The 57,671-nt window shown below is 40.6% G+C and carries 43 protein-coding genes and 1 tRNA gene (1 of these 44 running past the window's edge); 40 read left to right on the forward strand and 4 right to left on the reverse strand.

Going from position 1 to position 57,671, the window contains the following annotated elements; all coding sequences use genetic code 11:
• Positions 1-585 precede the first annotated feature (585 nt).
• The 24 genes from HCG69_RS16260 to HCG69_RS16370 all read left to right on the forward strand — a co-directional run bounded on the left by HCG69_RS16260 (position 586) and on the right by HCG69_RS16370 (position 28,942).
• Entirely contained in the window at positions 586-1,014 is a 429-nt protein-coding gene (locus tag HCG69_RS16260) for a hypothetical protein (RefSeq protein ID WP_221650911.1), read from the forward strand.
• 143 nt (positions 1,015-1,157) lie between these two features.
• Positions 1,158-1,967 carry a MotA/TolQ/ExbB proton channel family protein gene (locus HCG69_RS16265; protein WP_002562772.1) on the forward strand — a complete coding sequence of 270 codons (810 nt, stop codon included), beginning with the start codon at positions 1,158-1,160 and terminating at the stop codon, positions 1,965-1,967.
• Between the two features lie 29 nt (positions 1,968-1,996).
• Positions 1,997-2,602 carry a biopolymer transporter ExbD gene (locus tag HCG69_RS16270; protein ID WP_007487701.1) on the forward strand — a complete coding sequence of 202 codons (606 nt, stop codon included), beginning with the start codon at positions 1,997-1,999 and terminating at the stop codon, positions 2,600-2,602.
• 14 nt (positions 2,603-2,616) lie between these two features.
• Positions 2,617-3,267 (forward strand): biopolymer transporter ExbD, encoded by a 651-nt coding sequence (locus HCG69_RS16275; RefSeq protein WP_221650912.1) that lies wholly within the window; start codon positions 2,617-2,619, stop codon positions 3,265-3,267.
• Between the two features lie 29 nt (positions 3,268-3,296).
• Positions 3,297-4,112 (forward strand): energy transducer TonB, encoded by an 816-nt coding sequence (locus tag HCG69_RS16280; protein ID WP_221650913.1) that lies wholly within the window; start codon positions 3,297-3,299, stop codon positions 4,110-4,112.
• Between the two features lie 4 nt (positions 4,113-4,116).
• On the forward strand, positions 4,117-5,064 hold the full coding sequence (locus HCG69_RS16285) for a PstS family phosphate ABC transporter substrate-binding protein (protein ID WP_221650914.1): 948 nt from the start codon (positions 4,117-4,119) through the stop codon (positions 5,062-5,064).
• Positions 5,065-5,082: 18 nt separating this feature from the next.
• Entirely contained in the window at positions 5,083-6,516 is a 1,434-nt protein-coding gene (locus tag HCG69_RS16290) for a tetratricopeptide repeat protein (RefSeq protein ID WP_221650915.1), read from the forward strand.
• A 343-nt stretch (positions 6,517-6,859) separates the two neighbouring features.
• Positions 6,860-7,456, forward strand: a complete 597-nt coding sequence (locus tag HCG69_RS16295) for an RNA polymerase sigma factor (protein ID WP_221650916.1) — start codon at positions 6,860-6,862, stop codon at positions 7,454-7,456.
• 387 nt (positions 7,457-7,843) lie between these two features.
• Positions 7,844-9,034, forward strand: a complete 1,191-nt coding sequence (locus HCG69_RS16300; RefSeq protein WP_221650917.1) for a FecR family protein — start codon at positions 7,844-7,846, stop codon at positions 9,032-9,034.
• 141 nt (positions 9,035-9,175) lie between these two features.
• On the forward strand, positions 9,176-12,640 hold the full coding sequence (locus HCG69_RS16305) for a TonB-dependent receptor (RefSeq protein WP_221650918.1): 3,465 nt from the start codon (positions 9,176-9,178) through the stop codon (positions 12,638-12,640).
• A 12-nt stretch (positions 12,641-12,652) separates the two neighbouring features.
• Positions 12,653-14,638, forward strand: coding sequence for a RagB/SusD family nutrient uptake outer membrane protein (locus HCG69_RS16310; RefSeq protein WP_221650919.1), 1,986 nt, complete (start codon positions 12,653-12,655; stop codon positions 14,636-14,638).
• Positions 14,639-14,654: 16 nt separating this feature from the next.
• Positions 14,655-15,773, forward strand: coding sequence for a glycoside hydrolase family 105 protein (locus tag HCG69_RS16315; RefSeq protein ID WP_221650920.1), 1,119 nt, complete (start codon positions 14,655-14,657; stop codon positions 15,771-15,773).
• 72 nt (positions 15,774-15,845) lie between these two features.
• Positions 15,846-15,971: a hypothetical protein gene (locus HCG69_RS20760; RefSeq protein WP_255586173.1), complete on the forward strand. Its 126-nt coding sequence runs from the start codon at positions 15,846-15,848 to the stop codon at positions 15,969-15,971.
• Between the two features lie 156 nt (positions 15,972-16,127).
• Positions 16,128-17,744 (forward strand): T9SS type A sorting domain-containing protein, encoded by a 1,617-nt coding sequence (locus HCG69_RS16320; RefSeq protein ID WP_221650921.1) that lies wholly within the window; start codon positions 16,128-16,130, stop codon positions 17,742-17,744.
• Between the two features lie 43 nt (positions 17,745-17,787).
• Positions 17,788-18,819, forward strand: a complete 1,032-nt coding sequence (locus tag HCG69_RS16325; protein ID WP_221650922.1) for a T9SS type A sorting domain-containing protein — start codon at positions 17,788-17,790, stop codon at positions 18,817-18,819.
• Between the two features lie 89 nt (positions 18,820-18,908).
• Positions 18,909-20,714 (forward strand): T9SS type A sorting domain-containing protein, encoded by a 1,806-nt coding sequence (locus HCG69_RS16330; protein ID WP_255586175.1) that lies wholly within the window; start codon positions 18,909-18,911, stop codon positions 20,712-20,714.
• Positions 20,715-20,766: 52 nt separating this feature from the next.
• Complete coding sequence (locus HCG69_RS16335) at positions 20,767-22,821, forward strand: DUF2264 domain-containing protein (protein ID WP_221650924.1); 2,055 nt, start codon at positions 20,767-20,769, stop codon at positions 22,819-22,821.
• Positions 22,822-22,866: 45 nt separating this feature from the next.
• The gene (locus HCG69_RS16340) at positions 22,867-24,882 is read left to right on the forward strand and encodes a glycoside hydrolase family 88 protein (protein ID WP_255586178.1); all 2,016 of its coding nucleotides are present in this window, start codon (positions 22,867-22,869) and stop codon (positions 24,880-24,882) included.
• Between the two features lie 113 nt (positions 24,883-24,995).
• Positions 24,996-25,403, forward strand: coding sequence for a DoxX protein (locus HCG69_RS16345; protein ID WP_221650926.1), 408 nt, complete (start codon positions 24,996-24,998; stop codon positions 25,401-25,403).
• A gap of 232 nt (positions 25,404-25,635) precedes the next feature.
• Positions 25,636-25,926 carry a hypothetical protein gene (locus HCG69_RS16350; protein WP_221650955.1) on the forward strand — a complete coding sequence of 97 codons (291 nt, stop codon included), beginning with the start codon at positions 25,636-25,638 and terminating at the stop codon, positions 25,924-25,926.
• Between the two features lie 155 nt (positions 25,927-26,081).
• Positions 26,082-26,936 (forward strand): ATP-binding cassette domain-containing protein, encoded by an 855-nt coding sequence (locus tag HCG69_RS16355; protein WP_221650927.1) that lies wholly within the window; start codon positions 26,082-26,084, stop codon positions 26,934-26,936.
• Complete coding sequence (locus HCG69_RS16360; protein WP_221650928.1) at positions 26,933-27,754, forward strand: hypothetical protein; 822 nt, start codon at positions 26,933-26,935, stop codon at positions 27,752-27,754. Before HCG69_RS16355 ends, HCG69_RS16360 begins: the two co-directional genes overlap by 4 nt.
• Before the next feature lie 14 nt (positions 27,755-27,768).
• Positions 27,769-28,137 (forward strand): GntR family transcriptional regulator, encoded by a 369-nt coding sequence (locus tag HCG69_RS16365; RefSeq protein WP_221650929.1) that lies wholly within the window; start codon positions 27,769-27,771, stop codon positions 28,135-28,137.
• A gap of 16 nt (positions 28,138-28,153) precedes the next feature.
• A complete protein-coding gene (locus tag HCG69_RS16370) occupies positions 28,154-28,942 on the forward strand; it encodes a hypothetical protein (protein ID WP_221650930.1) in 789 nt (262 codons plus the stop codon).
• A gap of 147 nt (positions 28,943-29,089) precedes the next feature.
• Here the strand turns inward: HCG69_RS16370 and HCG69_RS16375 are convergent.
• Positions 29,090-29,162 (reverse strand) — tRNA-Met (locus tag HCG69_RS16375).
• Between the two features lie 236 nt (positions 29,163-29,398).
• On the opposite strand from HCG69_RS16375, the gene HCG69_RS16380 reads away from it, so the two are divergent.
• Genes HCG69_RS16380 through HCG69_RS16390 form a run of 3 tightly spaced genes read left to right on the forward strand, consistent with a single transcriptional unit; the run spans position 29,399 to position 31,433 of the window.
• Positions 29,399-29,989 (forward strand): TetR/AcrR family transcriptional regulator, encoded by a 591-nt coding sequence (locus tag HCG69_RS16380; RefSeq protein ID WP_221650931.1) that lies wholly within the window; start codon positions 29,399-29,401, stop codon positions 29,987-29,989.
• 16 nt (positions 29,990-30,005) lie between these two features.
• Positions 30,006-30,752, forward strand: coding sequence for a 3-oxoacyl-[acyl-carrier-protein] reductase (gene fabG / locus HCG69_RS16385; RefSeq protein ID WP_195350526.1), 747 nt, complete (start codon positions 30,006-30,008; stop codon positions 30,750-30,752).
• Positions 30,753-30,761: 9 nt separating this feature from the next.
• Positions 30,762-31,433, forward strand: a complete 672-nt coding sequence (locus tag HCG69_RS16390; protein ID WP_221650932.1) for an RluA family pseudouridine synthase — start codon at positions 30,762-30,764, stop codon at positions 31,431-31,433.
• A 365-nt stretch (positions 31,434-31,798) separates the two neighbouring features.
• Here HCG69_RS16390 and HCG69_RS16395 read toward each other — a convergent pair whose 3' ends face one another.
• The 3 genes from HCG69_RS16395 to HCG69_RS16405 all read right to left on the reverse strand — a co-directional run bounded on the left by HCG69_RS16395 (position 31,799) and on the right by HCG69_RS16405 (position 33,927).
• Positions 31,799-32,050, reverse strand: coding sequence for a hypothetical protein (locus HCG69_RS16395; RefSeq protein WP_221650933.1), 252 nt, complete (start codon positions 32,048-32,050; stop codon positions 31,799-31,801).
• 76 nt (positions 32,051-32,126) lie between these two features.
• Positions 32,127-32,369: a hypothetical protein gene (locus HCG69_RS16400; RefSeq protein WP_221650934.1), complete on the reverse strand. Its 243-nt coding sequence runs from the start codon at positions 32,367-32,369 to the stop codon at positions 32,127-32,129.
• A gap of 217 nt (positions 32,370-32,586) precedes the next feature.
• Positions 32,587-33,927, reverse strand: a complete 1,341-nt coding sequence (locus tag HCG69_RS16405; RefSeq protein WP_221650935.1) for a sigma-54 dependent transcriptional regulator — start codon at positions 33,925-33,927, stop codon at positions 32,587-32,589.
• A gap of 91 nt (positions 33,928-34,018) precedes the next feature.
• Between HCG69_RS16405 and HCG69_RS16410 the strand changes: the two genes are divergently transcribed.
• The 13 genes from HCG69_RS16410 to mreC form a co-directional block, all read left to right on the forward strand.
• Positions 34,019-34,867 carry a peptidylprolyl isomerase gene (locus HCG69_RS16410; RefSeq protein WP_221650936.1) on the forward strand — a complete coding sequence of 283 codons (849 nt, stop codon included), beginning with the start codon at positions 34,019-34,021 and terminating at the stop codon, positions 34,865-34,867.
• Between the two features lies 1 nt (position 34,868).
• Positions 34,869-36,113 (forward strand): pitrilysin family protein, encoded by a 1,245-nt coding sequence (locus HCG69_RS16415; RefSeq protein WP_221650937.1) that lies wholly within the window; start codon positions 34,869-34,871, stop codon positions 36,111-36,113.
• 144 nt (positions 36,114-36,257) lie between these two features.
• Positions 36,258-37,598: an MATE family efflux transporter gene (locus tag HCG69_RS16420; protein ID WP_221650938.1), complete on the forward strand. Its 1,341-nt coding sequence runs from the start codon at positions 36,258-36,260 to the stop codon at positions 37,596-37,598.
• A gap of 93 nt (positions 37,599-37,691) precedes the next feature.
• The gene (locus HCG69_RS16425; RefSeq protein ID WP_221650939.1) at positions 37,692-40,154 is read left to right on the forward strand and encodes an ATP-binding protein; all 2,463 of its coding nucleotides are present in this window, start codon (positions 37,692-37,694) and stop codon (positions 40,152-40,154) included.
• A 60-nt stretch (positions 40,155-40,214) separates the two neighbouring features.
• Positions 40,215-44,720: a translocation/assembly module TamB domain-containing protein gene (locus HCG69_RS16430; protein ID WP_221650940.1), complete on the forward strand. Its 4,506-nt coding sequence runs from the start codon at positions 40,215-40,217 to the stop codon at positions 44,718-44,720.
• Positions 44,717-47,080: a BamA/TamA family outer membrane protein gene (locus tag HCG69_RS16435; RefSeq protein ID WP_255586184.1), complete on the forward strand. Its 2,364-nt coding sequence runs from the start codon at positions 44,717-44,719 to the stop codon at positions 47,078-47,080. Before HCG69_RS16430 ends, HCG69_RS16435 begins: the two co-directional genes overlap by 4 nt.
• Before the next feature lie 170 nt (positions 47,081-47,250).
• Positions 47,251-48,153 carry a nucleotidyltransferase gene (locus tag HCG69_RS16440; RefSeq protein ID WP_221650941.1) on the forward strand — a complete coding sequence of 301 codons (903 nt, stop codon included), beginning with the start codon at positions 47,251-47,253 and terminating at the stop codon, positions 48,151-48,153.
• A 100-nt stretch (positions 48,154-48,253) separates the two neighbouring features.
• Complete coding sequence (locus HCG69_RS16445) at positions 48,254-49,663, forward strand: S41 family peptidase (protein ID WP_221650942.1); 1,410 nt, start codon at positions 48,254-48,256, stop codon at positions 49,661-49,663.
• 147 nt (positions 49,664-49,810) lie between these two features.
• Positions 49,811-51,772: an ABC-F family ATP-binding cassette domain-containing protein gene (locus HCG69_RS16450; RefSeq protein ID WP_221650943.1), complete on the forward strand. Its 1,962-nt coding sequence runs from the start codon at positions 49,811-49,813 to the stop codon at positions 51,770-51,772.
• 164 nt (positions 51,773-51,936) lie between these two features.
• Positions 51,937-53,970, forward strand: coding sequence for a M13 family metallopeptidase (locus HCG69_RS16455; protein WP_221650944.1), 2,034 nt, complete (start codon positions 51,937-51,939; stop codon positions 53,968-53,970).
• Between the two features lie 150 nt (positions 53,971-54,120).
• On the forward strand, positions 54,121-55,644 hold the full coding sequence (purH, locus tag HCG69_RS16460; protein WP_221650945.1) for a bifunctional phosphoribosylaminoimidazolecarboxamide formyltransferase/IMP cyclohydrolase: 1,524 nt from the start codon (positions 54,121-54,123) through the stop codon (positions 55,642-55,644).
• A 126-nt stretch (positions 55,645-55,770) separates the two neighbouring features.
• Entirely contained in the window at positions 55,771-56,793 is a 1,023-nt protein-coding gene (locus HCG69_RS16465) for a rod shape-determining protein (protein WP_002562696.1), read from the forward strand.
• Between the two features lie 108 nt (positions 56,794-56,901).
• Positions 56,902-57,671 carry the 5' portion of a rod shape-determining protein MreC gene (gene mreC, locus HCG69_RS16470; protein ID WP_221650946.1) on the forward strand. It continues 76 nt past the right edge of the window, so 770 of the gene's 846 nt are visible here — the first part of the coding sequence; its start codon is at positions 56,902-56,904; the stop codon falls past the right edge of the window.

A 57,671-nucleotide genomic window follows, 5' to 3' on the forward strand; every position in this document is an offset into this window, starting at 1 on the left:
CCTGTGAAACTCTGTGCCACTCTGTGGTGAACCAAAGTAAACACCGCCTGGAGAAAACTACCCGTGCGGGAAGCACAGGAAAAAGTGGTTGATAGATAAAAGGGAATAATTGTCTTTTAATATGTATTAATTGGTGTCTATCTGCATTTTATTGAATAATGACATCCAATATAATTTAATTATCAGTTAAATCGGATTAAGGCGGTTTCTGGCATTTACGTTCTACTTGTTATATTATAAAGGAAAGCACTGAAAACAATCTACAAAATTTCTGAAAATCAATAAGTAATATTATATAAAACTCTATAGTGAAACGCTATTAACTATTATATTGTATCCTTCCTAAATGAACTATTTTTAGAAGGAAACTTGATGTATAATCAATCTCTTTTTTGTGTAGGGCATATATTCATTTAAAAGAAAGATTCTTTTAGTTAAAACAAAATGGAACTGAAGTATGTTATTATTGTAGAGTTGAAATTCTTGATAATTAAAAGATGTAAATTATAGGCTTTATATCTGATTAGTTATTATTTTTGCGGCATATTTCAATTCATGATTTGAAACCTTTTTATAAAGTGTACGATGAAAACGTCTGTTAAATATCTACTAATGTTTATTCTGCTGCTGCTATCATTTAGTATGCGGGGGAATGCATTGAATATAGACGATTCTTCTGCTACTACCTGCCAGGTTTCGGAATCTGCTAAAAATGCCGCTTCTTTAGATAGTGAAGATGTTGCTTTTTATAACAGGTTACATGCATTATCAGTTTCGGATGTAGAGTTGGGTTTTAAACCAATCTCCGAGTCACACACTCCCTCCCATAATCAGCGTATGCGTCGCAGCATGGAAATCTTCGATTCTTTGAAGGATATTATGCATAAGCTGTGTCTAAGAGAGAATTTATTAGTACTTGACAAAAGTAAATCCTACCATTCTGATAAGGATCCTTATTACGCTCAATCCAGCAGCGAATACTACATCTTCGCGCTAAGACGTATCCTTATTTAATTCCTTTTTATTTTTTCTGCACGTTTGCTATGCGGCTTAGAATGCTATTCTTTGCCGTAGGGCCCGGGTGCGTTGCGCTCAATTGTACCTCTGAATTTTAAATTCAATCAAATTAATAAATTCTTTAAAACAAAAAACTGATTATGGAAACTACTCAAAAAAAATCCTCGTTTAAAGGTATCAAATCTGCCGGATGGGTTATTGTATGCTGTTTTATACTGGCTATCTGCATCTATGAATTCTTGCTCGGAAATCCTGGAAACTTTGTGAACAACGACCCCAACAATCATCCATTGCCTGGAAACTTCTTAGGAACAATTTACAAAGGTGGTATTATCGTACCGGTTATTCAGACTTTATTGCTGACTGTTCTTGCTCTTAGTGTAGAACGTTATTTTGCACTTCGTTCGGCTTTCGGTAAAGGAACTTTGGTGAAATTTGTAGAAAACATTAAAGGAGCACTTTCTGCTGGTGATTTGCAAAAGGCACAGGAAATCTGTGACAAACAACGTGGCTCTGTAGCTAACGTAGTTACTGCTACTCTGAAAAAGTATGATGAAATGGAAAAAGACAATACATTGTCTAAAGACCAGAAGTTGTTGGCTATTCAGAAAGAATTGGAAGAAGCTACTGCTCTCGAATTGCCTATGATGGAACAAAACCTTCCGATTATCGGTACTATTACTACCTTAGGTACTTTGATGGGACTACTTGGTACAGTTATCGGTATGATCCGTTCATTTGCTGCTTTGGCTGCCGGTGGTAGTGCTGACTCTATGGCTTTGTCACAAGGTATTTCTGAGGCTTTGATCAATACAGCTTTTGGTATTCTTACTGGTGCATTGGCTGTTATTTCTTACAACTACTACACTAATAAGATTGATAAACTGACTTATAGCCTTGACGAAGTCGGATTCTCTATTGTGCAGACATTTGCTGCAACTCATAAATAAGCGTGCGAACCCTTTAAAAAATAAAAATCATGGGTAGAGCAAAAATTAAAAAGAAAAGTACGTTCATCGATATGACGGCGATGAGTGACGTTACTGTGTTGCTGCTTACCTTTTTTATGTTGACATCTACATTCGTAAAAAAGGAACCGGTACAAGTAACAACTCCAGCCTCAGTTTCCGAAATTAAAATTCCGGAAAGCAATATCCTTTCGATATTGGTCGATCCGGACGGAAAGATATTTATGAGTCTGGACAAACAATCGGATATGAGAGAAGTCCTGGAAAATATGGGAAAGGAATATGGAGTTACATTCACACCGGAGCAGGAACAGAAGTTTGCTATCTCTTCTACCTTTGGTGTACCAATGAAAAGCATGAAAACTTTCCTGGATTTACCAACGGATCAACAAGATGCTGTATTGAAGAATGAAGGAATTCCTTGTGATAGTATCGATAATCAGTTTAAGGCATGGGTGCGTAATGCACGTGCTGTGAATTCAGATTTGCGTATTGCTATTAAGGCAGACCAGAATACTCCATATGCTGTGATTAAGAATGTTATGAACTCGCTTCAGGATCTCAGAGAAAACAGATACAATCTGATAACCTCTCTGAAAACTACTTCTGAAAACTAAAAACGAATAAAACTATGAGTGCTGAAGTACAAGAAAGCGGTAAAAAGAAAAAAGGCAGCAAACAGAAAAAGATGACCGTACGCGTAGACTTTACGCCGATGGTAGATATGAACATGTTGCTGATTACGTTCTTTATGCTTTGTACCTCTCTGAGCAAACCTCAGACGATGGAGATAAGCATGCCGAGCAATGATAAAAATATCACAGAAGAACAACAGAGCAAAGTGAAGGCTTCACAAGCTATTACATTGTTGTTGGGAAGTGATAATAAATTATACTATTATGAAGGTGAGCCTAACTATAAGGACTATACATCGTTGAAAGAGACGAGTTATAAGCCGGATGGATTGAGGGCCATACTTCTGAAAAAGAATGCGGCTGCTGTGCGTAAAGTGAATGAACTGAAACAACAGAAGCTTGAACTAAAGATATCAGAGGACGAATTTACAAAGCAACTTTCTGAGATAAAAGGTGGAAAGGATACTCCGACAGTGATTATTAAAGCTACGGATGATGCTTCGTATATGAATCTGATTGACGCTCTCGATGAAATGCAAATTTGCAATATTGGTAAGTATGTGATAACGAACATTGCCGAAGCAGACGAATTCCTGATTAAGAATTACGACTCTAAAGGTGAGCTCTCACAAAATATTGCCGAATAATTAAGTAACACCTAAAAAGAAAAAGAACAATGGCAAAAATAGATTTGACCTCTTCAGCATGGTGTGATCTGATATTCAATGGCAAGAACAAGGCATATGGTGCCTATAAGATGCGTGAAGATTCACCCAAGAGACACAATATAGCGATGCTGTTTGTAGTAGTAGTTGCATTGATCGGATTTAGTATCCCGGCACTTATCAAACTTGCTACGCCTAAACAAAAAGAGGTAATGACTGAAGTTACTACCCTGTCACAACTGGAAGAACCGGAAGTGAAACAGGATGAAATGAAGAGAGTGGAACCGGTAGCTCCTCCGCCTCCTGCCTTAAAAAGCTCTATCAAATTTACAGCACCCGTTATCAAGAAAGATGAAGAGGTACACGAAGATGATGAAATCAAGAGTCAACAGGAATTGACGGAAACGAAAGTTGCTATCTCCATTGCCGATGTAAAGGGCAACGATGAAGCAAATGGTAAAGATATTGCTGACTTGAAGCAGGTGGTAACACAGGCTGAGCCAGAACCCGAAAAAATCTTTGATATGGTAGAACAGATGCCTACATTCCCCGGAGGAAATGCGGAGTTGATGTCTTTCCTTGCAAAGAATATTAAATATCCTACCATTGCACAGGAGAATGGAACACAAGGACGTGTAATTGTACAGTTTGTTGTGGAGAAAGATGGTTCTATTGCAGATGCACGCGTGGCACGTGGAGTAGACCCTTATTTGGACAAAGAAGCACTTCGTGTGATAAAATCCATGCCTCATTGGATTCCCGGAAAGCAAAATGGTAAACCGGTGAGGGTGAAATACACTGTTCCGGTTATGTTTAAATTACAATAATGTGATGATGAAGAGACAATTCTGGTTAATTAGTTTTTGTGTTCTGGCTGCATTGACTTCATGCAACCGAAAACCTAAAGACGGATTTACAGATACATATACGTCAGGTGTTATCTCTATTGCTGCAGATGAAAGTTTTCAGCCTATTGTGCAGGAAGAGATAGATGTGTTTGAGGGAATATATCCTTTGGCCGGAATTGTCCCTCGTTATACTACTGAGGTTGATGCTGTCAATCTTCTTCTGAAAGACAGTGTGCGTCTGGCGATAACCACCCGTACATTGACCAAAGAAGAGATGAACTCATTTCATAGCCGTAAGTTTTTCCCTCGGGAGATTAAACTGGCTACGGATGGACTGGCTCTGATTGTAAATTGTCAAAATCGGGATTCGCTGATTAGTGTACGGGATATTCGTCGGATACTAACCGGTGAGGTAACAAGTTGGAAGGATATTTATCCGGATTCACGTTTGAAAGATATCAGTGTGGTATTTGATAATCCTAATTCAAGTACAGTGCGTTTCGCAACTGATTCTATTTGTGGTGGAAAATCGCTTTCTACAACGAATGTCAAAGCTTTGCGAACCAATCAGCAAGTTATCAATTATGTGGCTCAAACACCGGATGCTATTGGAGTAATTGGTGTGAACTGGCTGGGTAACCGAAGCGATACAACTAATCTTTCTTTCCGTGATGAAGTTAGGGTGATGTCTGTCAGTGCTGAGGATATAGCTACCCCGGAAAATAGTTACAAGCCTTATCAGGCCTATTTATATTATGGAGACTATCCATTGGCACGGCCGATTTATATTTTATTGAACGATCCTCGTAGTACTTTGCCCTGGGGATTTGCTTCATTTTTGACTTCTGACAGAGGGCAGCGGATTATATTAAAGTCCGGATTAGTTCCGGCCACTCAACCAGTACGTATAGTGAGTGTAAAAGACGAATAATAACTAAAATTGATTACAATGAAACGATTTCAATTATTTTTAGCAGGGGCATTTATAGCAACCGGTTCTCTTTTTGCGCAATCGGGAGATGCCGAATGGCAAGCTGGATTTGCCAAAATGAAAACTCTTATTCAGACCGATCTGAACCAGGCTTCGGAACAGGCTGATCAATTATTGAAAGGAAAAAATAAAAAGAATCCGGAATTAGTGATAACTGTAGCACATGCATTTCTGGATGCCGGAAAACTACCTGAAGCAGAAGAATATCTGACTTTGGCAAAGAAAATAGATAGAAAATCTGCTGATGTTTCTGTTCTGGAGGGAGACATTGCTTTTGCCCGGAAAGATGCCGGTACCGCTTGCCAGATGTATGAACAAGCTATCTATTTTAATCCGAAGAGTGAACAGGCCTATTTAAAACTGGCCGATATATACAAAGGAGCTAATCCACAACAGGCTATTGAGAAACTGGAACAGCTGAAAGCGGTTGATCCTTCAAGTGTACAGGCTGACAAAAAGCTGGCTGAAGTATACTATATGAACAATCGCTTTGATAAGGCTGCAGAAGCATATGCCCGTTTTATAGATACTCCTGAAGCTACGGAGAATGATTTAGTGAAGTATGCATTTGCTCTTTTCCTGAATCATAAATTTGATAAGTCTTTGGAGATAGCCAATAAGGGATTGCAGCGGAATGCCCGTCATGCTGCTTTTAATCGCTTGGCGATGTATAACTATACGGATATGAAACGTTATGACGAAGCTAAGAAAGCAGCCGATGCCTTCTTTGGTGCTTCTGATAATGCTGATTATTCTTATTTGGACTATATGTATTACGGACATTTGCTCAATGCTATAAAAATGTATGATGAAGCTGTCATACAATATCAGAAAGCTATCGAACTGGATGCAACGAAAACTGATTTATGGCGTGAAATTTCTAACGCTTATGAGCAGAAGAACGATTATACGAAGGCTATTGATGCCTATCAAAAGTACTATAAGTCACTATCTGCTGATAAACAGACTTCTGACTTACAGTTCCAGATAGGAAAACTTTATTACGGAAAAGGTACGCAAAGTGATACCTTGACCGTTAGTCTTGATGAACGCAAGGCTGCCCTTGCTTCAGCTGATTCTGTTTTTGCAGTGATAGCTCAGGCTGCTCCGGATAGTTATTTGGGTAACTTTTGGCGTGCACGTGCTAATTCTGCGTTGGACCCGGAAACAACGCAAGGTCTGGCTAAACCTTATTATGAAGAGGTGGCTACATTGTTGGAAAGCAAAAATGACCCACATTACAATTCCGCGCTTATCGAGTGTTACAGTTATCTGGGATACTATTATTTGGTAGCTAATAAGCTGCCTGAATCCAAAGATTACTGGAACAAAATTTTGGCTATAGACCCCGCTAATGCTACCGCAAAAAGGGCATTGGATGGCATCAAATAGTAATAATTTTAGTTGTTTGTCGTGTGGGAGGAGTGGAGAGTGATCTTAGCTCCTCTCTTTTTTTGTTTTAACTTTGATGAACTTATAAATCTGGTATATATTTTTTGTAAATGTATATATAATTTCTGACTTAACCTCTCGGGCTAAGAAGATAATTGGTTACTATACAGAGATGTAATGAAGAATTGTTTTATAGTATATTCTACTATAAAATTCCGGTAAAAAGACACAAAAGAATTATGGATAAATAAAAACACTTGTATAGTTGCTTGATTTTCCATTTAGTTTTTATAGTTTTGTGTGATTGAACTTTGGAAACATTATATTTGAACTGTAATATAATATGCAAATAACTGATGAGAGTAGTGCGGTAAAATGGCAAGAATTCTTGCAGGGAGATGAGAATGCGTACTCATGGCTTTATAAAACGTATATACAATTATTATATAGTTATGGCCTGCATTTTACAATGGATGGTGAACTCATTAAAGATTGTATCCAAGAGGTTTTTACAAAGATATATAAAAACAGAAAAACACTTTTACTGCCCGATAATGTAAGGCTTTATTTACTTATTGCATTAAAAAATTGTTTGTTAAATGCGTTAAATAAACAATACAGATATACTGATCTGGAATCTATTCCTTTTATCTTGAGTGAAACGGTAGAAGATGAATTTTTATCTACTGAAGCCAGTAAATTACAAAAAGAAGAAGTAGAAAACATTCTTTCTATTTTAACTCCGAGACAGAGAGAAATTATGTATTATCGTTTTGTTGAGGAGATGGATTTTGATCAGATTTGTAAGATCATGGATTTAAATTATAATTCTGCGCACAATCTGATTCAACGCGCATTGAAAAAGGTAAGAGATAATTATGATTCTATATTATTCTATCTATTCATCTTAAGTTATTTCTCCAAGAATCCAGGGCTCTGATTTATTTATTTCTTGACTTGAGCTGGTTGGCTAAATAAAAGGTATATAGTGTTATTCCTTGCTTATGGTCTCTACTTCCTTATTTAAAACAATCTATTTACGATTAGACGATTTACGATGTACGATTGGGATTACTCTGTCTCTAATAGCACTGAAACAGGCTTTTAAAGAGTAACTTCAATTGTACATCGTAAATCGTCTAATCGTAAATAGATTCATATCCGTATAAAATTGAATATAATCATACCTCATACTCATCCCTTCCCTCTTTTTTTATGTTATTGTGAAGCTGTATTTTTAAGTGCGAACAAATTTTTTCATATTTTTTTTCTAAAAAGTGAGTAATTAATGAGTTTACGTTTGTCCCTATAGTATAAATAAGTCAAAATGGATAAAAATTACAATACATATAAGGCTGACCAACTTTTGGATGATGACTACTTTTTAATGTCAGAACAACATCCTACGCCAGAAACCAGGAAATTTTGGAAAGCGCAACAAAAACGTTTCCCGGAATTGACTCATGAGATAGAATTGGCACGAAAAGTAATGAGTGCTTTCAAAAAAGAAACTACTGAAGTTCTTTCGGAAGAGGATGTAGATATACTTTGGAACCGCATACAGAAAGTAAACAGACAACAGGATAAGAGAAAGACGTTCTCTATGATTGCCAGATGGTCTGTAGCAGCTTGTTTTGCTATTGTAATAGCAGGAGGATGGCTGGTGGTTAAGCATCATACAGAATCGGATAAATTTATGTCAGTTGTTGCCGCTTTACCGCAACCGGATAAGACTGCTACTGATGTACAGCTGATATTGTCAGAAGATAAAGAGATTGTTATCGATACGAAAAAATCTCATATTTTGTATGATAAAGATGGGCAGATACGTGTCGAGACAGAAAAATCGACAGAGGTAATGGAGGATAATGATGATGTGAGTTATAATCAGCTGGTAGTTCCACTTGGAAAAAGTTCGTCTATTACTTTCACTGACGGAACTAAAATTTGGGTCAATGCCGGAACGAGGGTTGTATACCCTGCTGTTTTTGCACAGCGACAGCGTGAGATTTATGTAGAGGGAGAAGCCTATTTGGAAGTTGAACCGGATAAAACAAGACCTTTTATAGTTAAAACGGGTGGTATGCAAGTCAGAGTTTTAGGAACTAAATTTAATGTAAATGCTTATGCTGACGACGTTGTAAAAGAAGTGGCGCTTGTGAGTGGTAAAGTGGAAGTTCTGACTGATAAAAAAGAGGGAGTACTACTTAAACCGAATCAATTGCTTTCTTACAATAATGATCAAATAAAGGTGAAAAATGTTGATGCTACACGGTATACGTCGTGGAAAGATGGACTCTATCAGTATTATCATGAATATCTAAATAAGGTTTTCAAGAATTTATCCAGATACTATGGTAGAGAGATAATATGCGGAGAAGGAGTAGCCGCTCTTACTTGCTCCGGAAAACTGGATCTGAAAAATGAGCTTTCTGACGTGCTTGATGTCTTAAAAAGGGCGGCACCGATTGAGGTGTACGAAACAGATGAGAAGATATATATTAATGTTAAACCCTAAAAAACGAATGGATAGAATGAAAGACGACTCGTAAAACATGATCACAAAAAAAAGCCAGATAATATGGCGAATTATCCGGCCCTGTTTTTTTAACTAAATTTACACACACACAAATGTGTTAACTTAAAATCATTCAAATGTATGAAAAATATAGATACGTTTGACCTTTCTAAGGTCGAACAGGTACGATTTTTACAAATATTGAAGGTTTCAATACTCTTTTTAATACTTAGTTGGAACCCGGTTTTCGCTTCTACTTTCCCGGCTCAGACGCTTATTACTATCGAAGCAAAAAGTAAAGCTGTCAAAGAAATCTTTAACGACATAGAAAAACAGAGTGAATTTATTGTTTTCTTCTTAGATCAAAACATAGATGTTGATAGAAAGGTTAGTCTCTCAGCAAAGAAGCAAACGGTTAATAAGATTCTGGATCAGATGTTTAAAGGGACAGATGTTTCTTATTCTATTGTGGGAAGGCAAATTGTAATCTCTAAAGTTGCCAATAAAACATCTACAGCTCAACAGAGTAAAAAGTGGACATTAAAAGGATTGCTGACTGATGCCGATGGTAATCCGATTGTAGGAGCTTCTGTAATGCTGAAGGGTACTTCGACCGGAGTTTTATCTGATGTAAATGGTTATTATGCTATTGAAGTAGAAAACGGACAGACATTGGAATATCGGTTTATCGGATTTGATACGGAAGAGAAAGTCGTGAAGGCTGGTATGAATGGTAATCTACGCATGCGGGAGTCCAGTGTAAATCTGGATGATGTGGTTGTGATAGGCTATGGTCAGCAAAAAAAAGAGAGTGTGGTTGCCTCTATTAATTCCATAGGTCCGGCTGAACTTTCTATGCCACAACGCAATCTTAGAAATAATATTGCGGGTCAGGTAGCTGGTATTATAGCTATCCAGCGGAATGGAGAACCCGGTAATGATAGTGCCGAATTCTGGATCCGCGGTCAAAGTTCGTATGCAGGAGGTACTTCTCCATTGGTTCTGGTAGATGGAGTTCCCCGTTCGATGGATGATATCGATGTGGATGAAATAGAAACATTTTCAGTATTAAAGGATGCGGCTGCTACGGCCGTGTACGGTTCGGAAGGAGCCAATGGTGTCGTATTGATAACATCTAAACGAGGAAAAGCACAAAAAACAAATATTAGTTTCAGGGCACAATACAGTGTGGTTACACCTACAAGAATGCCTGAATTATTGCCTTCGTATGACTACCTGTCACTCTATAATGAAGGGCAATGGAATGAGGCCGGTAATCCGGATTGGGATAAATTCAACAGGACTTACTCGGATGAGATATTAGAGAAATATCGCACAGGAGCAGATCCTGACTTGTATCCCAATGTGAATTGGATGGATCTGCTGTCTAACAACACACACAATCAACGCTATACATTGAATTTCAGAGGTGGATCTGAAAAAGCTAAGTTTTTTATATCAGGAGCTTACTACAATGAAACCGGTATATTCAAATCCAATCCGATTGAAAAATATGATGCCAATATTGGCCTTGATCGCTATAATTTGCGTACCAATGTGGATATGGATATTACATCGACTACCAAAATATCGGTAGATCTTAGCGGGCAGTATAAGACAAAAAATAATCCGGGAAACACTTCGGATGCTATTTTTGATATGATTACTCAGTTCCCGACGCATTACATTCCGATGTATTATTCTGACGGTAGTATTTCAGAACACTATACATTTGACCCGAGTACCCGTTCTAATCCGTATAACATGCTGAACCATTACGGATATACCAAGAGTTGGAGTATGAATGTCCAGTCTAAAGTCACTTTAGATCAAAAGCTGGATATAATAACAAAAGGACTGTCCTGGAAAGGAAGTGTCAGTTTTGATGCATCGGCTTATTCTATTATTAAGCGTGAGAAATCTCCGAATTCATATTATGCAACCGGACGCGACGAAGAAGGGAATCTGATAAAGACAGAGATAAAGCAAGGTAGTGCATTGGGCAATCCGGCCTATTCAAGTTCAGGCGGTGAGAAGAAAATCTATATTGAAACTTCTTTGAATTATAAAAGACTTTTTAAAGAAAAACATGATGTTTCAGGTATTTTGCTGTATATGCAGAAAGAAAGTCAGAATCAAAATGTTTCGGGTATACAGTTACTTCCGTACAGAAAGCAGAGTGTGGTAGCCAGAGCTGCTTATGGTTATGACAATCGTTATATGCTGGAAGGTAGTTTTGGTGCAACCGGTAGTGAAAACTTTGCATCAGGACACCGTTGGGGAATTTTTCCGGCAGTTGGTGCGGCATGGTATGTTAGCCATGAAAAGTTTATGGAACCTTTGGAAAATATCTTAAGCAAACTAAAGCTGAGAGCTTCCTTCGGTATTACCGGTAATGATGAGATTGGTTCGAGTTCTCGTTTTCCTTATAGAGAATCACTTTCAACAGGAGGTACCGGATACAATATGGGACTTACACCGGGTGTGAATGGTGGTGTAACCGGAGGTAGCGGTGCCGGAATCATTGAACAGGATTTTGCGACTCCTAATCTGACTTGGGAACGTGAACGCAAAATAAATATTGGTGCCGATCTGGGATTTTTCAAAGGTAGTGTTGACTTGATTGTGGACTGGTTTGCCAATCGTCGTAATAATATTCTGCTACGTCGTAAAACAATTCCTTCGGTTGCCGGATTTCGTAATAGTCCCTGGCAGAATTTTGGAGTTACCACCAATAAAGGTATTGATGCAAGTTTAGTCTTTAAACAGCAGATTGGGAAGGTCTTTATGTCAGTGAGAGGAAATCTTACTTATGCTAAAAACAAAGTAGAAGAGTATGATGAAGTGCCTCAGGTTTATCAGTATCAGGCTTATACAGGGCAGTCTATCGGACAGCCGTTGGTATACGTAGCCGAAGGTTTATATACTCCCGATGATTTTGATATTGTAGAAAATGCAAATGGAAGTAAGACTTATACATTAAAAGATGGTATGCCCAATCCGGGTACTCAGGTTGCTCCGGGTGATATCAAATATAAAGATTTGAATGGAGATAAGAAAATCGATTCTTTGGATAAGACGTATGAAAATGGTTTGTATCCTGAAGATCCCAGATTGGTTTATGGATTCGGATTGAATCTGGAGTGGAAAGGCTTCTTCGCCGGAGTGTTCTTCCAGGGGGTAGGGCAAACTTCTGTTAACCTTTTGGCTTCGGCCGGTAACTTTATGCCGTTCCATAATGGAGTAGATGCTTCTTCTGCCCGTATGGAGGCTTTGAACCGTTGGCAGAATGATGATCCTTACAATCAGAATGTTTTATTCCCACGCGTACATGCTACTAAATTTGATAATAATACTTACGGGAGTACATGGTGGTATCGTAACGGTAGCTTTTTGCGATTGAAAAATGTAGAGTTTGGCTATCAGTTCAATAAGCAGATGTTGCGTAAAATCAGTATGCAGAATCTGAGAATTTATGTTCAGGGAACTAATCTGGCAGTTTGGGACAATATAAAATACTGGGATCCTGAACTGGGTGGTTCTAATTCCGGATCAAAATATCCGATATGCGGAACATGGACAATGGGACTTGAAGTTACATTTTAAAAATTGAATATTATGAAAAAAGTTAAGAAATTCGTATATACTGCACTTATTGCCAGTGGAATGCTGGGAAACTTTGTGTCATGTGATTATTTGGATGTATCCAAAGAATTGGCTGAGAATCTGACATTGGATCAGGTTTTCGATAATCCTGGTTATACAAAACGTTGGCAGGCTAATATCTATAACTGTATCCCTGATTATTCAGAAATGGGAAAGGGAGCTACTACTGGTTTTACAGGTATCTGGAGTTTGATGTCGGGGCAGGTTGTAGCGAATACAACAGCTGTCGGAACTCAGATGATTACGGGTTTTAACTCATCAAATGCTTCGTTCCACCGTTGGGCGACGCTATATAGATATATACGGCAAGGATTTATCTTTCTGGATAATGCCAAAGACCATATGGGATCGGAGCAGGATGCATCATATATCAGTGAAAAGGATATGAATCGCTTGAAAGCGGAAACTAAATTCCTGATCGCATACAGCTATTTCTCTCTTTTTGAACTCTATGGTCCTGTTCCTTTGATTTCGGAAACAGAAGATCCTGAAAATAAATCAATAGATTATCCGAGAGCTTCTGTGGATGAAATTGTAAATTACATTGATAATCTGCTGAAAGAGGTAATTGACTCTAATGCATTGCCCGAAACATTATTTAAAGGAGATCCTTCCGCGGGCTTCGACTATGACCATAATAACGATAGATATAATTTGAAGGAAATAATCCGTCCGACCAAAGTTGCCGCATTGGCATTACGTGCTAAATTATGGGTTTATGCAGCTTCTCCTCTTTTTAATGGAGGATACAAGGAAGCATTGCAGGTGACTAATAAAGACGGTAAACGTCTGTTCCCGGATGAAGATCGGTCAAAATGGAATACTGCAAAGTCACGTTTGGAGGATTTGTTCACATTTGCTGAAGGTAAAGGACACAAATTGTATTATGCTAAACCCGGAAGCAATGGTCTGCCCGATCCTAATCTGTCAGTATATGAACTGTTCCAATATTATAATGATGAAATTCTTTGGGCTAACGGTAATAATAGCTATCGAATTGTAGGAAACGATATGGAACGGCGTACTTGCCCGCGTGGAGCAAATGGTTTTTGCAATATCGGTCTGTATCAGGAAGGAGTGGATGCGTTTTTTACTAAAAATGGTTTGACTATCAATGAAGATCCTGAATATAAAGAAGATGGTTTTGCTGATTTGGTAAATAGATGTAGTTCAACTTCGCATAAAGATAAGCATATCTTCAAGATGTATCACAACCGTGAACCTCGTTTCTATAATACGGTCACTTATGAAGGAAGAAGCTGGCATTTGCCTATTTCCGGAAAAGCTGAATATGGTTCATATTTCAGTAAGGGAGGTGATTCGGACAACAGTTCACAGGATCATCCGAAAGCGGGATACTTACTCTATAAGTTTAAAAATCGTTTGTTGTTGGATACCGGCGATAATGTAAAGACATGGGCCCGTCCCTGGATCTTATTCCGCCTGGCCGATTTCTATCTTTATTATGCAGAAGTTTGTAATGAGATCAATCCTTCCGATCCTAAGGTAATAGAATATCTGGATAAAATCAGAGATAGAGCTGGTATACCCGGATATCAGGAACTCAAAGAAAATGGAATTAAAGATATTGTTGGAGATTATGAGGCTCAGAAACTTGCTATCCGTCGCGAACGTATGGTAGAACTTTTTGCCGAAGGGAATCACTACTTTGATACGCATCGTTGGATGAGTTGCCTGGATGATAATGGAGAAGATCAGCCACATATTCGTACAGGAATGGATCTGAACTCACCTGCTGCCAAATTTAATTCCAGTAAAATACCAACTACATTCTATGATGCAATAGGTGAAGGATCCTACTACAATAGAGTTGTTGTGGAAAAACGTGTGTGGAATAAGGAGATGCTGTTGTATCCGGTACCTTATAATGAAATACAAAAGAGTAAATTGCTTGTACAAAACCCATTGTGGAACTAAAAAATGATATTATAAAATGAAGAAATATATAGTTGTTATCCTATCGTTACTGAGCTTTTTGAATGTTTCTGTTTTTGCAGCCGGTGATGTGCCTTATACTAAAGCTGAGATTAAATCATTGATGAAAAAAGTGGCAGACTGGCAGTTGGCTCATCAGAAAGAGGTGAAACATCATCCTATGGACTGGACAAACGCTACTTTATATATCGGGATGGTGAAATGGGCAGAACTGGCTGATAAGGTTGATAAAGATGAAACATACTACAAATGGCTGGTAGATATTGGTAACAGATATTCATGGAAAGCCAATAAACGGATGTATCATGCGGACGATTTGGCTGTTTGCCAGATGTTCATAGATGTCTATAAAAGATACAAGGACAAGTCGATGTTGCAGCCTACCATTGAACGTATTGATTGGATACTTGAACGTCCTTCTAAAGGCTCTTTGATAATAGACTATTCCAATCAGACTACTTTGGAACGTTGGAGTTGGTGTGATGCTTTGTTTATGGCTCCTCCTATCTTCACCCGGTTATATAAAGAGACGGGTAATAAGAAATACCTGGAATTTGTAGATAAGGAATATAAAGCTTCTACTATTTTCTTGTATGATTTGGAAGAGAGAATGTTCTTCCGTGACAGTCGTTATTTCTATCAGCGTGAAGCAAATGGCAAGAAAGTTTTTTGGGGACGCGGAAATGGTTGGGTACTTGGAGGACTGACCGAAATGTTACAAGATCTGCCTAAAAAGAATAGTTATCGTAAATTTTATGAAGATCTCTTTGTTGAGATGTGCAACCGTATGGTAGAAATTCAGCAGCCGGACGGATTATGGCATGCCAGTTTGTTGGATCCGGAGACTTATGCTGTACCTGAAACCAGTTGTTCCAGTTTCATTATATATGCGTTGGCATATGGTATCAATGAAAGGTTGTTAGACAAGGCTACTTATTTGCCTGCATTGTTGAAAGCCTGGAAAGCTACATTGGGGACAATTGATAATGAAGGTAAACTGGGATATGTACAGCCGATTGGGGCCGACCCGAAGAAAGTAACAAAAGATATGACTGAAGTATATGGCGTTGGTGCTTTCCTGATGGCGGGAACTGAATTATACAAAATGGCTAAGTAATTTATCGGTTATTAGGGTTGCTTTGAAATGGGCATTGTCTGTTTGGGGCAACCCTTTAATACTTAGAATATTATGAAAAAACAAATAACTCTTATCAGATTTACTGTTTTATTATTCTCAAACCAGCTTTTTGCATCGGAAACCTGGGATATTTTAGATAAATCAATGGTTTCCTGGAAAATGAACGGAGGGGGATAATAAAATATGATCATTCCTCCAGCAAAGAGCTACTATTGAGATTTTTGCTATTACAGGTTTGTATATCGGATATATAGATATATAAAAGCAGATGGCAGGATACTAAAACGTTTCAAGATCATTTTAAAGTAACAGAAATTAATAATGAATAAAAGCATGAGAAAATTTTTAATTGTAATCTTACTTTTTGCAATCGGATTTCCTTCCTATGCCCAAAATGAAAAAACATTCCGGCAGTGGGGTGAAGAGTCTCTGAAGGTGATCGATCTTTATTTGAAGTCGAATAGAGGGACCTTCCTGTACGCTGAAAAATCAACGAGTCCGGCAGCTGCATTTGTATGGCCTACTGGTATTCAGCTTAAGGCGTTGATTTATGCCGACCGGATGGATGATGCTAAAAAATTGCTTGATAATGTGAATAAGTATTATTACGTAGCCTATAATGGTTATTATGCTTATGATGCCAGTTATAATGGTAAAGGTGGAAGCCGCTATTATGATGACAACGCATGGATGGTTAAGGACTTGTTGGATATGTATGCTGTTACAAAGAATGAAGATTATCTGACAAGAGCTAAAACGGTTTTAAAATTCTGTATGAGTGGTGAATTACCTACAGGAGGTATTCTGTTCAATGAAAATCCGAATCATGAAAAAGCAGGAAAATGGTCGGTTTGTGCAACGGCTCCGACTATTGTTTGCTGTCTGCGGCTTTATCAGATTACAAATCTACAGAAATACTTGAATGATGCTTTGCGGCTGTATCAATTTTTGAAAAATGATGCGGGTTGGGGCATTGGAGCTGGGTACCGGGGATATGAAAATGCCGTTGTTATGCAGGCTTCCATGCTTTTGTATACCATAACAAAAGAGGAACAATATCTGGAAGATGCTTATCGGTTGGCTTACGGTATGGAATCTCACTACATTGACTGGGCCACACATCGTTTGAATGAAACCGGACAATGGGGAGCTCACGATATGGCAGATGCTTATGTAGAACTTTATAAGATAGATCATAATCCAAGATGGCTTAACCTTGTTGCAGGTTATGCAATCTATTTGCATGATAATTGTAAAGACGAACTCGGGTTTTATCCGGAATACTGGAATGATCTGACTCCTTCGCAGGAAAGCAGGCAACAGCTATTATATCAGTCTTCGGCAGCATCTACCTTCCTCAAATTAGCATCTGTATCTTTTGAGGCAGAACCAGTTACTACGCCTGTTGCTATATTCCAGAATGTGAATTATAATCAGGGAAAACTCAATAACCAGTACAGTGTAGGATTGGAGGTTGGGGAATATACGCAAGATGATTTATGGCGTTTAGGGTTGACCGATAATAAGATGAATTTTAAAGCTCGGATCTCTTCCATTGAGATAGCTGATGGCTATAAAGTGACTATATATAAAGAAGGAGATTTTACGGGCGACTCTCGATTGCTGTATAAGTCTTCACCTGATTTACAAGGTTGGAGCAATGTGAAGTCTTTAGTGGTTGCTCGTGTCAATGATACAGGCATTCATTCTAATAATTCGTCTTCGTCATTAAAGGTACATCCGCAACAAACTTCAGATTTTGTCTGTATAGAGAATCTTTCGGAAGATACGTGTATTAAAGTTCTGGATATGAATGGGAACACCATTTTTCGGACCAATGTATCGGACGAACAGTATGTGTTGAATATGACCCCATTTTCTCAAGGGATGTATCTGGTAGTGATAAGTGCACAAGGCCAAAGTCAATCGGTAAAAGTTTTGAAATATTAGTTGAGTTAATCTTACATATTATGAACATTAAAAATTAAAAGTTATGAAAACAAAATTATCTTTTTTTCTTGTAGCAATTAGTCTTTGTATGAGTGCATTGGCAGCGGATGTTCCCGCCCAGTTATTTATGCGTGGCACAGCATTGGCAGAGTCGTCAACACCTTTAATTATGAAAAGAATTAATAAGGATTTTCCTGATTTCTATAATGGTACGGGTGAGATCAGCAATACTTTTGAGCTGTTTACAGCATTAAAAAGCGGTAATTATGAATTTGCTGCATCGGAAAGTGGAGCAGCTATTATTTCTTCTGCAACAATAACGGTTGATAAAGAAGGGTTGGTACCTTATAGAATTCGGGTGAATTTTGATGAAAGTACTCCGGAAGTAACTGTTTCCGAGGTGGAAGAGATGATTATATGGGCACCTTCCAAAAAATTTGTTGTAGCTAATCTTGACTACATGGGTAATTCTTCATTTATAATCAGAGGTCTTGAATATAGCAAGGATACCTGGGGAGATCCAAGATATCGTTTCAGAGTTTATACCGCTGATGGTGATATAAAAACTTATGCGTATAAAAAAGGAAACTTAACCGGGCCGGATGATGATAGTAATGAAACAGGATATTTTGATTTGTATCAAACAACGGCTGAAGGTCAGTGGGATGAAACAATAGATGGAGTAAAGTATCAGGGTGCCGAATTCAAATTATCAAAGAAACACAGAGGAGAAGGATTCACATTGGCTCCATTTGACGTGAAGGTAGTTTTTGATCCGGTAAATAACTATACACACGTTATCAGTGATTATGATCCGACAGGCATTGTTAGTGCAAATGCTGTGTCCAAAGGGGAGGTATATCCGACTGCTATCAATGATCAGGTTACTATAGCTGTAGAAAAAGGAGCTTTTGCTGTTGATTTCATTTCAGCAACAGGTATAACTGTGTTACAGGCCAAATCTGCTGACAATACTTTGACACTTAATAATATCAGTCTGCCTAAAGGTGTTTATCTGGTGAAGATTGTTCAGGATAACAATGTTTTATCAGTGAAACGTGTAATTAAATTGTAAAGGAAGAAAAGGGGGGAGGTATGTCTATTCATAGGCTTTCCCCTTTTTGTTTTTTCGCTTTGTTAGTAATATACTCAACTATAATTCATATGAAACAATCTGTTAAAACAAATTTAATATTTCTATATGCTCTTATAGGGATATTTCAGGTGGCATTTTCACAAAACGGTACATATTCAAAGAGATACTACAAACAGCAGAAAGTGACTTTTAATAGGCCCAATGGAGCGTATACCAATGCATTGCTTGTCGAGGATTTTGGAAACGGAAGTTACTATACGGATCGTGACCATGCCGCAATTGTAGACGGAACTTATCAGATTAAGTTTAAGAAAGGATGTAAAGTCGGTGGTACAGGTGCAGCTGTTATTGTCAGTACTCCAAAGTTGACGCAATATACTATGGAGTACCTTATTAAATATGATGAAAATTTTGAATCCGGTCTTCATGGCAAACAATTTGGTTTTAATTTAGGAGTAGGATATTCAGGAGGAGCTTCTGACAAAGCGATACAAAATGGTGATGGTGGGAGTGTCCGTCTCCAATTTGATGCACTCGATGATTGTATATCCAATCAATTGTATGTTTATTATTCTGATATGACAACAGAATACGGTTGTAACCCCGGAGATCAGAAGTATACGATGAAACGGGGAGTATGGAATAAAATAAAACTGACTGTTACGATGGAAACCTCTTATGAAGCTAAAGATGCTCGTATCGAGGTGTGGTGCAATGATGAAAAGAAGATAGATGTGACCGGACTTTCTCTTGTTCGTAAAGACGATCATCGTTTGATAACAGGTATCTGTTTTGAGTCATTCCCCGGTGGAGGTGGTATCTATCCTACACATGATAACTATCTCTATCTGGATGATATGACCTGGTATCCGGGTAGTGATAATGAAGCATTTAAGAGTGTTCCGGATGAGTTGTACATGAAAGGAACTGCATTGGCAGAATCTGTTTCTCCATTGAAAATGAAGAGAATTGTAGAAGGTTTTCCAGAAAGTTATAACGGAAATCTGGTTACCGGTAATACTTATGAGCTGATAACTGCTCTGAAAACCGGAAGTTATTCGTTCTCTGTTTCTGAGAGTGGAGAAGGTTTGATTCAATCGCAGGACATTACAGTGGAGAATGCGGAAAAAAATCCGGTACCTTATCGTATCCGGGTAAATTTCGATAATGATATTCCGCAGGTTACAGTGGAAAAAATTACGGGGGCTATATTATTTGCCCCCTTCAAAAAGAAAGTGATAGCCAATCTGGACTATATCGGAAACTCTGTTTTTGAAGTGAGGAATATTCAATATGATGCATCTTCATGGGGAGATCCGAGGTATCGGATAAGGCTCTGTCTGGAAGATGGCTCTGTGGTTACTTACGGATATCTGAAAGGCAGTATATCGGCTCCGAATGATGACAGTAATGCGTCGGGGTATTTTGAACTTTATCCAACGACCAATATTGATGACTGGCACGAAACGATTGATGGAACAAGATACACAGGAAATGAATTCAAACTATCTTTCAAAAGAAGAGGAGAGGGTTTTGATCTGGCACCCTTTGATATGAAAGTGATTTTTAATTCTATCGGAAGTTATTATCATGTTATAAGTGATTATGTAGAGCCTCCTGTGGGAATTACCGAAAACCAGAAAGGGGGAATCGGCATTTATCCTACATTTTTCAATCAATATATTATGATTGAGGGGACTGAGCGTGGTATGCTGGTTGAAATGTATGCCATAGATGGCAGTAAAGTGCTTCAGACGAAGACCGATGCTCCTGTTTGTAAATTAGAGAATCTGAACATACCCGATGGTGTTTATATTTTGAAGCTTTCAACCCGGGATAACATAACGGAAACCCGGCGTGTGATTAAGTATTAAACTTGATTCTTGAAATTAGTCCTATTCAGAAATTATCTAAAATTGATTATTTATGCAGTCTTTCTTCTCAAAAGGTAACAACAATAGTAGCATTTCTTCACTCCTGATAAAAACAAGAATATGCTGGTTCCTTTCTTTTATTATAATAACTCATACGGCATTATGCCGGAATTCCGATCACCCGGTTAACGTTTTTACAGTAGATTCGCCCGATTATACGCATAGCCCTTACACCGGAATGACGCGGAAGCATTGGATAGATGCTGCAAAATATATGCTTGAAGGAGCTTTCAGCTATATTCATAGCATGGATGATGCCATGAAGTTTCCAAAACAGGAAGGTAAGAGTTATCCCAATAGAGAAGAACAGATACCGACAGAAAAGCTGGAAGGGCTTTGCCGTACATTGTACATTGCTGCTCCTTTGTTGAAAGAGAACCCGGATTTAGCCTTGAACAATATAAAGGTGGCTGACTATTACAGGCAACAACTTATTAACATTATAACTCCGGGACATCCGGGTTTTATTTCTCCCCGTACAAAGAACGGTATCTCTCAAAATCTTGTAGAGTTCGGAGCTTTGTCTATTTCTTTGTTCTCGATTCCCGAAATTTTATGGGATCCTTTAACTAAACAGCAAAAAGATGCATTGGCACATACTATGCTGAGCTACGCTGATGGTCCTACAGTTCCTTCCAACTGGCGCTTTTTCAATTTGTTTGTATTTAGTTTCTTTAAAAGCGTGGGATATGAAGTGAATGAACCGCTGATGAAGAAGTTTCTGGACCTCTCTTTTGCCGATTATAGAGGCGAGGGATGGTATATTGACAATTCATCTTATGATTATTATAGTATGTGGGCTTATCAAATGTATGGCATTCTTTGGAGTGAATACTTTGGGAAAAAGTATTATCCGGAGTATGCAGAACGTTTTAAAGCCAATTTTAAGGAGATGCTAAACAATTATCCGTTAATGTTTGGTCGTGACGGGCAGATGATAATGTGGGGACGCAGTATTACTTATCGCTTTGCAGCTATTTCTCCGTTTCCATTGGCGGGTTATTTGAATGATACTTCCGTTAATTATGGATTCTTGCGGAGAATTGCATCCGGAACTTTATTGCAATTCCTTCAAAGTCTTGATCTATTGAAAGATAGAGTGCCCACATTGGGCTTCTATGGTGCTTTTGAACCGGCTGTTCAAGGGTATAGTTGCCGGGGCAGTGTATATTGGATGGGTAAAGCTTTTCTGAGTTTGTTATTGCCGGAGTCTAATATCTTTTGGTCAGCAAAAGAAAATGAAGGTATCTGGAAAATGGAATATAAGAAAGGAGCTGTTAAAAATACGTTCCAGAATGGATCTAAGATTCTTATAACTAACTATTTTGAAAGTGGAATTACTGAGATTCGTACTTCAACCAGAATGCCTGCCAATGCAAGGGAAGATTGGCGTTTCTCAGAAAACTATAACCGCTTAGCCTATAACAGCGCATTTCCCTGGATGGCAGATGGTAAACAGGGGGAAGTTGCTATGAATTATACAATCAAGAAAGGAGACGGAGTTTGGAAAGCGTTGTCTATGTATACTTTCGATCATTTCGACCAGGATATCTATTATCGGAATGCGACGCTGAGGGATGATATTGATGTGAAATTTCAACTGGCCGATATTATACTGCCCAATGGTGTTTTACGTGTTGATAAAGCTATATCAGCGACTCCGGTCGAAGTACACTTGGGACATTACTCGCTTCCTTGTCTTGATTCTAAAATAAAAGAGAGAACAATTAAAAAGCAGGGGCATACAGCTTATGCGATAGATAATGGGAAGTTTCAATTGACAATGATACCTTTGAACGGATGGGAAGAAGTAAGAGTAGAAAATACCAGTGGATTGCATCCCGAAACGAAACAAAGTGCCGTACTTAATGCAGAAGACCACTTTACCGGTGAAAAGATTTTTATTACGCTTCTATTATGGAATAAAACGGGGAATAAACTGACAGATAAACAACTTTTCCCTGTGAAGGATATTCTTGTCTCAAAGGATAAAAAGAGTGTCACGGTTTGGTTGAACGATGGGACTCAAAAGAAAGTGGAATGGTAATGGAGTATAAACGATGAAAAGAGAGAGAAAATGTTTAAAAGGTGCATGTTAATAGCAATAGCTACTCTGTTATATTTCTGTCAAATGGCTGTTTCACAGTCTTCTTTGCCTGAGAGAACTGAAATTGTAAAAACAGGAAAACTGGTTAATGATTGTTGGATAAAAAATCATTCGCAGTGGGGAAATAATGACTGGGCAAGAGCTGTTTACTATGTAGGGAATACTTATTTCTATAAAATGTTTCCGAAAAATAAATATTTAGATTATTCAACGGCATGGGCTGAGAGTCATAAATGGAAGTTGAGAAGTTCAGGGCCTGATCATGCTGATGCCCAGGTCTGTGGACAGGTTTATTTAGACCTGTATCAGATGGATGAAGAGAAACAGATAGCTAAGATCGCCGCCATAAAAGAGGGGATTGATAAGATGTTGGCAAGGCCGGATGTAGACGATTGGTGGTGGGTGGATGCTTTGTTTATGTCGATGCCTGTTTTTGCCCGGTTAGGTGTTTTATATGATGATGATAGATATTTCGATAAGATGCATCAATTATACTCTTTCACGAAAGTAAATTTATACAATACCAAAGATCATTTATGGTATCGGGATGAGAAGGTCAGCCATGTAACTCCCAATGGGAAAGCATCCTATTGGTCAAGAGGAAATGGCTGGGCCTTTGCTGCTCTGGCTCTCGTGTTGGATAAGTTGCCGGTGAATAGCAAATACAGAGCCGAATATTTAAAAATATTCAAAGAAATGGCTGCCTCGTTGAAAGCTTGTCAGCGGGAAGATGGTTTCTGGAATCCGAGTCTGGTTGATCCGGAAGATTATGGCGGACCGGAGACAAGCGGAACGTCTTTATTTCTTTTTGGAATGGCCTGGGGCATTAATCAGGGAGTACTGGATCGGGACACCTATTATTCTGTTATTACTAAAGCATGGGAGGGATTGACTACTTTGGCCGTCAGCCCCCAAGGAGTACTTACCTATGTACAAGGTGTCGGTTTTAAGCCTTCATCGAATCCGGGCACTTCTACTTCTACGGCAGACTTTGGAGTGGGGGCTTTCTTGTTGGCTTGTGCAGAGACTGCGAAATTAGCATCCGGAGATATGCCGGCTGTATCGAACTTCGATATTGTGAGTTTAAAGGCAACTGATAAAAATAGCCTTCTTCTTGAATTTAATAAAGAGATGAATGACTTATCGGCTCTTTCATGTTTTAACTATACGATAGATAATAATGTGAGATTAGAGCGGGTGGAAAAGAAAGACGCAAAATCGGTACTGTTAGTAACCAGCGGTATGCTCCCCGGGGATTATCAATTGAAGACATGTAATATTGAGAGTAAAGATGGTGAAACATTGGATGTGGGAGCATGGGCTTTTTTTGAGTATACAGGTATCTGCTCAGTTAAGGCCAGTGATTTTCAGAGTGGGACCACCAATACACCGGATAAAGTAATCGACGCTGATATGTCTACCCGATGGTCTTCGGAAGGGACCGGGAAGTGGCTCTTACTCGATCTGGGAGAAGAAAGAATGCTTCATTCTGTTCGTATTGCCTTCTATGAAGGTAATACGCGGAAAAATTATTTTAATATAGAATTGTCTCTTGACAATATAAATTTTGAAACGGTTTACCAAGGAGAGTCAAGTGGTAAGTCAGACCAATTGGAAAACTATGATTTTAGTGTGAAGAAGGCACGTTATGTGCGGCTGGAATTTAATGGAAACAGTAAAAGCAAATGGAATAGTATACTGGAGGTTAGGATAAAAACGGTTGATACTGCTTCTGGAATTTCTATTGAAAATAAACCGCAATTTAGTGTTGTCACGGATCTATTGCAATATGGGCAGTTAACGGTTCTAACAGGTGGTGAAAGGTATCGATATTTAGGTTTATCCGTTGTAGATATAGGGGGAAGTTGTATTTATAACCGGGTTTTTACCAACATAGCAGATCATCTTGTGATAAATGATTTGTGGCTTCTTAAAGGTACCTATATTTGTACTATCACCTCTGATAAAGGAAGTACTTCTCAGCTGTTTGTTGTCATATAGGCTGCTTTACTTCCGGTCCCGATATTAAAATTGTAGAAAACATTTTGTTGACTCACTTTGTTGAATAAAGAGTAAATTATCAATAAATTCATATCGTTATAACTCAATTTGATATGGTTGATAAAATAGGCTATTTCTCTTTATTCGCACGCATAGCTATTGCTATGAGTTTCCTGTCCGCTGTTGCAGATCGTATTGGTTTGTGGACTCCTTTATTAGGAAGCGAAAATGTGACCTGGGGTAATATGGAAAGCTTTATCGCTTACACAGGAATTTTAGTTCCATGGATTCCGAAGTTATTTTTGCCATCATTAGCTTGGCTGGTGACGGTAATAGAAGTGATTCTTGGAGTATTGTTAATAATCGGTTTTCAAAAACGTTATGTAGCCCTTTGCAGTGGGATTCTGTTATTGATTTTTGCTTTCTCAATGGTGCTCTTCTCAAGTCTGAAAGCTCCATTGGATTATAGTGTATTTACAGCAGCTGCCTGTTCTTTTCTGCTTTATAAAAATAGTAGGTAAAAAACAAGATGATTCGGGAATAGCCATTACTTGTATCCACCAGTAAGAACCTGTTTAAGTTTTATTCCTTTCCATACAGATATGGATCTATTTACGATTAGACGATTTACGATGTACGATTGGGATTACTCCGTTTCTGACAGCGCTGAAACAAGCTTTTAAAAGAGTAACTTCAATCGTACATCGTAAATCGTCTAATCGTAAATAGATTCTGTTTTGAGCTTAATGATGTTTGTCATTGCCATCCGTCTCTTTCTCCGGTATTGATAAAGCCCCCTCTCGTAGAGTAACGTATAAAGCCTCGGCGTGTAACTTTGTTTTAGATGTACATGTAAAGCGGTACGACATGTGCATGTGGGACGGCACGACATGTGCATCTCATGCTGCTTTACATGTACATGTAAAACAAGGCTGCTCACCGGGGAAAGGAATGTTCCTTTCTGAGAAAGACAAAGTACAACACCGGGCAACGGTAACGATGCCGTCTATGGATACTTCCTCCATCGAAAAGATAGGGCCATAATCTTCGTTACTTTGTGGTGAGTTTTGCTTATGTTTAATCGGGTATTATATTTTAATTTTTTTCTCTCTATCTATTGCAATATTAAAAAGAATACCTATTTTTGCAGTGTACTATTATACTAATACACTTATACATTATATTAAAAGACAAAAGGTATGATTGCAGTAGAACATCTTTCATTCATTTACCGTAAGTCAAAGCGTGCCGTGTTGCACGACTTCTCCCTTTCGCTGAAGCAGGGGAGAGTTTACGGATTGCTTGGTAAAAATGGTGCGGGTAAATCCACACTTCTCTATTTGATGACTGGTCTGCTTACTCCTAAAAGCGGACGGGTTTTATATCATGATACAGACGTTCGCCGCCGTCTGCCGGTGACTTTACAAGATATGTTTCTTGTTCCCGAAGAGTTTGAATTGCCGGCAGTCTCTTTGGTTAGTTATGTTGAACTGAACAGTCCGTTTTACCCTCGTTTCAGTAAGGAGGACATGGTGAAATACCTTCATTACTTTGACATGGACATGGATATCAATCTGGGGGCTCTTTCTATGGGGCAGAAAAAGAAAGTGTTCATGAGCTTTGCTCTTGCTACAAATACCTCTTTATTGCTGATGGATGAACCGACCAATGGACTCGATATTCCGGGGAAGAGCCAGTTCCGTAAATTTATAGCTTCAGGTATGACGGATGATAAAACAATTATTATTTCCACACATCAGGTACGCGACATTGATAAAATTCTCGATCATGTTTTGATTATGGATAATAGCCGTGTATTGCTTGATGAGTCTACGGCAAACATCTGCGAGAAATTGTTATTTCTGGAGAGCGATAATCGCGAGTTGGCAGAAATGGCCCTATTTGCTTCACCCTCCATACAGGGCAATGTGATGATATTGCCTAACACAGAGGGAGAAGAGTCTGATATAAATCTCGAGTTACTTTTTAATGCTACTTTATCTGTGCCACAGGAAATTGCAAAATTGTTTCATACAAAAACAAATGAGTTATGATAAAAGATACTTTTTTCAGTATGCCCCGCTTTATGAATCTTTGCCGTAAAGATATGGTAGAGAATTGGAGATCAAATGTGCTTCGTATTGTGTTGATGTACGGAGTGATGGCGCTTATTATGATTTGGAACGGTTACTTTCAGTATCGGGGTGGAGGCTATGGAGACACTGATCCTGCCTGGAGATTTCTTTTGCCTCTTCTGATGTGGGGACTTTGGACGTTTGGCTGCCTGAGCGCTTCCTTTACCATGGAAAAGATGAAAACAAAGACAAGCCGCCTTTCTGTATTAATGACTCCTGCCACTCCTTTTGAAAAGTATATTTCACGTTGGCTGGTTTCTACTGTTGTTTTTTTAATTGTTTTTCTTATAGCTTATAAATTGGCCGATTATACCAGAGTATTGGTTTATACACTGAAATATCCGGATATAGATACTATTGCACCGGTTCCATTGTCACATTGTGTCGGAGGAAATGTCCCTTATTATACATTAACCCGTACGTTGAAAGATTTTATGTTGATTATTGGAGGATATTTCTTTTTCCAGTCTTGTTTTGTGCTGGGTAGTTCTATCTGGCCCAAGAATGCTTTCTTAAAAACCTTTGTAGCCGGAGTGATAATAACGATTTTCTATGTATCAGTCACTATGGGAGTGGCTAATCTGGTTCTTGAAAAGAATGGCGATTACTCTGGTATTTATAAAACGGAACGTACAGAGTATTTTATATTATCAGCTATAATAGTCTTCTTTACACTGATGAACTGGATACTTGCCTATTTCCGTTTTAAAGAGGCTGAAATTATTAATAGAATGTAACAAACTCCTGACTTATGAATTTTAAAGAAGCTAAAGCAATTTATCTACAGATAGCAGATAGAATCTGTGACGAGATACTTCTCGGACAGTACAAAGAGGAGGAACGTATTCCTTCCGTCAGAGAATATGCGGCTATTGTGGAGGTAAATGCCAATACGGCCATGCGTTCATTTGATTATCTCCAGTCACAGGAGGTGATTTACAATAAACGTGGTATTGGCTATTTTGTCTCTGTAGGTGCAAAGAAGAAGATTCTCTCTCTTCGGCGAAAGACATTTTTGAAAGAGGAGCTGGATTATTTCTTCAAACAACTTTATACACTTGGCATTTCGGCAGATGAGATAGCAGAAATGTACCGGGAGTACAGTAAACAACAACACTAAAAACAAAATCTGATTTATGAAACGTACAACTTATATACTTATAGGAATATTAGTATTGGGACTGCTGGTATTATTAGCCTTTGTCTTTTATGCCTCAGTAGCCGGCAACAAGCCAAAGGAGGACAAAGAACTCTTCCCGGAATCCGTGTCGATGGATGCGACAGGCATTCACACCGTAAAGTTTAGACTCGATAAGGAGAATGTGTACATCCCATTGTTGGGCAGATTGTGGGTAAAACCTGGACAGGGGGAGACTAAGACGTTCTCTTATCCCAAAGGAGCTTCCAAATACTTTACGGTTGAACGTGAAAAGGACACCTTGTTCGTCTCTTTCCGTTACGATGAAAAACTGTTCTCAGATAAAAAGGGCGAATATGAATTGCCCACCCGTGGATTGAAATTTAATCTGGAAGCAGATTCAACCTTGAACCTCATTTACAATCATGTGGGCGGATTGGGTGTTGCCCTCTCCAATTTAACATTGGACAGCCTTTCTGTCCGGACCATGTTTCAGTCATTTTTAGTTGATTCCTGTAGATTTCGTGCATTGAATACGGAGGTCTTTTCAGGATCCTTCGATGTATACCGGAGTACAATCCGGGATCTGCACATTAATCTGAATGGGATGAAAAATTGGAGAGTAGAGAAGAGTGATATTGATACGGAATACTTGAGCGGCGACTATAAACATCGGTGTGAACTTCCCCAGGGAGAGTGTCGTCAGATGTTTTGGATTCCCCGGAATAAAGATGCAGAATTGAGAGTCACTTTAAAAACTGAAGCCCGTGTCTTGCTTCAGGAGTAATTAGGATAACATTGTATTTATTTTCTGAAAAGATGAGGCTGATCCGTTTTTCCGGACCAGCCTCATCTTTGTATCGCTTCCGGGATAGAACTGGATAGTGATTCTCGGATATAAAAAAAGAGAAGCAATTGCTTCTCTTTCTGTAAGTTGCGGAGATCCGACTCGAACGAATGACCTTTGGGTTATGAGCCCAACGAGCTACCAACTGCTCCACTCCGCGATGTTTTCTGAGTGCAAAGGTACGGCTTTTGATTGAATAAGCAAATTATTTCTGAATTATTTTTCTAAAAAAATCCCAATACCCGTTTATTGTATTGATAATGAACAAGGTATATGAGAGATTTTTTCTTGGCATATATTAATATACAAATGTTAATAATCTCGTATTTTTCTTGTAGGGTAGAAAGAAAAGAATTACTTTTGCTCAAATTATTCAGCAATGTGCAATTATAACCTATGACCGTATCAAAAACGAAAGCCAGATTAGTAGACGTCGCCCGTCAGCTTTTTGCGAAGATGGGAGTGGAGAATACCACAATGAATGATATTGCCCTCGCTTCAAAAAAAGGCAGGAGAACCCTCTATACCTATTTTAAGAGTAAGGACGAAATCTATTTGGCGGTCGTTGAGTCTGAGTTGGATATACTCTCGGATATGATGAAACGTGTGGCTGAGAAGAATATTTCACCTGACAAGAAAATCATTGAGATGATTTATACACGGTTGGATGCGGTGAAAGAGGTGGTGTATCGTAATGGGACGTTGCGTGCTAACTTTTTCCGGGATATATGGAGAGTTGAAAAAGTGCGTAAGAAGTTTGATGCAAAGGAGATGGTACTTTTCAAGGGGGTATTGCAGGAAGGTAAAGATAAAGGAGTTTTTCATATCGATGATGTTGACATGACTGCTTCGTTGGTGCATTATTGTGTGAAGGGGATAGAAGTCCCTTATATCCGTGGGCATATAGGAGCTAATCTGGATATGGAAACCCGGAAAAAATATGTAGCCAACATTGTGTTTGGCGCACTTCATAGAACAGAAATTTAATTAAAATCAATTTAGTATGGGATTATTAGATGGAAAGACAGCCATTGTAACGGGTGCTGCTCGTGGTATTGGTAAGGCTATCGCTTTAAAATTCGCTTCAGAAGGAGCAAATATCGCATTCACTGATCTTGTGATTGACGAAAATGCAGAAAATACAGCCAAAGAAATAGAAGCAATGGGCGTGAAAGCTAAAGGATATGCTTCAAATGCTGCTAATTTTGAAGATACTGCAAAAGTAGTAGCAGATATTCATAAGGATTTTGGACGTATTGATATTCTGGTAAATAATGCAGGTATTACACGTGACGGCTTGATGATGCGTATGAGCGAACAGCAGTGGGATATGGTTATCAATGTCAATTTGAAATCTGCATTCAACTTTATCCATGCTTGTACACCGATTATGATGCGTCAGAAAGCTGGTAGCATTATCAATATGGCTTCTGTAGTGGGTGTTCACGGAAATGCAGGACAGGCTAACTATTCTGCTTCAAAAGCAGGTATGATTGGTTTGGCTAAATCTATTGCACAGGAATTGGGCTCTCGTGGTATCCGTGCCAATGCCATTGCTCCGGGCTTTATTATTACAGACATGACTGCTGCTTTGTCTGAGGAGGTAAAGACAGAATGGGCAAAGAAGATTCCTTTGCGTCGTGGTGGTACACCCGAAGATGTGGCTAACATTGCTACATTCCTGGCTTCTGATATGTCTGCTTATGTATCTGGTCAGGTGATTCAGGTAGATGGTGGTATGAATATGTAATTCTTCGGTATGACCGTCATATACGAAGACAATCACATTATAGTAGTCAATAAGACCGCTTCCGAGATCGTTCAGGGAGATAAAACGGGTGATACGCCTCTTTCCGAAACTGTAAAACAGTATTTAAAAGAGAAATATGCAAAGCCCGGCAATGTCTTCATCGGTGTTACTCACCGGCTGGACCGCCCCGTAAGCGGTCTTGTTATTTTTGCCAAAACCAGTAAAGCACTTCCCCGTTTGAATGAAATGTTCAAAAATAGTGAAGTGAAGAAAACTTATTGGGCCATTGTGAAAGACGCTCCGAAGGAACCGGAAGGTGAATTAGTTCATTATCTGGTGCGCAATGAAAAGCAGAATAAGAGTTATGCTTATGATAAAGAAGTACCTAATAGTAAGAAGGCGATTCTTCACTATCGGCTTATAGGTCGGTCACAGAATTATTTTCTTCTGGAGGTTGATCTCAAAACCGGGCGTCATCATCAGATTCGTTGCCAACTTGCTAAGATGGGGTGTCCCATAAAGGGGGATTTGAAATATGGTTCGCCACGTTCCAATCCCGATGGCAGTATTTGTCTGCATGCACGGCATGTGCAATTTATACATCCTGTGTCTAAGGAATTGATAGAGTTGGATGCTCCTGTTCCTGCAGGAAGTTTGTGGAATGGGTTTGAGATGTTCTGATATAATCGTTTGTATGAATCCCTTCAATAGATTGCTACCTTTATCTTATTATTAACAGTACACTTTCGGGTAGTAAAGTAATAGCTTTCAACCAGAGATAATTCAAAGGTTTAATAGTAAAAACATCCCCATGTTCTTGCTGAAAACACCCGGATGTTTTGATGTAGAACATCCGGGTGTTATCTGTCAGAACATCTGGGTGTTTTTGTAGCAGATATAGGGCTTTATGCTGTGTATAATAATGATATACAGTATCCTAAGCAAGTATACTTTAGTGTATAAAGAGTGTATACTTTGGGTATACAAAAAAGCCATCCCCGGAATAGACGAAGCAGGGATGGCTTTTTATGGTAGTGTGCTTACTATTATTCGGCAGACTGAGCAGGAGTTTCTGTTGAAGCGGGGGCGTCAGTAGCCGGAGCATTTTGGGCCGGTTCTTCTGCTTTAGGCTCTTCAGCTTTAGGTTCTTCCTTTGCAGGCTCAGAAGTTGTTGTTTCCTCTGTGCTTTCTGTTTTTTCAGTTGCAGGCTGAGTTTTAACAGGATCTTGAGCCAATGCAAAGGCTGAACCACCACAAACAAACATAAACATTGCTACTACTAATACTAACTTTTTCATAATTTCTTTGCTTTAAAGAAGTAATCTTTTAATTGATTTCAATTCTCTCGTGTTAAGGTTGGTTAGGTTTTATATCTTATTCAGCAGCAGGAGTTTCTGTTGTCGGAGCGTCCTGTGCCGGAGCTTCTGCGACAGGTACATCTGTTTTAGGCTCTTCAGCTTTGGGTTCTTCCTTTGCAGGCTCAGAAGTTGTTGTTTCCTCTGTGCTTTCTGTTTTTTCAGTTGCAGGCTGAGTCTTAACAGGATCCTGAGCCATTGCAAAGATTGAACCACCACAAACAAACATAAACATTGCTACTACTAATACTGATTTTTTCATGACTATATATTTTTAAGTTATTTGTATCGTTGGGGCTTTGTTACTGAACGCTTACGGTTATATAAGTTCAAAGGATGTGCCAAAAAATATATGTACTCCTGTAAGTGCCTTGTATATAGATGTTTGTTTGCTTATTCTGCTTTTGGAGCGTGTAGAAAAGTGTGGAAATGTGTGTGGGGTGTAGAAGAAAGGTGTGGAAATAATCCACACCTTTTTATTATAAGTCGATCCCGTAGAGTTTGAGTTTATTATAGAGCGTTTTTCTGTCAATATCCAGCAGTTGTGCCGCTTTACTTTTGTTGTTACCTGTCTGTCTTAGTGCTTCAAGGATATGTTCTTTTTCCGTTTCTTCATTCTTTAAAGAAATATTAGACGGAGTGGAAGATATTTCAAGCAGATCTGTACCTAACTCAACGGGAGTAATGAAGCTTCCTTGTGCTAGTAAAGTTGCCCGTTTGATAATGTTTTTCATTTGCCGTAAATTACCCGGCCAATGATAATCGAGTAACATTCGCGAGGCTTTGGCATCGAATCCGATCAGTTGTTTGTCTAACTCTCTGTTGGCCTGATCGAGGAAGAAATTGGCGAATAATAAAATATCTTCTCCACGTTCTTTAAGAGTTGGCATTCGTAACGTAAACTCATTGATACGATGATACAGATCCTGGCGGAAACTTCCTTTTTCTATTGCCAGTTCCAGATTCTCATTGGTAGCAGAAACGAGACGAATGTCTACTGTAATTTCTTGTGTAGACCCCAGCGGGCGTATTTTGCGTTCCTGAAGGGCACGGAGTAACTGTATCTGTACCTCGTAGCTGAGGTTGCCTATCTCATCAAGGAAGATAGTACCACCATTGGCGGCTACGAAAGCACCGGTCTTGTCTGTTAGTGCACCGGTAAAAGAACCTTTTATGTGACCAAAAAACTCCGAAGCTGCCAGTTCTTTGGGAATGGAACCGCAGTCGATGGCTATAAAAGGTTTATCAGCTCGTTTACTGAGTTGGTGGATACGATGGGCTATATACTCTTTTCCTGTTCCACTGGCACCATTAATAAGAACAGACATATTGGTTGGTGCTACCAGCCCCACATAATTATATAATTGCTTGGCGGCATCACTTTCACCTTCCAGATAAGCATGTTTTGGGTCAGGGGTAACTGAGTGTTGGCTTTTGGCGGATAAAGGTTTCCCATTTTCTTTGCCTTGTAAGGCTTCGGACATTTTTTTGAGAAGTTCTTCCGGATTCACCGGTTTGGCTATATAGTCCCGTGCACCCAGTTTGATGGCCTGGACTGCCGACTGTATATCTGCATATCCGGTCATGATAATCAACGGGATATCCATATGCTGTTCATTCATCCATTTTAATAAATGGATACCGTCCTGATCGGGCAGGCGGAGATCGGAGAGAATTAAGTCGGGCATTTGTGCTTCGATACATTTCTTTGCCCGGGCAATGTTACTTGCCGAGTTCACCTCAAATCCTTTTTTCCCTAACCAGGTTTTCAGCATCATGCCGAAGGTTATATCATCTTCAACTATTAATATGGATTTCATGATATTATCTTTAGCCATTTTGTGAGTTACAAAGGTAAGAGGTTTTAGACGAAAATCGTATATTTGCAAACTTAAATTAATTGAAAGCGTTATGAAAAGGAATTTATTGATACTATTAACAATATTGGTTTGTGGAGCTGTAGCTTCTTGTAAACCAGGTCAAAAGAAAAATGTAGATATGGAAAATCAGAAAGAAACAATGTTGAAGATTGAAACTTCGCTTGGAGATATTAAAGTGAAACTTTACAATGAAACTCCGAAGCACAGAGATAATTTTATTAAACTGGCTAAAGAAGGTATGTACAACGGTACACTGTTCCACCGTGTGATAAAAGATTTTATGGTGCAGGCCGGTGATCCGGATTCCAAGAATGCTCCGAAGGGTAAAATGCTGGGTGCCGGTGATGTTGGATATACCATTCCTGCTGAGTTTGTTTATCCGAAATATTTCCATAAAAAAGGTGCTTTATCGGCAGCTCGTCAGGGAGACAATGTGAATCCGAATAAGGAGTCGTCCGGTTGCCAGTTCTATATTGTAACCGGAAAGGTATACAATGATTCTACTTTACTGGGTATGGAGCAGCAGATGAACGAAAACAAACTGACTAATATTTTTAATGGGTTGGCGCAGAAACATATGAAGGAAATTTATAAGATGCGTAAAGCCAATGATGAGGATGGATTGTACGATTTGCAGGAAAAATTGTTTGCACAGGCCCAGGAAGAAGCAGCTAAGCAGCCGGAATTTCATTTTACTAAAGAACAGATAGAAGCTTATACTACTGTAGGTGGCACTCCTCATCTGGATGGTGAATACACAGTGTTTGGTGAGGTCGTTGACGGTATGGATATTGTAGACAAGATACAGAATGTGAAGACTGACCGTAGTGACCGTCCGGAAGATGATGTGAAAATTATTAAAGTATCTGTATTAGATTAAGATGTTAAAGATAAACAGGCATATTTTAGCCAATGGGCTGAGGCTGGTGCACTCACAGGATGATAGTACCCAGATGGTAGCTCTTAATATATTATATAATGTAGGAGCGAGAGACGAACATCCCGAACATACAGGGTTTGCTCATCTTTTTGAGCATCTTATGTTTGGTGGTTCAGTGAATATCCCCGATTATGATGCTCCGCTTCAACTTGCCGGCGGGGAAAATAATGCCTGGACAAATAATGACATCACTAATTATTATCTTACCGTTCCCCGCCAGAATGTAGAAACAGGTTTCTGGTTGGAGTCCGATCGCATGTTGAGTCTTGATTTTAATGAACGTAGTCTGGAAGTTCAGCGGGGAGTGGTAATGGAGGAATTTAAACAACGTTGTCTCAATCAGCCTTATGGCGATGTGGGGCATCTGTTGCGTCCGCTTGCTTATAAAGAGCATCCTTATCAATGGCCTACTATCGGTAAAGAATTGTCACACATCGCTAATGCCACGTTGGGCGAGGTGAAAGATTTCTTTTTCCGATTCTATGCGCCCAATAATGCAGTACTTGCTGTAACCGGAAATATCTCCTTTGAAGAGACAGTGGACCTTACCGAGAAGTGGTTTGGAACTATTCCGTGCAGGGATGTTCCGATACGCCGGTTGCCGCAGGAACCTGTACAAACAGAAGAGCGGCGTTTAACGGTAGAACGCAATGTTCCTCTTGATGCACTCTTTATGGCATTTCATATGTGTGAACGCGCTCATCCTGACTATTATGCATTTGACATCTTGTCAGATATTCTGAGCAATGGACGTTCCAGTCGTCTGAATCAACATCTGGTACAGGAGAAGCAGCTGTTTTCCAGTATTGACGCATCTATTTCGGGCTCGATAGATGCCGGATTGTTTCATATATCCGGTAAACCTTCAGCGGGTGTGTCACTGGAAGAGGCGGAAGCTGCGGTGCGTGAAGAGTTAAAGATACTGCAGAATGAAGCAATCGCTGCACAAGAGCTGGAAAAAGTAAAAAATAAATTTGAGTCTACTCAGATATTTGGTAATATCAATTATCTGAATGTAGCTACTAATCTTGCCTGGTTCGAGCTGAATGGAGAGGCTGAAGATATGGAAAGAGAGGTAGAACGTTATCGGGCTGTAACTGCCGGGCAATTGCAAACTGTAGCACAAGCAGCTTTTGACAAGACTAACGGAGTGGTATTGTATTATAAAAGAGTGAGTAGTGATTAGTGAGTTAGTGATAAGTGAGTAGTGATGGGTGATTAGCGGGCTGCGCTATAGGTTGTAGCCTTTAATATCCATACTTTTTTCTACTCACTTATCACTCATCACTAACTACTCATTACTTATTGTTGATCACTAATCACTACTTTCATGAGATTAAGAAACTTCTATGAAACCTACAAGGGGCATTACAAAGCGTTGTTTCTCCTGGGATTACCCATCGTTATCGGACAGGTGGGAGTCATTATCCTTGGATTTGCTGACACGCTGATGATCGGGCATCATAGCACCAGTGAACTGGGAGCTGCCTCCTTTGTAAATAATGTATTTAACCTGGCTATTATTTTCAGTACAGGTTTTTCCTATGGATTGACCCCCATTGTGGGAAGTTTATATGGAAATAAGAAATTTGCACCTGTTGGTCAGGCTTTGCGCTGTAGCCTGCTGGCAAATCTGCTTGTTGGTTTGTTGCTGACACTGATAATGGGGATTTTGTTTTTGAATATAGAACGGTTAGGACAGCCTGACGAATTGCTTCCACTGATTAAGCCTTATTACATAGTATTGCTCATTTCCCTTGTATTTGTATTGCTTTTCAATGGCTTTAAGCAGTTTACAGATGGTATTACCGATACTAAAACTGCGATGTGGATATTGTTGGGTGGTAATGTTCTGAATATTATCGGGAACTATATCCTGATTAACGGTAAGATCGGTTTTCCGGAATTAGGATTGCTGGGTGCAGGTATTAGTACTTTGTTTTCCCGCATCGTAATGGTGATTGTATTTACTGTGATATTTTTCAATAGCCGTCGTTTCCTGCGTTATAAAGTAGGATTTTTCCGTTTAGGATGGTCACGGCAAATGTTTATCCGCCTCAATGCCTTAGGGTGGCCTGTTGCTTTCCAAATGGGAATGGAAACAGCTTCTTTTAGTTTGAGTGCTGTGATGATAGGCTGGCTGGGTACCATTGCACTGGCTTCACACCAGATAATGTGTGCTATTTCTCAGTTTACGTTTATGATGTTCTATGGCATGGGAGCTGCTGTTGCGGTACGTGTCAGCAATTTTAAAGGACAGGATGATATTGTTAATGTGCGCCGTTCTGCTTATGCCGGTTTTCAGTTGATTATGGCAATGGCGGTGGTACTGGGCGGCATTGTGTTTTTATGCCGCAATTATCTGGGAGGATGGTTCACAGACAATGAGGAGGTATCTGCTATGGTTGTAATGCTGATCATCCCGATGCTTGTTTATCAGCTTGGTGATGGCATGCAAATAAACTTTGCCAATGCTTTGCGTGGTATTTCGGATGTGAAACCGATGATGCTCATAGCATTTATTGCCTATTTTATGATATCTTTGCCAGTAGGTTATTTCTGTGGATTCGTTCTTAACTGGGGTATTACCGGGGTGTGGATGGCTTTTCCTTTTGGATTGACCAGTGCGGGTATTATGCTGTGGTGGCGATTCTACTACAAAACGAAATAATGTGCCAATACGCCAATGTGCCAATTACCATGTGGTATCATAGCGCAGCCAATTGGCACATTGGGATATTGGCACATTAAATAATTATTTAATATGACTCCTTCGCGTTTTACCAAAGTAAAGATTGCCATTGGATACTCTCTTCTGCTGGCAATATTACTCTTTTCTCTTGTGTTTGTTCACCGGGAGATGGAGACCCTTTCGGCTTCAGACGATCAACAAAGTCTAATGACGGATAGTCTGTTGGTGCTGTTGCGTGAAAAAGATCAGAATACGATCCGGATGCTTCGTGTGTTGAGTGAGGCTAATGATAGTCTTCTGTCCGCCAGAGAGATTGAAGAAATTATAGCTGAACAGGATTCGGTTGTCACTCAACAACGTGTGCAACATCGCGTAATTACCACCCGTGATTCTCTTATTACCAAACCTAAGAAGAAGGGTTTTTTTAAGAGGCTGGCCGAGGCTTTCGTTCCCTCCAAACAAGATACTGCCGTATTGGTAAACACCTCACAAGAGTTTGCTACCGATACGATTCTTGAAGCTTACAATCCTGCCGATTCATTACATCAGAAGATTCGTACCGCCAGCGAGCAGAAGCGGGCAAAGAAGAAAACCACTATCCGGCGGAGAAATGTGCAATTCCGCCGCCTCGATACACAACTGACGGCCCGTATTGATAGTCTGGTGAAAGAGTATGAACAGAATGTTGTGTTACGCGCACAACTCAATGCCCAGAAGGAGCAGGATATTCGTCAACGTTCTGCCCGTACCATTGGAGGGATTGCTGTAGGTGCCGTGTTGCTTTCTGCCCTTTTTCTTATATTGATCTGGAAAGATATAACTCGGAGTAACCGTTATCGGGCGGAGTTGGAAGACGCGAACCGTCGTGCCGAAGATCTGCTGGAGGCCCGTGAAAAATTAATGCTTGCTATTACTCACGATTTTAAAGCACCTCTTGGATCTATCATAGGTTATACCGATTTGCTGGTTCGTCTTACGGAAGATGAACGTCAGCGTTTCTATCTGGATAATATGAAGAGTTCTTCACAGCATCTGTTGAAACTGGTCAGTGACTTGCTCGATTTCCATCGTCTCGACTTGAATAAAGCGGAAGTCAATCGTGTTACTTTCAATCCCTCACAGCTTTTTGAAGAAATTCGTATTAGCTTTGAACCTCTTACTGTAGCCAAAGGTCTTGTGCTACATTCTAATATCGCTTCGGAACTTGATGACCGTTTTATCAGTGATCCGCTTCGCATTCGTCAGATTGTGAACAACCTGCTTTCCAATGCTGTGAAGTTTACTTCCAAAGGAGAGATTACGCTCTCAGTAAGCTATTCTTCCTCTCGTTTGCACATTGATGTAACGGATACCGGTAAGGGGATGGCTGCCAAAGACCGGGAACGTATTTTTCAGGAGTTTACCCGACTCCCCGGTGCACAAGGTGAAGAAGGTTTTGGACTTGGGCTTTCTATTGTGCACAAACTGGTTACTTTGCTTGAAGGCACAATTGATGTACGGAGTGTAGTAGGTGAAGGGAGCACATTTACAGTGATTCTGCCATTATTCCCCGTAGGTAAAGCCATAGCAGACGATAAGGATAAAAAACAAACTGCAATAAATAAGACTGATACTGTTCCTGTTGCCGAAGAGGATGAAGGACCACAACTTCTGGTTCCTGCAACAAAGATTCTGCTTATCGATGATGATAAAATACAGTTGACACTCACTGCTGCCATGCTTGAGCAGCAGGGTATTCATGCTACTTGTTGTGAGCAACTTGACGAGTTAACAGAGCAACTTCGTGAGAATCATTTTGATGTATTACTTACAGATGTCCAGATGCCCGCAATTAATGGTTTTGATCTGTTGAAGTTACTTCGTGCTTCCAATATCCCCCAGGCAAAAACAATTCCGATTATAGCGGTTACAGCCCGTAGCGATATGAATGAAGCCGAGTTCCTGGAACATGGCTTTGCCGGCTGTCTGCATAAACCATTTACGGTGAAAGAGCTTATTCAATTGACAATTGACAGTGGACAATTGACAGTTGACAGTGGACAGTTGACAGTGGACAGTGGACAATTGACAGTGGACAGTGGACAGTTGAGAGTTGACAGTGGACAATTGATAGTGAAGGAGAAGCCATTAGTATGGAGTACAGTAGCGCAGCCCACTGTCAATTGTCAATTGTCAACTGTCAATTCTCTAACTGTCAATTCTCTGAATTTCAAAGCTCTTGCCGCCTTTTCTGAATACGAACCGGAGGCTACACGTTCTATTATTTCTTCCTTTATAGAAGAAACCGAGAAAAATATTGGCCGGATGAAGAAGGCATTGGAGGATGAAGATATGGCTGGTATTGCTGGTATGTCGCACAAATTGCTTCCGTTACTGACTTTGATAGGCGCAGGAAATATAGTGCCGTTACTGTCTTGGCTGGAAGCTCGTCGCGATGAGGACATTTCTGATGAAGTGAAACAAAAAACAGAGGCTGTATTGCCTTTGCTATGGTTAGTTGTAGAGGAGGCAAGGAAGTATTTATTAAACTCCTAAATCTTTTTCACGGATTTATTTGTTTACTTTGTATCTCTTTAAAGTATTGAAACACGCTTGATGAAACGAAAATGGATAAAATGGGTGAGTTGGATTCTACTCACTCCTATACTACTTTTTGTAGTACTAATGATACTACTTTATGTGCCTCCCGTACAGAATTTTCTACGGAAGCAGGCTACTGCATATGCATCTCAGGCTACCGGCATGCAAATTAATGTCGGACGTATTGATCTTCGTTTCCCGTTAAACCTGTTGGTACGGGATGTAGAAGTCATACAGACTCCGGACACTTTACTCACATTGGCCAGTCTCAATGTACATGTACAGGCTATGCCCTTGTTTAAAGGGAAAATAGAGGTGGATGATATTACAATTCAGCGTGTAGCTGTCAATTCGGCTAACCTGATAGAAGGTATGCAGATTCGTGGTGTACTGGGACGTTTCTTCCTCGAAAGCCATGGTGTAGACCTTACTAACGAGGCAGCTGTTATAAATCGTGCAGAGCTTTCAGATACTCATATTGGACTTATTCTCACAGATACCACTACTACGGAAAAAACGGACACAGCTTCGGCACCTGTCAACTGGAAAGTAAACCTTCATGCACTTAATCTGAAAAATGTCTCTTTCAGTATGCAACTTCCTGCTGATTCTATGCGTATGGCTGCTCATGTAGATGAGGCGAGTGTCAATGATGTGTCTGCTGACCTTAAACAGCAGTTTTATGGTTTGCGGTCTTTTTTGCTGACAGGAGCTTCGGTCAATTATGATACAGGGAGTACCTTGCCTGCCGATGGGTTTGATCCTTCGCATATCGCTTTGCGTGATATTCGTATCGGCATCGATTCTGTTCTCTACCGGGGGCGTAATATGAACGCAGTCATTCGTGAATTCTCTATGAATGAGCGTTCGGGACTTAGTGTCACTTCTCTCACAGGACGTGTCTTTGCTGATAGTACGTTGATTCGTGTACCTTATTTCCGTTTGCTCACTCCCCATTCAGAAATGAATCTAACTGCTCAGACGTATTGGGAATTGGTAAATATTCCTACTACAGGGCGTTTGACAGCTCGTTTCAATGCTATTATAGGCAAACAGGATGTACTTTTGTTTGCCGGCGGATTACCCGATGCGTTTAAAGAGGCTTATCCCTTCCGTCCGCTTGTTGTTCAGGCGGGTACAGAAGGAAACCTGAAATCAATGCAGATTTCCCGCTTTAAGATTGATTTGCCCGGTGCTTTTTCACTGGATGGTGGCGGAGAACTATATAACCTGATGGATAGTGTCACTCGCTCTGCTGCTATTGATCTGAAGATGCGAACCGGAAACCTAAACTTCCTGACAGCGTTGGCAGATATGAAACCCGGAGCGCCTCTGGCTATTCCGGATAGTATGTTGCTCAATGCTCGTCTGGGGATGGAGGGATCTAAGTATGATGCTCGTTTGCAGCTGAAAGAAAAAGAAGGCAGGTTGAATCTTACTGCCAATCTTAATACAAATACCGAAGTATACAGTGCTGATTTGAAAATTGAAGATCTGCAGGTGAATCATTTTCTTCCGCATGATTCTATCTATGAACTGACCACCTCTCTCTCTGCCCGCGGACGTGGACTGGACTTTACTTCTTATCGGTCTGTTGCTACAGTCAATGCATCTGTAGATAAATTACATTATGCCGATTATAAGATTTCAGGTGTTGAGCTTTCGGGAGCTCTTAAGAACGCTGTTGCTACGGCGCAACTGACCAGTGACAATGCTCTGCTGAAGATGAAAGCCGATGCGGAATATCATTTAGCCCATCGTTATCCGGATGGAAAAGTAGAGTTGGATGTTACTTCTCTCGATACTGAAAAACTATTAGGTATCAGTTTGGGGAAAGATCCGGAAAAAATGTTGGCTTTTCAGTTTACCGGAGAAGTTCGCAAGGAACGTGTGTTTACTCATCTTACTTCCGGTGACTTGAAACTGAACCTTAGTGCTCGTGCCGGATTAGAACCTTTGATTCGCCAGTCTACTCATTTTGCAGATATACTGATGAGGCAACTGGATAATAAAGAATTGGATCATGCAGAGTTGCGTAAAGCATTGCCTACCGCAATCTTTTCTTTCTCGGCAGGACGCAACAATCCGATGGCATGGTATCTTGCCACACAAAAAATATCGTATCAGGATGCTTCTGTCAAAATAGGCTGTGCACCCGATTGGGGAATTAATGGTAAGGCTTCTCTTCATGCACTCAAGATAGATACCTTGCAACTTGATACTATATTTCTGACTTTGAAGCAAGATACAAGCCATATTAATTTGTATGGCGGGGTAATCAATGGACCGAAGAATCCGCAAATCTCTTTTAAATCGATTCTTACAGGAGAAATACGTGACAAGGATGCCGAGTTGACCGCACAATATATTAATGATAAAGGAAAAACCGGACTGCTTTTCGGAGTCAATGCCAAGCCTCTTTATGGCGGTCGTGGTAAAGGGAACGGAATTGCCCTGACCCTGATACCGGAGGAGCCTATTATTGCTTTCCATAAGTTTCGCTTTGAGGAGCGTCACAACTGGATTTATCTACATAATAATATGCGTGTTTATGCTAATGTGGATATGCAGGATAGTGAAGGAATGGGGATCCGGATGCAGTCTCTGCCAAGTGATACTGTTTCGTTACAGAATATGGATGTCGAGTTGCGTCGTATCCGGCTGGATGAACTATTCAGTATCTTGCCGTATATGCCCGAAATTACCGGGTTACTTTCTGCCGAGGCCCACTATATACAAACGGAACACTCACTGGAGCTCTCTGCTGAGGCCAGTATTGATGAACTGACTTACGAGCGTCAACGTATTGGCGATGTTTCTTTGGGGGCTACCTGGCTTCCGGGTGAGGCTGGCAAGCAGTATGTTAATACGTACTTGACACATGAAGGTACGGAGATTATGGTTGCTGACGGAGCATTGTATCCTACCATTTCCGGGAAAGACAGTATTGTGGTAAACTCCACACTTGAGCACTTTCCGCTTACTATTGCCAATGTGTTTGTACCCGATCAGATGGTAACTCTTTCCGGTGATATGGATGGTGATTTGCATATTACGGGATATACTGATACTCCATTGATAAATGGTGGATTATCACTGGATAGTGTTTCTGTTTATGTACGCCAGGCAGATGCCCGGTTTACATTTGATAACCGTCCGATACAAGTACAGAATAATCGCATCGTATTTGATAAATTCGCTATTTATACTACCAGCAAGAATCCGTTCAGTATTGACGGTTATGTAGACTTTCGCGATATGAGCCGTCCGATGGCAAACCTGAAACTGTTTGCTGAGAACTATACATTGCTCAATGCCAAACGGACGAAGGAAAGTATGGTCTATGGTAAGGTGTTTGTTGACTTTGATGCTACGGTACGTGGTCCGTTGGAGGCACTTATGATGCGTGGTAATGTGAATTTGCTGGGCAATACGGATGTTACCTATGTACTTACTGACTCTCCACTCACAGTACAGGACCGGCTGAGTGATCTGGTGACTTTCACTTCGTTTGCAGATACTACTTCTTTAAATAAAGAAGAAGTCCCGACCCTTTCTCTGGGCGGGCTGGATATGATAATGACTGTACACATAGATCCGGCTGTCCGTTTGAAGGCCGATTTAAGTGCAGACCGTAGCAGCCGTGTTGAGCTTGAAGGTGGAGGTGATTTGTCTTTGCAATATACGCCACAGGGAGATCTTACCCTTACCGGGCGCTATACCCTTTCCGGAGGTATGATGAAATATGCTCTTCCGGTTATTCCGTTGAAAGAGTTCCAGATACAGAACGGCAGTTATGTGGACTGGACGGGTAATCCGATGGATCCTTTGCTGAATTTCCGGGCTACGGAACGTATGCGGGCTTCTGTGTCGCAGGAGGATGGAACATCGCGAATGGTGAACTTTGATATTTCTATTGTTGTAAAGAATCGCCTTGACAATCTTTCATTAGCCTTTGAAATAGATGCACCCGATGATGCTTCGGTACAAAATCAATTGGCGGGAATGGGACCGGACGAACGTAGCAAACAGGCCGTGGCAATGTTGGCTACAGGTATATTCCTTGCCGATTCGGGTAGTGGCGGTGGCATGAACCTGAATATGGGAGCTGCCCTGAACTCGGTACTTGCCAGTCAGATTAATGCTCTTACCGGAAATATGAAGAATGCCAGTCTGTCGTTTGGTGTCGAAGACCATGATGATTCGGATGCCGGTGGTAAGCGGACGGATTATAGTTTCCGTTACTCACAGCGCCTCTTTAATGACCGTTTCCAGATTGTGTTGGGAGGTAAAGTTTCTACCGGAGCCAATGCTACCAATGATGTAGAATCGTTTATTGACAACATCTCTCTGGAGTATCGTCTGGATCAATCGGGGACACGTTATATCCGCCTGTTCCACAACAAGAACTATGAAAGTGTTTTTGAAGGTGAGATAACTGAGACCGGTATTGGCCTTGTACTTCGTAAGAAGATGGACCGTCTGAGTGAATTGTTTATTTTTAAAAAGAAGAAGAAATGAAAATAGTAAGAATAACCCGCAAACGAGGAATATCCCTATTTTTTATTGGCATATTGGCGTATTTTCTTATTGGCACATTATTCAGCTGTTCCACTACAAAACATTTGCCCGAAGGTGAAGTGCTGTACACGGGAAATAAAAATATTTTTAAGGATGCTTCTGCCACTCCTGTGGGTGAGACGGCTATCAGTGAGGTTACGGCTGCATTGGATAAAAGTCCGTCAACGAAGTTATTTGGTATTCTGCCTATCCCCTTCGGTATGTGGGTATATAATGACTTTGTGAAGTACGAGAAAGGTTTCGGTAAATGGATATTCAATCGTTTTGCTGCAAAACCAGTGTTTATTTCTACTGTAAATCCGGAAATTCGCGTCAAGGTAGCTACCAATTTACTGCATGATTATGGCTATTTCAATGGGAAAGTGACGCAACAAACCATTGTCAATCCGAAGGATAGCCTTAAAGCAAGAGTGGAATATACTGTGGAGATGCGTGATCCTTATTTTATTGATACAGTATATTATAGTCGCTTTACACCGCAAACCCTTCGTATTATGGAGCGGGGGCGCCGCCGTTCATTACTTACTCCGGGCGAGCAGTTTAATGTAAGTGATTTGGATGAAGAGCGCAATCGTATCAGTACTTTGTTACGTAATCTGGGATATTTCTATTTTCGTTCTGACTATATGACTTATCAGGCAGATACTACGCTTGTACCCGGTGGACATGTTAGTTTGCGGCTTAGCCCTGTACCGGGTTTGCCTGTAGCTGCACAGCGTCAGTATTATGTAGGAAACAAAACCGTTTATCTGATAGGTAAAAACGGGGAGCAACCGAATGACAGTATGGATTACCGGGGTATGAAGATACATTATTATAAGAAGATGCAGGTGCGTCCCAATATGCTTTACCGATGGCTGAATTATCAGGCTTATGTGAAGAATGACTCTTTGCGCAATTCGCAGCGTAGCCGTCTTTACAGTCAGTATCGCCAACAACGTGTGCAAGAGAAACTGGCACAGTTGGGAATTTTCCGCTACATGGATATGCAATATGTACCTCGAGATACAACGGCGGCTTGTGATACACTTGATGTTAGTCTGCAAGCTACGTTTGACAAACCACTGGATGCGGAACTGGAATTGAATGTTACTACAAAAAGTAATGATCAGACAGGGCCGGGAGCTTCTTTTTCCGTCACCCGTAACAATGTGTTTGGTGGTGGTGAAACCTGGAATGTGAAATTGAAAGGCGCTTATGAATGGCAAACTGGAGGGGGAAAAGGCTCTTCTTTATTGAACAGTTGGGAGATAGGAGCTTCAACTTCCCTTATGTTTCCACGTGTAGTGTTCCCTCGCTTTGGAGGACGGGAGTATGATTTCCCTGCTTCTACTACTTTTAAGTTGTATGCCGATCAGATGAACCGTGCAAAGTATTATAAGTTACTTTCTTTTGGTGGAAACGCAACGTATGATTTTCAACCGACTCCTACCAGCCGACATTCGCTGACTCCTTTCCGCCTGACGTTTAACGTGCTGCAACATCGTACAGAAGCCTTTGAGGAAGTTGCAGAAAAGAACAAGGCGTTATTACTTAGTTTGCAGGATCAGTTTGTTCCGGCTATGGAGTACACCTACACATATGATAACTCTTCGGTTCGCAGTGTACGCAACCCTGTCTGGTGGCAGACTACTTTTACTTCTGCTGGTAATATAACCTCTGGTATTTATCGTATATTCGGGCAGCCGTTTAGTGAGAAGAATAAGAAATTGCTGGGTGCACCGTTTGCCCAGTTCCTTAAACTGAATACAGATTATCGTTATCTCTGGAAGTTAGATCGTAATAATGCCATTGCTGCTCGTATAGCCGGAGGTGTTCTTTGGACTTATGGTAACTCGACAGTAGCTCCTTATAATGAACAGTTCTATGTGGGTGGTGCCAATAGTATTCGTGCCTTTACCGTACGTAGCATTGGCCCCGGTGGGTATCATCCCGAGAAGAGTGAGTTCTCTTATCTTGACCAGACCGGCGATATACGTCTCGAAGCAAATATCGAATACCGCTTTCGTATTTATAAAGACCTGCATGGTGCTGTATTTTTGGATGCCGGAAATGTGTGGCTGATGCGTTATGACCCTGAGCGTCCCGATGCACAGCTTCGTCTCAAAACATTTCCGAAGCAGGTAGCTCTTGGCACAGGTGCCGGATTGCGTTATGATCTTGATTTTCTGATCTTCCGCCTTGATTGCGGAGTTCCTTTACATGATCCGTATGATACAGGGAAATCCGGATATTACAATGTCAGAGGTGCATTTTGGAAACAGTTGGGGTTACACTTTGCTATCGGATACCCGTTTTAGAAGGGAGAGGGGAGAATGGAGAGGGGAGAAGTACTGTGCAGCGTGATAGCGCAGTCAACTGTCAATTGTCAACTAAATAAGCTTTCAATTTTCAACTTTCAACTAAAAAAGTTGTACATTTGCACCGTTATCACAACATTGACATTACTAACCTTTAATATTACACAGTTATGAAACCAACTTTATTTGTACTCGCTGCCGGTATGGGTAGCCGCTATGGGGGATTGAAACAACTTGACGGACTGGGTCCTAACGGCGAAACTATTATGGATTATTCTATCTACGATGCTATTCGTGGTGGATTTGGCAAGGTTGTTTTCGTCATCCGCAAAGATTTCGAGAAAGACTTCCGCGATAAAATTCTGAGTAAATATGAGAACCATATTCCGGTAGAGCTGGTATTCCAGGCACTGGATAATCTGCCCGAGGGCTTTACTTGCCCTGCCGATCGTGTGAAACCATGGGGAACAAACCATGCCGTACTGATGGGTAAAGATGTGATCAAGGAGCCATTTGCTGTTATCAATGCTGACGACTTCTACGGTCGTGACAGCTTTGCTGTACTGGGTGCTGCACTGAGCGAGATGGGCGGAAAGAAAGATGACTACTGCATGGTAGGCTATCGTGTAGGTAATACGTTGAGCGAAAGTGGTTCTGTTGCTCGTGGTGTATGCGAGACAAATGCAGACGGTTACCTGACTACGGTAGTTGAACGTACTGCTATCGAGCGCATAGATGGCAAAGTATCTTTCAAAGATGAAAACGGTGTGATGCAAACGATTGCTGACAATACTCCGGTTTCTATGAACATGTGGGGTTTCACTCCCGATTATTTTGAATATTCTGAAGAGTTCTTTAAAGATTTCCTCAAAGAGAATATGAGTAACCTGAAGTCGGAATACTTTATTCCATTAATGGTGAATAAGCTGATTAACGATGGAACTGCACGCGTGAAAGTATTGGATACCACTAGCAAATGGTTTGGTGTGACATATGCTGACGATCGTCAGGGTGTTGTAGACAAAATTCAGGCTTTGGTAGATGCCGGCGAATATCCTGCAAAACTATTCTAATCAACAGAAAATAACAGAAATAGGAAAGGGGAGAGCAGTAGCTTTTCCCTTTTTTTGTACCTTTGCCCCTTGTATATTCCAAACTAAAAGAAAGGTAGTTATGATTAAGTTTTCCGCATATTGCCAGGTGTGTCTGTTGCTGGGACTCCTGTGCGCTTTCTCTTCTTGTGAAAAGGATGATGATAAAAGCGATAAAGCTATCAATCAATGGATCGATGCCACTATGCGTAGCTGGTATCTTTGGTATAGTGATATCCCCGATAAAAAGCAGCTGAATTTTAATGCTGAGCCGGAAACATTCTTTCGTTCTCTTTTGTCAAAAGAAGATGGGAAGAATAATCCGCAGGTGTCTGGCGGACATTATTACTATTCTACGATAAAAAAGAAAACCACTTCCACAACGACACGGTCGTATATGGGCGGGGAACCTGCTTTGGGCTTTGAGTTTCAGAACTGGCAATTAGACAATACAGGCACAAAGTTTGCGGCCAATGTACTTTATGTATTGCCTGGTTCTCCGGCAGAGAAAAAGGGATTGAAACGTGGTGACTGGATACATAAGATAAACGGAACGGGGACTAATAATAGTAATATATATGATCTGTTGGGCAGTAAAACGGTTGTTCTGGCAGTTTCGGATAGTTGGAATAATTTTGTGACACATTCTATGGAACTGGTTCCGGCCCTGATAGAAGACAATCCGGTTTTACTGACAAAGGTTTATCAGGATGAGTCTACCGGAAATAAGAAGGTGGGGTATATGGTATACAATCATTTCACATCCGGCCCCGATGGCGATAAAGATACAACTTATGACAAACAGCTCCGTCAGCGGTTTGCCGAGTTTAAGGCAGAGGGAGTGGAAGAGTTTATTCTTGATCTCCGTTACAATGGTGGTGGTTTAGTAACATCTGCACAGCTGTTGGCCGAATTACTAGCTCCGAAATCTGCTTTGGGAGAAATATTCTGTAACCTGAAGTATAACGATAAACAGGATAAAACGGTTACTTACCGATTGGACAAGACGGATGAAAATCTGAACCTGTCCCGGTTGTTTATACTCACCGGTAATAGAACGGCTTCCGCTTCCGAAGCTGTGATTAACGGGCTTCGTCCTTTCTATAAAGTATATTTGCTGGGAGAGCAGACTGAGGGTAAGAATGTGGGATCTATTACGTTGACAAGTGATAAGTATGATTATGAACTGCATCCCATTGTTTGTAAAATATCCAATGCAGAGGGAAATTCTGAATATAAAGATGGTTTTATTCCTGATTGGAAGTTGGAAGGTAATGACCGGATGATACTTGGGCATATTGACTTGGGAGATAAAGACAATGATAAGTTACTGAATGTTGCTGTAGGTATGATTTCGGGACGGACTTCTATGATGAATGGAGATACCCGTTCATCAGCAGCGTCCAATGCTATCCCCGGTTATAGTTCTTTGGATAGAAAGGCGATGAATGGAGTGCAAATTCCCTTCACACCAGAGGATGTGGAGTGGTAGTGTGATATCTCAAATGAACCGAAAGAGTGAAGATGACCGTTTTACTGGGTGGAACTGACAGATGTCAGCAATTTACGGCCTAAACCCTTACTGGTTAAGGGATAATTTTCTATCTTTGTAGCCCAATATCAATTATTTATTAGCAAAGTGATATCAGTAGAAGGACTTACCGTAGAATTTAATGCCACGCCCTTGTTTTCGGACGTGTCCTATGTTATAAATAAGAAGGACCGTATAGCCCTGGTGGGTAAGAACGGTGCCGGCAAATCGACCATGCTTAAAATTCTGGCTGGTTTACAAAGCCCTACATCGGGTGTAATTGCCATTCCTAAAGAAGTCACGATAGGCTACCTGCCCCAGGTGATGATACTTTCTGACAAGCATACTGTAATGGAAGAAGCCGAACAGGCTTTTGAACATATTTTTCAGTTGCAGGCAGACTTGGAACGGATGAATCAGGAGTTGGCAGACCGCACAGACTATGAATCAGAAGAATATCATAAGTTGATAGACCGGTTTACGCATGAGAATGACCGCTTTCTGATGATGGGCGGAACGAACTTTCGTGCCGAGATAGAGCGTACACTGTTAGGACTTGGTTTCTGTCGGGAGGATTTTGACCGTTCCACATCGGAGTTTTCCGGAGGTTGGCGTATGCGTATCGAGTTGGCCAAACTTCTGCTTCGTCGTCCGGATGTACTGCTATTGGATGAGCCAACCAACCACCTTGATATCGAGAGTATCCAATGGCTGGAAAACTTCCTGTCTACGCGTGCCAATGCCGTAGTGCTGGTCAGCCATGACCGGGCTTTCCTCAATAATGTCACTACCCGTACCATTGAGATCACCTGCGGACAGATCTACGATTATAAAGTGAAATACGACGAGTTTGTCGTATTGCGTAAAGAACGCCGTGAACAGCAGCTCCGTGCCTATGAGAATCAACAGAAACAGATACAGGACACTGAAGATTTTATCGAACGTTTCCGCTATAAAGCGACTAAAGCCGTGCAGGTACAGAGTCGCATCAAGCAACTGGAGAAAATAGAGCGCATTGAGGTAGATGAGGAAGATAATTCTGCCCTTCGTCTCAAATTTGTTTGCTCCAGCCGTAGTGGTAATTATCCCGTTATCTGTGAGGATGTCAGGAAAGCATACGGTGCTCATGTTGTTTTTCATGATGTCAACCTCACCATCAATCGGGGGGAGAAGGTTGCGTTTGTAGGAAAGAATGGTGAAGGAAAATCTACCTTGGTAAAGTGTATTATGGGAGCAATTACCGATTATGAAGGTAAACTTACCATCGGACATAATGTGCAGATCGGTTATTTTGCTCAGAACCAGGCACAGATGCTGGATGAGAATCTGACGGTATTCGATACGATAGACCGTGTGGCAACCGGAGATATTCGTCTTAAAATCCGTGATATTCTTGGCGCCTTTATGTTTGGTGGCGAAGCTTCGGACAAGAAGGTGAAAGTGCTTTCGGGTGGTGAACGTACGCGTCTTGCCATGATCAAGCTACTGCTTGAACCGGTGAACTTCCTGATCCTTGATGAGCCGACGAACCACCTGGATATGCGTTCAAAGGATGTGTTGAAAGAAGCGATTCGTGAGTTTGACGGTACGGTGATACTCGTCAGCCATGACCGCGACTTTCTGGATGGACTGGCAACTAAAGTTTATGAGTTTGGAGGTGGCCTTGTAAAAGAGCATATCGGAGGTATTTACGACTTCCTGCAGAAGAAAAAGATGGAAAGCCTGAATGAGCTGCAAAAGGGACCGGTGCTTTCAACATCGCCTACCGGCGTAAAAGGAGATAGCATTTCCGAAGAAGAATCACCTTCGGACAATAAACTCTCTTATGAGGCCCAAAAGGAACTGAATAAAAAGATAAAGAAGCTCGAACGCCAAGTGGCCGATTGTGAAGAGGCGATAGAACAGACGGAATCTGCCATTGCCATTCTTGAAGAGAGGATGGCTACACCGGAAGGGGCTGCAAATATGGCTCTTTATGAACAACATCAGAAACTTAAACAACAACTTGACCGTACGGTGGAAGAGTGGGAGAAAGTTTCGATGGAACTGGAGAGAACTATCGGCGGGTAGTGAGGAGAGCTATAAAGTTGTAAGTTAAAGGGGGATCAAGTAGTAGAATTATAATAAGATGATGATATAAACGATATTATAATTACTGCCCATCCTACAATTCCGACCCTTACCACCTTTATAACTCTATAACCACCCTATAACATTATAACATTATATATAATATGAGAGTAAAGTATTTACCAATTCTTGCAATCTGCATGATGACTACAGGATGCAACAGTAGCAAGCAACAGGCCGCCCTTACGTCCGGCATAGATCTTGCCAACCTTGACACAATGGCTCTTCCGGGAACCGACTTTTATCAGTATGCCTGCGGCGGTTGGATGAAAAATCATCCACTTACAGACGAGTATTCACGTTTTGGCTCATTTGATATGCTTGCTGAGAACAACCGTAAGCAACTTCGTGAAGTTATTGAGGAGCTGGCGTCTACTCAGCATGAAGCGGGTAGTATCGCTCAGAAAGTAGGTGACCTTTACAACATCGCTATGGACAGTGTAAAACTGAATCGTGAAGGTGCTACTCCTATTAAGGCAGAACTGGAAAAGATAGCTGCTTTGAAAGACAAATCGGAGGTTTATCCGATGATAGCAGAAATGCAGAAAAACGGTATATATCCCTACTTTGTTGTTTTCGTGAGTGCCGATGACATGAATAGTTCAATGAACCTGGTACAGACCTATCAGGGCGGTCTGGGGATGGGCGAACGCGACTATTATCTCGAAAACGATGATAAGACCAAAGAGATTCGCGATGCCTATCAGAAGCATATCGTTAAGATGTTCCAATTGGCTGGTTATGATGAAGCTGCTGCGCAGAAAGCAATGAAAGCTGTTATGAATATCGAAACCCGTCTGGCCAAATCAGCACGTTCTATGGTAGAGTTACGTGATCCGCATGCCAACTATAACAAGAAGGCGATGGCTGATGTGAAGAAGGAATATGCTCCTTTTGCATGGGATGTATTCTTTTCTACTCTTGGATTGAATAATCTGGAAGAGGTGAACATCGGTCAGCCAGGTTCACTTAAAGAAGTAAATGATATCATTAATACAGTTGCGTTGGAAGATCAGATTGCCTATTTGCAATGGAACCTTATAAACAGCGCTGCCAGTTACCTGAGCGATGACTTTATAGCGCAGAATTTTGATTTCTACGGAAAGACGATGTCTGGTAGAAAGGAAATGAAGCCGCGTTGGAAATCTGCAGTAAGTACGGTTGACGGTTCTTTGGGTGAGGCAGTGGGACAGATGTATGTAGAGAAATATTTCCCTGCTGCAGCCAAAGAACGTATGGTAGGGCTGGTGAAAAACCTGCAAACCTCTTTGGGTGAACGTATCAAAGAACTTACCTGGATGAGTGATGCGACCAAAGAAAAAGCACTGGAAAAACTGGCTACCTTCCATGTAAAGATCGGTTATCCGGATAAATGGAAAGATTACTCTTCTCTTGAAATCAAAGACGATTCCTATTGGGCTAACATAGAACGTGCCAACCAGTGGGAACATGCAGAGATGATAGCCAAAGCCGGTAAGCCGGTGGATAAGGATGAGTGGCTGATGACTCCGCAAACTGTAAATGCCTATTATAATCCGACTACCAATGAGATTTGTTTCCCGGCGGGTATTCTTCAGTATCCTTTCTTCGATATGAATGCCGATGATGCTTTCAATTATGGTGCTATCGGTGTAGTGATTGGCCATGAGATGACACATGGATTTGACGACCAGGGGCGGCAGTATGACAAAGAAGGTAATCTGAAAGACTGGTGGACTGAGGAAGATGCCAAAAATTTTGAAGAACGTGCACAAGTGATGGTTAATTTCTTTGACAGTATAGAGGTTGCTCCGGGTGTGCATGCCAACGGTCAACTTACATTGGGTGAGAATATCGCCGACCATGGTGGATTGCAGGTGTCTTTCCAGGCATTTAAGAATGCAACTGCCCAGACTCCTCTGAAAGATGAAAACGGTTTTACACCCGAACAACGTTTCTTCCTTGCCTATGCCAATGTGTGGGCAGGTAATATCCGTCCAGAAGAAATTCTTCGTTTGACTAAATTGGATGTACACTCATTAGGCAAATGGCGTGTGAATGGAGCGTTGCCTCAGATAGGTGCATGGTACGAAGCATTCGGTGTAACAGAGGAAAATCCAATGTTCCTTCCGGTTGACAAACGGGTGTCTATTTGGTAATAGATTTGTATAAACAATAGCGTATATAACAAAGCGCTGACTTTTAATCTTTTAAGTCAGCGCTTTTTTATTATTAATTCACACCTTGTTTATTACGCACGATAAACAATATTTCGTAACTTTGCGCATCAAATACTTAATAAGCAAACCATGTCTGAATCAAAAAGAATAAAAACCGCATTGGTATCGGTTTATCATAAGGAAGGTTTGGATGAAATTATCACCAAACTGCATGAAGAAGGAGTAGAGTTTCTGTCAACAGGTGGAACTCGTCAGTTTATCGAGTCATTGGGATATCCTTGTAAGGCTGTGGAAGATCTTACTTCTTATCCTTCCATCCTCGGAGGTCGCGTGAAGACACTTCACCCGAAAATCTTCGGGGGTATCCTTTGCCGTCGCGGACTGGAACAAGACATCCAGCAAATTGAGAAATATGAAATACCGGAAATAGATCTTGTGATTGTAGACCTCTATCCGTTTGAAGCAACCGTAGCATCGGGTGCTGATGAGGCTTCAATCATCGAGAAGATTGATATCGGTGGAATCTCACTGATTCGTGCCGCTGCTAAAAACTACAATGATGTAGTGATCGTTGCTTCTCAGGCCCAGTACAAGCCATTGCTCGATATGTTGATGGAGCATGGGGCTACCTCTTCACTCGAAGAGCGTCGTTGGATGGCTAAAGAAGCTTTTGCTGTTTCTTCACATTACGATTCGGCGATCTTCAATTATTTTGATGCAGAAGAGGGCTCGGCTTTCCGTCAGTCTGCCAATGATCAGAAGATGCTCCGTTATGGTGAGAACCCACATCAGAAGGGATATTTCTATGGAAACCTGGACGCTATGTTCGACCAGATTCATGGAAAAGAAATCTCTTACAACAATCTGTTGGATATCAATGCAGCTGTTGAACTGATTGATGAATTTGAAGATGTAACTTTTGCTATTCTGAAGCACAATAATGCTTGTGGACTGGCTTCACGTTCTACTGTGCTCGATGCATGGAAAGATGCGTTGGCCGGTGACCCGGTTTCTGCTTTTGGTGGAGTGTTAATCACGAATGCTGTAATTGATAAAGCAACTGCAGAGGAGATTAATAAAATATTCTTTGAAGTAGTGATTGCTCCGGATTATGATGTAGATGCACTTGAAATTCTGGGACAGAAGAAAAATCGTATTATTTTGGTTCGCAAGGAAGCTAAGCTGCCCAAGAAGCAGTTCCGCTCATTGCTGAACGGTGTGTTGGTACAGGAGAGAGATCTAAACATTGAAACCGTGGCCGACTTAAAGACCGTGACTGATAAAGCACCTGCTCCCGAAGAGGTAGAGGACATGCTGTTTGCCAATAAAATAGTGAAGAACAGCAAATCCAATGCCATCGTACTGGCTAAAAACAAACAGTTGTTGGCAAGTGGTGTAGGACAGACTTCACGCGTAGACGCTCTCAAACAAGCTATCGAGAAAGCTAAATCATTCGGATTTGATCTGAATGGGGCAGTGATGGCTTCGGATGCATTCTTCCCTTTCCCCGATTGTGTTGAAATTGCGGGTAATGAGGGAGTAACAGCAGTTATCCAGCCGGGTGGCTCTGTAAAAGATGAATTAACGTTCGAGTATTGTAATGAACATGGCATTGCAATGGTGACAACGGGGATTCGTCACTTTAAACACTAAAAGGATTTACGATTTGACGATTTACGATTTACAATTGAAGTTTGTTTCTTGTAAATCATAAATCTGAGAATTGTAATAAAGAGTAATATCAATCGTAAATTGTAAATAGTTAAATCGTAAATATACATGGGATTATTCTCTTTTACACAAGAAATAGCGATGGACCTGGGAACTGCCAATACCATCATCATTACCAATGGTAAGATTGTGGTGGACGAACCGTCAGTGGTAGCTTTGGACCGTCGTACTGATAAGATGATTGCCGTGGGTGAGAAGGCAAAGATGATGCATGAGAAAACTCACGAAAATATACGTACCATCCGTCCGCTCCGTGACGGTGTAATTGCTGATTTCTATGCCTGTGAACAGATGATGCGCGGACTTATCAAGCAGGTGAATACCCGTAGCCATTTATTCTCTCCTTCTCTCCGCATGGTTATCGGAGTGCCTTCGGGTAGCACAGAGGTTGAGCTTCGTGCTGTTCGTGACTCTGCAGAGCATGCCGGAGGACGCGATGTCTATCTGGTATTTGAGCCTATGGCGGCAGCTATTGGTATTGGTATTGATGTAGAAGCTCCCGAAGGAAATATGATTGTTGATATAGGTGGAGGTTCTACTGAAATTGCTGTTATTTCACTGGGGGGGATTGTTTCTAATAATTCCATCCGTATTGCCGGCGATGATCTTACCGCTGATATTCAGGAATACATGAGCCGCCAGCATAACGTGAAGGTTAGTGAGCGTATGGCAGAGCGTATTAAGATTAATGTAGGTGCTGCTCTTACTGAATTGGGTGATGATGCTCCCGAAGATTATATCGTTCACGGACCGAATCGTATTACTGCACTTCCGATGGAGGTACCTGTATGTTATCAGGAAGTAGCTCACTGTCTGGAAAAATCTATTTCTAAGATTGAAACAGCCGTGCTGAGTGCATTGGAAAATACACCTCCCGAATTGTATGCCGATATTGTTCACAATGGAATCTATCTGGCAGGTGGTGGCGCATTGCTCCGTGGCCTTGACAAACGTCTGACGGACAAAATCAATATTCCTTTCCACATAGCCGAAGATCCTCTTCATGCAGTGGCAAAAGGAACAGGAGTGGCATTAAAGAACATTGACCGCTTCTCGTTCTTAATGAGATAAATAATGTAATAATGTGCCAATATGCCAATGTGCCAATTACCATGCGGTATTATAGCGCGGCCAATTGGCACATTGGCATATTAGCATATCGACACATTATTAATAATTATGCGGAATTTACTGAACTTCCTTCTTAAGTATAATTACTGGTTCCTCTTCATTTTGTTGGAGGTGGTCTGTTTTGTTCTATTATTTCGCTTTAATAACTACCAGCAGAGTGTTTACTTCACTTCTGCCAATGTTGTTACCGGTAAGGTCTATGAGGTTTCGGGAAGTATCTCTTCTTATTTTCATCTGAAGTCAGTAAACGAAGATTTGCTTGATCGCAATATGTTGCTTGAACAGCAGATAACCAATCTGGAGAATGCATTGCGGGAGTATCAGGTCGATTCTCTTGTTGTAAACAGTATCCGGAATCTTGATAATAAGGACTATCAGCTATTCAAGGCACATGTTATTCGGAATAGTTTGAATCAGGCCGATAATTACATTACATTGGATAAAGGTTCTTCTTCCGGCATTCGCCCCGAGATGGGGGTGGTTGATGGAAACGGGGTTGTGGGTATCGTTTATAAAACATCTCCCAACTATTCGCTTGTTATTTCAGTATTGAACAGTAAATCGAGTATAAGTTGTAAAATTGTAGGTAGTGAGTATTTCGGTTATCTGAAATGGGAGCATGGAGACTCACGTTATGCCTATTTGAAAGATCTACCCCGCCATGCCGAGTTTAATCTGGGAGATACGGTAGTGACCAGTGGGTATTCCACTGTTTTTCCGGCAGGTGTTATGGTTGGTACGGTAGATGATATGTCCGATTCCAATGACGGACTTTCTTATTTACTAAAGATTAAACTGGCTACGGATTTTGGAAAACT

Origin of the sequence: Bacteroides sp. K03 (assembly GCF_019734355.1) — a bacterium.
GTDB classification, from domain to species: Bacteria; Bacteroidota; Bacteroidia; order Bacteroidales; family Bacteroidaceae; genus Bacteroides; species Bacteroides nordii.

Coding starts and splice junctions, on each gene's coding strand:
- HCG69_RS16260 (WP_221650911.1), top strand. CDS start 586: ATGAAAACGTCTGTTAAATATCTACTAATGTTTATTCTGCTGCTGCTA.
- HCG69_RS16265 (WP_002562772.1), top strand. CDS start 1,158: ATGGAAACTACTCAAAAAAAATCCTCGTTTAAAGGTATCAAATCTGCC.
- HCG69_RS16270 (WP_007487701.1), top strand. CDS start 1,997: ATGGGTAGAGCAAAAATTAAAAAGAAAAGTACGTTCATCGATATGACG.
- HCG69_RS16275 (WP_221650912.1), top strand. CDS start 2,617: ATGAGTGCTGAAGTACAAGAAAGCGGTAAAAAGAAAAAAGGCAGCAAA.
- HCG69_RS16280 (WP_221650913.1), top strand. CDS start 3,297: ATGGCAAAAATAGATTTGACCTCTTCAGCATGGTGTGATCTGATATTC.
- HCG69_RS16285 (WP_221650914.1), top strand. CDS start 4,117: ATGATGAAGAGACAATTCTGGTTAATTAGTTTTTGTGTTCTGGCTGCA.
- HCG69_RS16290 (WP_221650915.1), top strand. CDS start 5,083: ATGAAACGATTTCAATTATTTTTAGCAGGGGCATTTATAGCAACCGGT.
- HCG69_RS16295 (WP_221650916.1), top strand. CDS start 6,860: ATGCAAATAACTGATGAGAGTAGTGCGGTAAAATGGCAAGAATTCTTG.
- HCG69_RS16300 (WP_221650917.1), top strand. CDS start 7,844: ATGGATAAAAATTACAATACATATAAGGCTGACCAACTTTTGGATGAT.
- HCG69_RS16305 (WP_221650918.1), top strand. CDS start 9,176: ATGAAAAATATAGATACGTTTGACCTTTCTAAGGTCGAACAGGTACGA.
- HCG69_RS16310 (WP_221650919.1), top strand. CDS start 12,653: ATGAAAAAAGTTAAGAAATTCGTATATACTGCACTTATTGCCAGTGGA.
- HCG69_RS16315 (WP_221650920.1), top strand. CDS start 14,655: ATGAAGAAATATATAGTTGTTATCCTATCGTTACTGAGCTTTTTGAAT.
- HCG69_RS20760 (WP_255586173.1), top strand. CDS start 15,846: ATGAAAAAACAAATAACTCTTATCAGATTTACTGTTTTATTATTCTCA.
- HCG69_RS16320 (WP_221650921.1), top strand. CDS start 16,128: ATGAGAAAATTTTTAATTGTAATCTTACTTTTTGCAATCGGATTTCCT.
- HCG69_RS16325 (WP_221650922.1), top strand. CDS start 17,788: ATGAAAACAAAATTATCTTTTTTTCTTGTAGCAATTAGTCTTTGTATG.
- HCG69_RS16330 (WP_255586175.1), top strand. CDS start 18,909: ATGAAACAATCTGTTAAAACAAATTTAATATTTCTATATGCTCTTATA.
- HCG69_RS16335 (WP_221650924.1), top strand. CDS start 20,767: ATGCAGTCTTTCTTCTCAAAAGGTAACAACAATAGTAGCATTTCTTCA.
- HCG69_RS16340 (WP_255586178.1), top strand. CDS start 22,867: ATGTTAATAGCAATAGCTACTCTGTTATATTTCTGTCAAATGGCTGTT.
- HCG69_RS16345 (WP_221650926.1), top strand. CDS start 24,996: ATGGTTGATAAAATAGGCTATTTCTCTTTATTCGCACGCATAGCTATT.
- HCG69_RS16355 (WP_221650927.1), top strand. CDS start 26,082: ATGATTGCAGTAGAACATCTTTCATTCATTTACCGTAAGTCAAAGCGT.
- HCG69_RS16360 (WP_221650928.1), top strand. CDS start 26,933: ATGATAAAAGATACTTTTTTCAGTATGCCCCGCTTTATGAATCTTTGC.
- HCG69_RS16365 (WP_221650929.1), top strand. CDS start 27,769: ATGAATTTTAAAGAAGCTAAAGCAATTTATCTACAGATAGCAGATAGA.
- HCG69_RS16370 (WP_221650930.1), top strand. CDS start 28,154: ATGAAACGTACAACTTATATACTTATAGGAATATTAGTATTGGGACTG.
- HCG69_RS16380 (WP_221650931.1), top strand. CDS start 29,399: ATGACCGTATCAAAAACGAAAGCCAGATTAGTAGACGTCGCCCGTCAG.
- fabG (WP_195350526.1), top strand. CDS start 30,006: ATGGGATTATTAGATGGAAAGACAGCCATTGTAACGGGTGCTGCTCGT.
- HCG69_RS16390 (WP_221650932.1), top strand. CDS start 30,762: ATGACCGTCATATACGAAGACAATCACATTATAGTAGTCAATAAGACC.
- HCG69_RS16395 (WP_221650933.1), bottom strand. CDS start 32,050: ATGAAAAAGTTAGTATTAGTAGTAGCAATGTTTATGTTTGTTTGTGGT.
- HCG69_RS16400 (WP_221650934.1), bottom strand. CDS start 32,369: ATGAAAAAATCAGTATTAGTAGTAGCAATGTTTATGTTTGTTTGTGGT.
- HCG69_RS16405 (WP_221650935.1), bottom strand. CDS start 33,927: ATGAAATCCATATTAATAGTTGAAGATGATATAACCTTCGGCATGATG.
- HCG69_RS16410 (WP_221650936.1), top strand. CDS start 34,019: ATGAAAAGGAATTTATTGATACTATTAACAATATTGGTTTGTGGAGCT.
- HCG69_RS16415 (WP_221650937.1), top strand. CDS start 34,869: ATGTTAAAGATAAACAGGCATATTTTAGCCAATGGGCTGAGGCTGGTG.
- HCG69_RS16420 (WP_221650938.1), top strand. CDS start 36,258: ATGAGATTAAGAAACTTCTATGAAACCTACAAGGGGCATTACAAAGCG.
- HCG69_RS16425 (WP_221650939.1), top strand. CDS start 37,692: ATGACTCCTTCGCGTTTTACCAAAGTAAAGATTGCCATTGGATACTCT.
- HCG69_RS16430 (WP_221650940.1), top strand. CDS start 40,215: ATGAAACGAAAATGGATAAAATGGGTGAGTTGGATTCTACTCACTCCT.
- HCG69_RS16435 (WP_255586184.1), top strand. CDS start 44,717: ATGAAAATAGTAAGAATAACCCGCAAACGAGGAATATCCCTATTTTTT.
- HCG69_RS16440 (WP_221650941.1), top strand. CDS start 47,251: ATGAAACCAACTTTATTTGTACTCGCTGCCGGTATGGGTAGCCGCTAT.
- HCG69_RS16445 (WP_221650942.1), top strand. CDS start 48,254: ATGATTAAGTTTTCCGCATATTGCCAGGTGTGTCTGTTGCTGGGACTC.
- HCG69_RS16455 (WP_221650944.1), top strand. CDS start 51,937: ATGAGAGTAAAGTATTTACCAATTCTTGCAATCTGCATGATGACTACA.
- purH (WP_221650945.1), top strand. CDS start 54,121: ATGTCTGAATCAAAAAGAATAAAAACCGCATTGGTATCGGTTTATCAT.
- HCG69_RS16465 (WP_002562696.1), top strand. CDS start 55,771: ATGGGATTATTCTCTTTTACACAAGAAATAGCGATGGACCTGGGAACT.